The sequence below is a fragment of the Amycolatopsis vastitatis genome, from assembly GCF_002234595.1.
In the GTDB taxonomy this organism is placed as follows: domain Bacteria; phylum Actinomycetota; class Actinomycetes; order Mycobacteriales; family Pseudonocardiaceae; genus Amycolatopsis; species Amycolatopsis vastitatis.
Window position 1 is genome coordinate 507,176 of record NZ_NMUL01000007.1, and the last position, 57,325, is coordinate 564,500.

Annotated in this window: 48 protein-coding genes; 13 read left to right on the top strand and 35 right to left on the bottom strand. The window is 72.0% G+C overall.

The window, feature by feature from the left end:
- Window positions 1-96 precede the first annotated feature (96 nt).
- Complete coding sequence (locus CF165_RS09600) at window positions 97-462, bottom strand: VOC family protein (RefSeq protein WP_093947073.1); 366 nt, start codon at window positions 460-462, stop codon at window positions 97-99.
- On the bottom strand, window positions 462-869 hold the full coding sequence (locus CF165_RS09605) for a nuclear transport factor 2 family protein (protein ID WP_093947074.1): 408 nt from the start codon (window positions 867-869) through the stop codon (window positions 462-464). The genes CF165_RS09600 and CF165_RS09605 overlap by 1 nt, the downstream gene beginning before the upstream one ends.
- Before the next feature lie 95 nt (window positions 870-964).
- Between CF165_RS09605 and CF165_RS09610 the strand changes: the two genes are divergently transcribed.
- The 3 genes from CF165_RS09610 to CF165_RS09620 all read left to right on the top strand — a co-directional run bounded on the left by CF165_RS09610 (window position 965) and on the right by CF165_RS09620 (window position 3,225).
- Window positions 965-1,444, top strand: coding sequence for a MarR family winged helix-turn-helix transcriptional regulator (locus tag CF165_RS09610; RefSeq protein WP_167441397.1), 480 nt, complete (start codon window positions 965-967; stop codon window positions 1,442-1,444).
- A 44-nt stretch (window positions 1,445-1,488) separates the two neighbouring features.
- Window positions 1,489-2,469 (top strand): malate dehydrogenase, encoded by a 981-nt coding sequence (locus CF165_RS09615; RefSeq protein ID WP_093947075.1) that lies wholly within the window; start codon window positions 1,489-1,491, stop codon window positions 2,467-2,469.
- 153 nt (window positions 2,470-2,622) lie between these two features.
- Window positions 2,623-3,225, top strand: coding sequence for a ClpP family protease (locus CF165_RS09620; RefSeq protein ID WP_093947076.1), 603 nt, complete (start codon window positions 2,623-2,625; stop codon window positions 3,223-3,225).
- A 97-nt stretch (window positions 3,226-3,322) separates the two neighbouring features.
- Here CF165_RS09620 and CF165_RS09625 read toward each other — a convergent pair whose 3' ends face one another.
- The 4 genes from CF165_RS09625 to CF165_RS09640 all read right to left on the bottom strand — a co-directional run bounded on the left by CF165_RS09625 (window position 3,323) and on the right by CF165_RS09640 (window position 8,107).
- Window positions 3,323-5,377 carry a M3 family metallopeptidase gene (locus CF165_RS09625; protein ID WP_093947077.1) on the bottom strand — a complete coding sequence of 685 codons (2,055 nt, stop codon included), beginning with the start codon at window positions 5,375-5,377 and terminating at the stop codon, window positions 3,323-3,325.
- 91 nt (window positions 5,378-5,468) lie between these two features.
- Complete coding sequence (locus tag CF165_RS09630; RefSeq protein WP_093947078.1) at window positions 5,469-6,176, bottom strand: histidine phosphatase family protein; 708 nt, start codon at window positions 6,174-6,176, stop codon at window positions 5,469-5,471.
- A 49-nt stretch (window positions 6,177-6,225) separates the two neighbouring features.
- Window positions 6,226-7,068 carry an undecaprenyl-diphosphate phosphatase gene (locus CF165_RS09635; protein ID WP_093947079.1) on the bottom strand — a complete coding sequence of 281 codons (843 nt, stop codon included), beginning with the start codon at window positions 7,066-7,068 and terminating at the stop codon, window positions 6,226-6,228.
- A gap of 1 nt (window position 7,069) precedes the next feature.
- On the bottom strand, window positions 7,070-8,107 hold the full coding sequence (locus CF165_RS09640; RefSeq protein ID WP_093947080.1) for an LLM class F420-dependent oxidoreductase: 1,038 nt from the start codon (window positions 8,105-8,107) through the stop codon (window positions 7,070-7,072).
- An 86-nt stretch (window positions 8,108-8,193) separates the two neighbouring features.
- On the opposite strand from CF165_RS09640, the gene CF165_RS09645 reads away from it, so the two are divergent.
- From CF165_RS09645 to CF165_RS09655, 3 genes are all read left to right on the top strand, one after another.
- A complete protein-coding gene (locus tag CF165_RS09645) occupies window positions 8,194-9,162 on the top strand; it encodes an aldo/keto reductase (RefSeq protein WP_167441398.1) in 969 nt (322 codons plus the stop codon).
- Window positions 9,163-9,260: 98 nt separating this feature from the next.
- Complete coding sequence (locus CF165_RS09650) at window positions 9,261-10,274, top strand: YncE family protein (protein WP_093947081.1); 1,014 nt, start codon at window positions 9,261-9,263, stop codon at window positions 10,272-10,274.
- Window positions 10,271-10,495: a DUF5703 family protein gene (locus tag CF165_RS09655; protein WP_072478962.1), complete on the top strand. Its 225-nt coding sequence runs from the start codon at window positions 10,271-10,273 to the stop codon at window positions 10,493-10,495. The genes CF165_RS09650 and CF165_RS09655 overlap by 4 nt, the downstream gene beginning before the upstream one ends.
- Before the next feature lie 7 nt (window positions 10,496-10,502).
- On the opposite strand, the gene CF165_RS09660 is transcribed toward CF165_RS09655, so the two are convergent.
- The 11 genes from CF165_RS09660 to CF165_RS09710 all read right to left on the bottom strand — a co-directional run bounded on the left by CF165_RS09660 (window position 10,503) and on the right by CF165_RS09710 (window position 33,069).
- Window positions 10,503-11,000 (bottom strand): DUF2975 domain-containing protein, encoded by a 498-nt coding sequence (locus CF165_RS09660; RefSeq protein ID WP_093947082.1) that lies wholly within the window; start codon window positions 10,998-11,000, stop codon window positions 10,503-10,505.
- Between the two features lie 31 nt (window positions 11,001-11,031).
- Window positions 11,032-11,769: an SRPBCC family protein gene (locus tag CF165_RS09665; protein ID WP_093947083.1), complete on the bottom strand. Its 738-nt coding sequence runs from the start codon at window positions 11,767-11,769 to the stop codon at window positions 11,032-11,034.
- On the bottom strand, window positions 11,759-12,358 hold the full coding sequence (locus CF165_RS09670; RefSeq protein WP_093947084.1) for a winged helix-turn-helix domain-containing protein: 600 nt from the start codon (window positions 12,356-12,358) through the stop codon (window positions 11,759-11,761). The genes CF165_RS09665 and CF165_RS09670 overlap by 11 nt, the downstream gene beginning before the upstream one ends.
- A gap of 31 nt (window positions 12,359-12,389) precedes the next feature.
- A complete protein-coding gene (locus tag CF165_RS09675; protein ID WP_093947085.1) occupies window positions 12,390-13,283 on the bottom strand; it encodes an alpha/beta fold hydrolase in 894 nt (297 codons plus the stop codon).
- The gene (locus CF165_RS09680) at window positions 13,283-14,605 is read right to left on the bottom strand and encodes a M20/M25/M40 family metallo-hydrolase (protein ID WP_093947086.1); all 1,323 of its coding nucleotides are present in this window, start codon (window positions 14,603-14,605) and stop codon (window positions 13,283-13,285) included. Before CF165_RS09680 ends, CF165_RS09675 begins: the two co-directional genes overlap by 1 nt.
- A gap of 140 nt (window positions 14,606-14,745) precedes the next feature.
- Window positions 14,746-16,578: a hypothetical protein gene (locus CF165_RS09685; RefSeq protein ID WP_093947087.1), complete on the bottom strand. Its 1,833-nt coding sequence runs from the start codon at window positions 16,576-16,578 to the stop codon at window positions 14,746-14,748.
- A complete protein-coding gene (locus CF165_RS09690; RefSeq protein WP_093947088.1) occupies window positions 16,571-21,850 on the bottom strand; it encodes a hypothetical protein in 5,280 nt (1,759 codons plus the stop codon). Before CF165_RS09690 ends, CF165_RS09685 begins: the two co-directional genes overlap by 8 nt.
- Window positions 21,834-25,067 (bottom strand): hypothetical protein, encoded by a 3,234-nt coding sequence (locus CF165_RS09695; protein WP_093947089.1) that lies wholly within the window; start codon window positions 25,065-25,067, stop codon window positions 21,834-21,836. The genes CF165_RS09690 and CF165_RS09695 overlap by 17 nt, the downstream gene beginning before the upstream one ends.
- On the bottom strand, window positions 25,064-26,269 hold the full coding sequence (locus tag CF165_RS09700; RefSeq protein ID WP_093947090.1) for a Kelch repeat-containing protein: 1,206 nt from the start codon (window positions 26,267-26,269) through the stop codon (window positions 25,064-25,066). Before CF165_RS09700 ends, CF165_RS09695 begins: the two co-directional genes overlap by 4 nt.
- Window positions 26,270-26,289: 20 nt before the next feature.
- On the bottom strand, window positions 26,290-30,936 hold the full coding sequence (locus CF165_RS09705; RefSeq protein ID WP_093947091.1) for a DUF6603 domain-containing protein: 4,647 nt from the start codon (window positions 30,934-30,936) through the stop codon (window positions 26,290-26,292).
- Between the two features lie 39 nt (window positions 30,937-30,975).
- Entirely contained in the window at window positions 30,976-33,069 is a 2,094-nt protein-coding gene (locus CF165_RS09710) for a phospholipase D-like domain-containing protein (protein WP_143268516.1), read from the bottom strand.
- A gap of 437 nt (window positions 33,070-33,506) precedes the next feature.
- Here CF165_RS09710 and CF165_RS09715 point away from each other — a divergent pair, with 437 nt between their 5' ends.
- The gene (locus CF165_RS09715) at window positions 33,507-34,124 is read left to right on the top strand and encodes a hypothetical protein (protein WP_093947093.1); all 618 of its coding nucleotides are present in this window, start codon (window positions 33,507-33,509) and stop codon (window positions 34,122-34,124) included.
- A 113-nt stretch (window positions 34,125-34,237) separates the two neighbouring features.
- On the opposite strand, the gene CF165_RS09720 is transcribed toward CF165_RS09715, so the two are convergent.
- From CF165_RS09720 to asnB, 12 genes are all read right to left on the bottom strand, one after another.
- Entirely contained in the window at window positions 34,238-34,975 is a 738-nt protein-coding gene (locus CF165_RS09720; protein ID WP_093947094.1) for an SDR family NAD(P)-dependent oxidoreductase, read from the bottom strand.
- A gap of 17 nt (window positions 34,976-34,992) precedes the next feature.
- Complete coding sequence (locus CF165_RS09725) at window positions 34,993-35,448, bottom strand: SRPBCC family protein (protein ID WP_093947095.1); 456 nt, start codon at window positions 35,446-35,448, stop codon at window positions 34,993-34,995.
- Window positions 35,449-35,464: 16 nt separating this feature from the next.
- Window positions 35,465-35,884 (bottom strand): cupin domain-containing protein, encoded by a 420-nt coding sequence (locus CF165_RS09730; RefSeq protein WP_093947096.1) that lies wholly within the window; start codon window positions 35,882-35,884, stop codon window positions 35,465-35,467.
- Window positions 35,885-35,887: 3 nt separating this feature from the next.
- Window positions 35,888-36,205 carry a TcmI family type II polyketide cyclase gene (locus tag CF165_RS09735; protein WP_093947097.1) on the bottom strand — a complete coding sequence of 106 codons (318 nt, stop codon included), beginning with the start codon at window positions 36,203-36,205 and terminating at the stop codon, window positions 35,888-35,890.
- A 17-nt stretch (window positions 36,206-36,222) separates the two neighbouring features.
- Window positions 36,223-37,248, bottom strand: a complete 1,026-nt coding sequence (locus CF165_RS09740) for a class I SAM-dependent methyltransferase (RefSeq protein ID WP_093947098.1) — start codon at window positions 37,246-37,248, stop codon at window positions 36,223-36,225.
- Window positions 37,249-37,263: 15 nt separating this feature from the next.
- Window positions 37,264-37,560 carry an antibiotic biosynthesis monooxygenase family protein gene (locus CF165_RS09745; RefSeq protein ID WP_093947099.1) on the bottom strand — a complete coding sequence of 99 codons (297 nt, stop codon included), beginning with the start codon at window positions 37,558-37,560 and terminating at the stop codon, window positions 37,264-37,266.
- 67 nt (window positions 37,561-37,627) lie between these two features.
- Entirely contained in the window at window positions 37,628-39,166 is a 1,539-nt protein-coding gene (locus CF165_RS09750) for an MFS transporter (protein WP_093947100.1), read from the bottom strand.
- A complete protein-coding gene (locus CF165_RS09755; RefSeq protein ID WP_093947101.1) occupies window positions 39,163-39,633 on the bottom strand; it encodes a MarR family winged helix-turn-helix transcriptional regulator in 471 nt (156 codons plus the stop codon). The genes CF165_RS09750 and CF165_RS09755 overlap by 4 nt, the downstream gene beginning before the upstream one ends.
- Before the next feature lie 36 nt (window positions 39,634-39,669).
- Window positions 39,670-40,653: a Gfo/Idh/MocA family protein gene (locus CF165_RS09760; protein WP_093947102.1), complete on the bottom strand. Its 984-nt coding sequence runs from the start codon at window positions 40,651-40,653 to the stop codon at window positions 39,670-39,672.
- Window positions 40,646-40,999: an aspartate 1-decarboxylase gene (gene panD, locus CF165_RS09765; protein WP_205660802.1), complete on the bottom strand. Its 354-nt coding sequence runs from the start codon at window positions 40,997-40,999 to the stop codon at window positions 40,646-40,648. Before panD ends, CF165_RS09760 begins: the two co-directional genes overlap by 8 nt.
- A 10-nt stretch (window positions 41,000-41,009) precedes the next feature.
- Window positions 41,010-42,143, bottom strand: a complete 1,134-nt coding sequence (locus CF165_RS09770) for a nucleotide disphospho-sugar-binding domain-containing protein (protein WP_093947103.1) — start codon at window positions 42,141-42,143, stop codon at window positions 41,010-41,012.
- 5 nt (window positions 42,144-42,148) lie between these two features.
- Window positions 42,149-44,023: an asparagine synthase (glutamine-hydrolyzing) gene (gene asnB / locus CF165_RS09775; protein WP_205660803.1), complete on the bottom strand. Its 1,875-nt coding sequence runs from the start codon at window positions 44,021-44,023 to the stop codon at window positions 42,149-42,151.
- 465 nt (window positions 44,024-44,488) lie between these two features.
- Here asnB and CF165_RS09780 point away from each other — a divergent pair, with 465 nt between their 5' ends.
- Together CF165_RS09780 and CF165_RS09785 are read left to right on the top strand one after the other, a co-directional pair.
- Window positions 44,489-46,411, top strand: a complete 1,923-nt coding sequence (locus CF165_RS09780) for an AfsR/SARP family transcriptional regulator (RefSeq protein WP_093947104.1) — start codon at window positions 44,489-44,491, stop codon at window positions 46,409-46,411.
- 20 nt (window positions 46,412-46,431) lie between these two features.
- Window positions 46,432-47,649 carry an FAD-dependent oxidoreductase gene (locus CF165_RS09785; protein ID WP_276209723.1) on the top strand — a complete coding sequence of 406 codons (1,218 nt, stop codon included), beginning with the start codon at window positions 46,432-46,434 and terminating at the stop codon, window positions 47,647-47,649.
- 42 nt (window positions 47,650-47,691) lie between these two features.
- Here the strand turns inward: CF165_RS09785 and CF165_RS09790 are convergent, their stop codons facing one another.
- Window positions 47,692-49,125 (bottom strand): NDP-hexose 2,3-dehydratase family protein, encoded by a 1,434-nt coding sequence (locus CF165_RS09790; protein WP_093947105.1) that lies wholly within the window; start codon window positions 49,123-49,125, stop codon window positions 47,692-47,694.
- A gap of 125 nt (window positions 49,126-49,250) precedes the next feature.
- On the opposite strand from CF165_RS09790, the gene CF165_RS09795 reads away from it, so the two are divergent.
- From CF165_RS09795 to CF165_RS09805, 3 genes are read left to right on the top strand one after another with little or no spacing between them, the layout of a single operon-like run.
- Window positions 49,251-49,967 (top strand): SDR family NAD(P)-dependent oxidoreductase, encoded by a 717-nt coding sequence (locus CF165_RS09795; RefSeq protein ID WP_093947106.1) that lies wholly within the window; start codon window positions 49,251-49,253, stop codon window positions 49,965-49,967.
- Between the two features lies 1 nt (window position 49,968).
- The gene (locus CF165_RS09800) at window positions 49,969-50,295 is read left to right on the top strand and encodes an antibiotic biosynthesis monooxygenase family protein (RefSeq protein WP_093947107.1); all 327 of its coding nucleotides are present in this window, start codon (window positions 49,969-49,971) and stop codon (window positions 50,293-50,295) included.
- Window positions 50,292-50,588, top strand: coding sequence for an antibiotic biosynthesis monooxygenase family protein (locus tag CF165_RS09805; protein ID WP_158226757.1), 297 nt, complete (start codon window positions 50,292-50,294; stop codon window positions 50,586-50,588). The genes CF165_RS09800 and CF165_RS09805 overlap by 4 nt, the downstream gene beginning before the upstream one ends.
- A 171-nt stretch (window positions 50,589-50,759) precedes the next feature.
- Here the strand turns inward: CF165_RS09805 and CF165_RS09810 are convergent, their stop codons facing one another.
- From CF165_RS09810 to CF165_RS09830, 5 genes are read right to left on the bottom strand one after another with little or no spacing between them, the layout of a single operon-like run.
- On the bottom strand, window positions 50,760-52,406 hold the full coding sequence (locus CF165_RS09810) for a carbamoyltransferase C-terminal domain-containing protein (protein WP_093947109.1): 1,647 nt from the start codon (window positions 52,404-52,406) through the stop codon (window positions 50,760-50,762).
- A gap of 13 nt (window positions 52,407-52,419) precedes the next feature.
- Complete coding sequence (locus CF165_RS09815; protein ID WP_093947110.1) at window positions 52,420-53,376, bottom strand: arylamine N-acetyltransferase family protein; 957 nt, start codon at window positions 53,374-53,376, stop codon at window positions 52,420-52,422.
- Window positions 53,373-53,627, bottom strand: coding sequence for an acyl carrier protein (locus tag CF165_RS09820; protein WP_093947111.1), 255 nt, complete (start codon window positions 53,625-53,627; stop codon window positions 53,373-53,375). Before CF165_RS09820 ends, CF165_RS09815 begins: the two co-directional genes overlap by 4 nt.
- Window positions 53,628-53,645: 18 nt before the next feature.
- Window positions 53,646-54,851: a beta-ketoacyl synthase N-terminal-like domain-containing protein gene (locus tag CF165_RS09825; RefSeq protein ID WP_093947112.1), complete on the bottom strand. Its 1,206-nt coding sequence runs from the start codon at window positions 54,849-54,851 to the stop codon at window positions 53,646-53,648.
- 16 nt (window positions 54,852-54,867) lie between these two features.
- The gene (locus CF165_RS09830) at window positions 54,868-56,124 is read right to left on the bottom strand and encodes a beta-ketoacyl-[acyl-carrier-protein] synthase family protein (protein WP_093947113.1); all 1,257 of its coding nucleotides are present in this window, start codon (window positions 56,122-56,124) and stop codon (window positions 54,868-54,870) included.
- Between the two features lie 150 nt (window positions 56,125-56,274).
- On the opposite strand from CF165_RS09830, the gene CF165_RS09835 reads away from it, so the two are divergent.
- Window positions 56,275-57,309, top strand: a complete 1,035-nt coding sequence (locus CF165_RS09835) for a methyltransferase (RefSeq protein WP_205660805.1) — start codon at window positions 56,275-56,277, stop codon at window positions 57,307-57,309.
- Window positions 57,310-57,325: the final 16 nt, after the last annotated feature.

A 57,325-nucleotide genomic window follows, 5' to 3' on the forward strand; every position in this document is an offset into this window, starting at 1 on the left:
GCACGATCACCCGCGCGACGTCCGGCTCGGCCGATCACCGGCCGGAGAGCCGGAACCCGGCACGGGGTTGCGGTCCCGGCGTCCGAGCCCGTCCCCTCAGGCCCGGGTGAGCAGTTCCATGTTGTGACCGTCGGGGTCCTCGAAGTACACCCCGCGGCCGCCGTTCACGGTGTTGACGTCGCCCGGCCGCTCGTGAAACGGGTCCGCCCAGTACGTGATCCCGGCCGCCTGGATCCGCGCCAGCGCGGCGTCGAAGTCGTCGTCGCCCACCAGGAACGCGTAGTGCTGGCTCGTCACGCGGTCCACCCGCAGGTAGTCCAGCGTCACGCCGTTCGCCAGCGCGACCGGCACGAACGGCCCGGTGACCGGCCCGGCCCGCAGGCCGAGGATCCCGGCCAGGAACTCCGCCGACTTCTCCCGATCGGTGACACACACGATCGTGTGGTTCAGTTCGACACTCATCACTCCTCCCCGTGCGCTGCGCGGGCGAACGACGGCGGGCCGCCGATCGGGCTGAGGTGCATGCTCGCCAGCCGCCAGCGACCGTCGTCGCGGACCAGCACGTGCGTGGCGCGGAACCGGCCGTTCACCGGGTTCCCCTGGTGCGTCGCGACCTGCTCGTGCACGCCGATCGCGATCGCCGTGCCGCCGAAGTCGCGGACTTCGACCCCGGCCCAGTCCAGCTTCTCGGTGACCAGCCCGCCGTCGCCGTAGCGCGCCAGCCACTGGTCACGGTCCAGGACGAAGCCGAGCGGCCCGACCAGGCGGAAGCCGTCGGCAGCCAGGCCGGCCAAGACCTCGGTGTCACCACGCTCCTCGGCGGCGGCCCAGACCCGGCCGAACTCGCGGACCTGCTCTTCGGTGCTCATCGCATTCCCCTTCCTTCGATGCTATGAACGTTAGAAGTCTAACCGTTAGATGTCAAACGCTTAGACTCCTCGGCATCTACGGTACGGTCAACGGCGTGCCAGCACCCGTCACCGCCCCCATCGGCGTCGTCCTCGCCCGCACCGCCAAAACCGCCGGCCGCGCCTTCGACCAGGCACTCGCCGCCGCGGGCGGCTCCCAGCCGATCTGGCAGATCCTCATCTCCCTCAAGACCAGACCCGCCGCCAACCAGCGCGAACTCGCCGACGCCGTCGGCATCCAAGGCGCCACCCTCACCCACCACCTCAACGGCATGGAAACCGCCGGCCTCGTCACCCGCCGCCGCGACCCCGGAAACCGGCGCGTCCACCTCGTCGAACTCACCGACCACGGCGAAAAGCTGTTCCACCGCCTCGCCGAAGCCGCCATCGCCCACGACCAGCGCATGCGGAAAGGCCTCACCGAAACCGAGATCGCCCAGCTCGCCGGCCTCCTCCACCGGCTCGCCGCCAACGTCACCGACACCACTCACGAGCGTGACCGGACGCACCCGAACAGCGACGCCCAGGAGGGATAGGCTCCAAGGCACTAGCCAAAGTCGTCTCAAGCTGGAGTACCGCAATGACCCAAGCCCCTGTCAACGTGACCGTCACCGGCGCCGCCGGCCAGATCGGCTACGCGCTGCTCTTCCGCATCGCGTCCGGTCAGCTCCTCGGCCAGGACGTCCCGGTGAAGCTGCGGCTCCTCGAGATCCCGCAAGCGGTCAAGGCGGCCGAGGGCACCGCCATGGAGCTCGAGGACGGCGCATTCCCGCTCCTGGCAGGCACCGACATCTTCGACGACCCCAAGCAGGCCTTCGAAGGCACCAACATCGCCCTCCTCGTCGGCGCCCGCCCCCGCAGCAAGGGCATGGAGCGCGGCGACCTCCTCGAAGCCAACGGCGGCATCTTCAAGCCCCAGGGCGAAGCCATCAACGCCGGCGCCGCCGACGACATCAAGGTCCTCGTGGTCGGCAACCCGGCCAACACCAACGCCCTCATCGCCCGCTCGCACGCCCCCGACGTGCCCGCCGACCGCTTCACCGCGATGACCCGCCTCGACCACAACCGCGCCCTCGCCCAGCTCTCCAAGAAGCTCGGCGTCCCGGTGACCGAGCTCAAGAAGCTCGCCATCTGGGGCAACCACTCCGCCACGCAGTACCCCTCGGTCCAGCACGCCGAGGTCGGCGGCAAGAGCGTCGACCTCGACCAGGCGTGGCTCGAGAACGACTTCATCCCCACCGTCGCCAAGCGCGGCGCGGCCATCATCGAAGCCCGCGGACTCTCCTCCGCCGCCTCGGCCGCCTCCGCCGCCATCGACCACGTCCACACCTGGGTCAACGGCACCCCGGCCGGCGACTGGACCTCCGCGGCGGTCGTCTCCGACGGCTCCTACGGCGTCCCCGAGGGCCTCATCTCGTCCTTCCCGGTCACCGCCGAGAACGGCCAGTACAAGATCGTCCAGGGCCTCGAGATCGACGACTTCTCCCGCGCCCGCATCGACGCCTCCGTCGCCGAGCTCGTCGAAGAGCGCGACACCGTGCAGAAGCTCGGCCTCATCTGAGCCACACCCACGAAAACGGGGCCGCCATCACGTGCTGATGGCGGCCCCGTTTCGCGCCTGAAAGAGGCCGACGGGTGATCGCCCGGAGCGAACCCCGCACGCTCACAGCGAAACCCGCGCCCCGCACCGCGGCCGCGGCCCTACCGTCGGGCCATGACCCTTCTCGCCGTACCCGAAATGCACGCACCCGGCCAGTCGCCAGAAGACTCGGTCTACCAACAGCTTCTCCGCGACCGCATCGTCTTCCTCGGCTCCGAGGTCAACGACGAGGTGGCCAACCGGATCATCGCCCAGCTGCTCCTGCTCGCCGCCGACGACCCGGCGAAGGACATCACCTTCTACATCAACTCCCCCGGCGGCTCGGTGACCGCCGGGCTGGCCATCTACGACACCATGCAGCTGGTCAAGCCGGACGTCTCCACGTGGGGCCTCGGGTTCGTCGCGTCCATGGGCCAGTTCCTGCTCTCCTCGGGCACCCCCGGAAAGCGCTACCTGCTGCCGAACACGCGGATCGTCATGCACCAGCCGTCGGCCGGGATCAGCGGCGCCGCCACCGACATCGCCATCCAGGCCGAGGTCTTCGGGAAGATGAAGCGCCGGATCGCCGAGATCACCGCGCGGCAGACCGGCCAGAGCGTCGACCGCATCACCGCCGACGCCGACCGGGACCGCTGGTTCGACGCCGACGAAGCACTTTCCTACGGTTTCATCGACCACATCGTCACCGGCGAGCGAGCCGCGGCCGCGACGGCCTGACTCCCCGCGTCTGTGCGGGTTTTGTGCATGGCCTGACTACCCCGGGGCGATTTTCTTGAAAATCGCCCCGGGGTATAGGTCGTTATACAGTAGAGGGTCAGACTCCGGTGAGGCCGCGGCGGTCGAGGAGGGGTTCGATCTCGGGGTCGCGGCCGCGGAATGCTCGGAAGGCGTCCATGGGGTCGATGCTGCCGCCCCGGCCGAGGAGGGTGCGGCGGAAGTGGTCGCCGTTCTCGCGGGTCAGGCCGCCGCTCTCCCGGAACCATTGGACGGTGTCGGCGTCGAGGACTTCGCTCCAGATGTAGGAGTAGTACCCGGCGCTGTAGCCGCCGCTGAAGATGTGGGCGAAGTAGGTCGTGCGGTAGCGCGGCGGGATCGCCTCGACGGCTACGCCGGCTTTGACGAGTGCTTCCGCCTCGAACCGCTGCACCTCCCCCACCTGGTCGTCGACGCCGAGGCCGTGCCAGGCCTGGTCGAGCAGGGAGGCCGCGAGGTATTCGGTGGTGGCGAAGCCTTGCCCGTACTGCTGGGCGGCGAGGAGCTTCTCGACCTGCTCCGCGGGCAGTGCTTCACCGGTCTCGTGGTGTTTGGCGTAGTGGGCCAGCACTTCCGGCCACAGCATCCACATCTCGTTGACCTGCGAGGGGTATTCGACGAAGTCGCGGGGCACGTTGGTGCCGGAGAAGGTCGGGTAGCGGACCGCCGAGACCAGCGCGTGGAGGGCGTGGCCGAACTCGTGGAACGCGGTGACGACCTCGTCGAAGGTGAGCAGGGTCGGCTCCCCCGCCGGCGGCTTGTTCACGTTGAGCACGTTGACCACGACCGTCTTGCGACCGAGCAGATCGGACTGGTCGACGAACGTGTTCATCCAGGCGCCGCCGCGCTTGGAGTCGCGGGTGTAGAGGTCGAGCAGGAACAGGCCGAGCGGGGTGCCGTCGGCGTCGAAGACCTCGAAGGTCCGGACCTCCGGGTGGTACTTCGGCAGGTCGTGCCGCTCGGTGAACGTCAGGCCGTACAGCTTCGTCGCGGCGAAGAAGACGCCGTCGGCGTACACGCGATCGGCTTCGAAGTACGGGCGCAGTGCCTCGGTGTCGACGTCGAAGCGTTCGCGGCGGACCTGCGCGGCGTAGTACGCCCAGTCGGACGGCCGCAGCTTCGCGCCCGGCACGTCGGCTTCCAGCAGCTGCTGGAGTTCGGCGGCTTCGGCACGGGCGTTGGCGACGGCGGCGGGCGCCAGGCGCTCCAGCAGCCCGGCGGCGGCTTCGGCGGTTTTCGCCGTCTCGTCCGCGATGACGTACGCCGCGTGGTTCGGGTAGCCGAGCAGCGCGGCCCGTTCCGCGCGCAGGCGCACGATCTCGGCCGCGACGACGTTGTTGTCGCACGAGTTGCCGCGGTTGCCCCGCGCCATCGACGCGGTGTGGATCCGCTCGCGGACCTCGCGGTTCCGCAGCGTTTCCAGCGGCGACGCCTGGCTGGTCGGCAGGGTCAGGGTGAGCACGTACTTGCCGTCCTCGCCCCGGGCGGAGGCGGCTTCGGCCGCGGTGGCGATCGCACCGTCGCCGAAGCCGTCGAGCTCGGCGCGGTCGGCGATGACGACGGCCAGCTCGTTGGTGTCCTTGAGCAGGTTCTGCTGGAATTTCGTCTGCAGCGTGGAGAGCTGTTCGTTCAGCTCGCGCAGGCGGGCTTGCTCGGCCTCGCCGAGCGCGGCGCCGGCCCGGCTGAAGTCGGTGTGCCGCCGTTCCAGCAGCCGCAGCGACTCCTCGTCGAGCCCGAGCTCGCCGCGGCGCACGTGGAGGGCGTCGATCCGGGCGAACAGCCGGGGGTCGAGGTGGATGGCGTCGTGGTGGGCGGCCAGCTTCGGCGCGAACTCCGCCTGGATGGCCTGGATCTCGTCGGTGCTGTTCGAACCGGACAGGTTGTAGAACACGCTCGCCACCCGGCCCAGCAGCTCGCCGGCGCGCTCGAGGGCCACGATGGTGTTGTCGAACGTCGGCTCGGCGTCCTGCGTCGCGATCCGCTCGATCTCCGCGACGTGCTCGGCCAGTCCCGCTTCGAACGCGGGCCGGTAGTGCTCGTCGGAAATCCGGTCGAAGGGTGGCAGGGCGTAGGGCAGCTCGCTGGGTGCGGCGAACGGGTTGTCCGGCGAAATCATCGGGCAAACTCCTGGTCGGGGGAACACTCGGTCCCGCCACCCTACGGGTTCGCCCGGTGCCGATGTCAGCGCTTTACGGAGGTGGCCGGCGTCACCGTCCGGTGGTACCGCCGACGACGGCGTCGCTGGTCCCGGCGGTCTTCTTGCCGCGCTTCGGCTTCGGTTCTGGCGGGACGATGCCGCCGAGGTCGCCGCCGTGGTCGTTGACCCGCATGACGAACGGCCGCGTCTCGGTGTAGCGCACGACCGAGATCGACGCCGGGTCGACGACGATCCGCTGGAAGGCGTCGAGGTGCTGGCCGAGCGCGTCGGCCAGGATGGACTTGATCACGTCGCCGTGGCTGCACAGCAGCCAGACGGCGTGGTCGCCGTGCTCGGCCGTGATCCGCCGGTCGTGGGCGCGGACAGCGGCCACCGACCGCGCCTGCATCGCCGCGAGCCCTTCACCGCCGGGGAACACCGCCGCCGAGGCGTGTGCCTGCACGACCCGCCAGAGCGGTTCCTTCGCCAGGTGCCTGAGTTCCTTGCCCGTCCAGTCCCCGTAGTCCACTTCGGACAGCCCGGGCTCGACGACCTTCTCGAGGCCGCGCGCGGCGGCCAGCGGGCCGACCGTCTGCTTGCACCGCAGCATGGGGGACACGACGAGCCCGGCCAGCGGCACGCCGTCGAGCCGCTCGACGAGCTTGTCCGCCTGGGCGCGGCCGGTGTCGTCGAGGTTGACCTTCGGGGACCGCCCGGCCAGGACGCCGGAGCCGTTGGCCGTCGACTTGCCGTGCCTCAGCAGAATGACCGTACTCACGGGGCCCACCCTACGTGGGGACCGATCGAGCGGTCCCCACGCGGGCGGATCAGTGCCCGACCGGCCCGGCGTTCGGGTCCAGGGCACCGGTGAAGATCAGCACGAACAGCAGCACGCCGAGGACGAGCCGGTACACCACGAACGGCACGAAGCTGTGCTTCTTGATGTAGGCCATCAGCCAGGCGATCACGGCGTACCCGACGCCGAAGGCGACCAGCGTGGCCAGGATCGTCGGGCCCCACTGGGCCGGCGCGCCACCCGCGCCGATGTCCTTGAGCTTGTACACCCCCGAGCCGAACACCGCCGGCAGCGCCAGCAGGAACGAGTACTCCGCCGCCTCCGCCCGCGTGTACCCCAGCAGCAGGCCCGCGCTGGTCGTCCCGCCCGAGCGGGACACGCCGGGGATCAGGGCCAGTGCCTGCGCGAAGCCGAAGCCGAGCCCGTGCGGCACGGTCAGGTCGTCCAGCGTGCGCTCCTGCTTCCCGATCCGGTCGGCGAGCAGCAGGATCAGGCCGAACACGATGAGCACGCTCGCGGTGATCCGCAGGTCGCGGAACGCGCTGTCGATCTGGTCCTGCAGCAGCAGCCCGAGCACCACGATCGGCAGCGACCCGATGATGATCAGCCAGCCCAGCCGGGCGTCCGGGTGACGGCGCCACTCCGGCTTGTACAGCGAGAAGAACCAGCCCTGCAGGATCTTCCCGATCTTCGGGCCGAAGTAGATGATCACCGCCAGCTCGGTGCCGATCTGGGTGACCGCGGTGAACGCCGCACCCGGGTCGTCCCAGCCCGCCAGCGCCGCGACGATCCGCAGGTGCGCGCTCGACGAGATCGGCAGGAACTCCGTCAGGCCCTGGACCAGGCCCAGGACCAGTGCTTCGAACCAGCCCACGTCACGCCACCCCCGCCAGCTCGAGCGCCTCGACGGCGGTACGCAGGGCCTGGGCCGGCTCCGGCGTGTACGGCGACACTGACAGGGTCGTCACGCCGGCTTCGGCGAATTCGGTCATCTTCTCCGCGATCCGTTCCTTCGGGCCCAGCAGCGACGTCGCGTCCAGGAACTCCGGCGGCACCGCCGCCATCGCCCCCGCCCGGTCGCCGGCCAGGTATTTCTCTTGCACTTCGGCGGCCTCGGCCGCGAAACCCATCCGGCACGCCAGCCGGTTGTAGAAGTTCTCCTCTTTGCTCCCCATCCCGCCCAGGTAGAGGGCCGCGTAGCCGCGGACGGCGTCCGCGCAGGCCCGCCAGTCGTCACCGGGCACGAGCGGCACCGACGGGGCGACGTCGAAGCCGTCCGTCGAGCGGCCGGCCCGTTCGGCGCCGGCCCGGATCCGCGCCAGCTGCTCCCCCGCGTGCGACGGCGAGAAGAACACCGGCAGCCAGCCGTCGGCGAGCTCCCCGGTCAGCTCCAGGTTCTTCGGGCCGATGGCGGCCAGGTAGAGCGGGATGTGCTTGCGGGCCGGGCGGACGGCCAGCCGCAGCGCCTTGCCGGGGCCGTCCGGCAGCGGCAGCGTGAAGTGTTCACCCTCGAACCGCACACGCTCCCGGCGCAGCGCCGCCCGCACGATCTGCGCGTACTCCCGGGTCCGGCCCAGTGGCGAGGCGAAGCGCACGCCGTGCCAGCCCTCCGACACCTGCGGGCCGGACACGCCGAGGCCGAGCCGGAACCGGCCGCCCGACAGCGTGTCGAGGGTCGCGGCCGTCATCGCGGTCATCGCCGGGGTCCGGGCCGGGATCTGCAGCACGGCGGCGCCGACGTCGATCCGCGACGTCCGCGCGGCGATCCACGACAGCACGGTGACCGCGTCCGAGCCGTAGGCCTCCGCGGCCCACACGACCGCGTACCCCAGGTCCTCCGCCTGTTTCGCCAGGGCCAGGTTCGCGGGGTCGTTCCCCGCTCCCCAGTAGCCGAGATTGAGTCCGAGTCGCACGGGGCCGAACCCTAACGGGGGCCTTGATCGCGACACGACTCACCTTGGTCTCCTCCGGCGGGGGACGCCCACTAGGCTCGGCGGTCGTGGAAAAGCGACTGCTCGGCCGCTCGGGACTCCGCGTTTCGCGGATGGCGCTCGGCACCATGACCTGGGGTGGCGACACCGACGCGGAGGAAGCGGCCAGCCAGCTGGTCGCCTTCGTCGACGCCGGCGGCACCCTGGTGGACACGGCCGACATCTACGGCGAGGGCGAGAGCGAGCGGGTGCTCGGCTCGCTGCTCGGCGACCTGGTGCCCCGCGACGACGTCGTCCTCGCGACGAAGGCGGTCGCCCGCCGCACCGACGGCCCCTTCGGCGGTGGCGCCTCGCGCGGCGCGCTGCTCACCGCGCTCGACGGCTCGCTCAAGCGGCTGGGCACCGACCACATCGACCTGTGGCAGCTGCACGCGTGGGACGACTGCGTGCCGCTCGCCGAGACGCTGTCCGCCCTCGAGTACGCCGTGACCAGCGGCAAGGTCCGCTACGTCGGCGTCTCCAACTACGCGGGCTGGCAGCTGGCGACGGCCGCCGCCGGTGCCGCCGCGCTCGCGCCGATCGTCTCCACCCAGGTCGAGTACTCACTGCTCGAGCGCGGCGTGGACCGCGAGGTGGTACCCGCCGCCGGGCACCACGGCATCGGGCTGCTGCCCTGGGCGCCGCTCGGCCGCGGCGTGCTGACCGGCAAGTACCGCACCGGCACCCCCGCCGACTCGCGCGGGGCGAACAGCGCCTACGCCGGCTACGTCGAGCACCACCGCACCGACCGGGCCGCCCGGATCGTGCAGGCGGTGGCGACCGCGGCCGACGGGCTGGGGACGTCACCGCTCGCGGTCGCCCTGGCCTGGGTCCGCGACCGGCCCGGTGTCGTCGCCCCGGTCGTCGGCGCGCGGGACACCGGCCAGCTCACCGGGTCGCTGACCGCCGAGGAGATCACCCTGCCGCCCGCCATCCGGTCGGCGCTCGACGACGTCAGCGCGATCGAGGTCGGCTACCCCGAACGCTGGCCGCGATGAGCGGCAGGTGTCTGTTCGGTGACACGCACGTGACGGCACGGGGATCAAGGAGCATGCTGGTGAAGACCGCCCGCCGAGGGACACCTGGAGGCCAGAACGTGCGTCGGTTCGCCGCCGTGTCGTGGATCGCGATCCCGCTCGCCGGCGTCCTGGTGCTCTCGGGCTGTTCGTCGGTCAAGACGGGCGGCGACGAGCTGCAGATCGTCGCGAACCCGGTCGCCGCACGCCCGGCCGTCTCCCCCGCGGTGACCGTGAAACCCGCTGGTCAGGTGCTCGCGAACGGCTCGGTGTCGGCCGTCGCCGTCGACGAAAAGACCTCGACCCTCGTCGTCGCGGTTTCCGAGCCGCCGTCGTTGCGGCTCTTCGACCTGAACGCGCTCGCGTCAGCCCCGGTGAATATGTCGTTATACGGCAAGGTTTCGCGGTTGACCGTGACGCCGGGGCGGGTGGAGATCGCGGAGCCGGACCGGGGTGTGGTGCAGCAGCTGACGTTGCCGGACCGGAAGCTCACCGAGACGAAGACGGGCGGGCAGCCGGCGGCGAGCCTGGCCTACGGCGCCGATCGGCTGGTCGCGATGGGGGCGGGGAAGGACATCCAGGTGCTGCCGCCCGCGGGGCAGGCGCGGACGATCGCCGGGCAGCTCTACAGCGCCGACGACGTGCTGGACACCGGGGACGGTGTGGTGGTGCTGGACCGGCTGCGGACGGCGGTGTTCTCGGTCGACGTCGTGGCCGGAAAGGTCGACGAGGGCCTGCGGGCGGGCGACGGCGCGGCGAACGCCGTGGCGGACTCGTACGGGCGCGTGCTGGTGACGGACGCGCGAGCGGGCGCGCTGATCGCGTTCTCGGCTTCGCCGCTCATCATGCGGCAGCGTTATCCGGTGCCCGGTGGGGCATACGGGATCGCTTACGACGCGCGGCGGAGCCTGGCCTGGGTGACGCTCACGGAACGCAACGAAGTGGTCGGGTTCGACGTCCGCGGCGGCGAACCCGTCGAGAAGTACCGGTTCCCCACCGTGCGCCAGCCGGACTCGGTCGGGGTGGACGAGAAGAGCGGCCGGGTGATCGTCGGCTCGGCCACCGGAGAAGGGACCCAGGTGATCCAGCCATGACGACGGTCAGCGAGGCGGTGGTCGAAGGGGATTGGGAGTATCGCCGCCTGCACCTCCCCCCGGGCGTGTCCCGGCGTGCGGCGGCGATCCAGCTCTCCATCCACGCGGAGTTCGCGGGCTGGGAACTGCGCACCGTGCGGCTTTACGCCGACGGCACGCGCCGGGTCTGGCTGCGCCGCAAGAAGACGGCGGAAAGCCTGCCTGGCGCACTGCCGACCTAGCCCGCGTTCACACGACGCCGTCCAGTTCGGTACGCAGGCCGATCGCCTTGATCAGCAGGTGCCGTCCGGCGAAGAGGAGCAGCACGGCGACCGTCCCCGCCACGACCGCGGCGGCGGTGCCGAGCCAGAGGCCGATCACGTCCATGCCGTCGGTCGGCGACGGGATGTCGGAGAGCGTGACGTAGCCGAACACCGCGGCGGTGACGACGGTCGCCGCCGCGGTGGCGCCCACCACGACGTTCGCCCAGGTCAGCGCGGACGGCTCGAAGACCGTCCCCCGGCCAGCCCGGCGCAGCAGCAGGCCCAGGCCGACGAGCGCGACCTGCCCGCAGGCGACGAACAGGATCGCGGCGGTCACCAATGGCACCCGGATCGGCGCGTAGGGCGGGAACATCTCCACCTGGTCGGCCGCGGTCGTCGGGATGACGACGATCTGCGCATACAGGCCGGCGAGGAACGCGAAGACCACGGCGGCCTGGAGGGCGAACACGAGGAAGCGAGGCATGTATCGATAGTCGATGCATACCGCTCGACTGTCAACCGAACACGCGGTTCAGCCACTCGCTCCAGGTCTTCTCTTCGGTCTCGGCGTCCGCGCCGGGGGCGAAGACGTTGTGGCACACGACCATCGCGCCGTGGAAGCCGCGCAGGAACCGGAACATCGCGTCCGCGGTCCGCACGCCGACGGTCTGGCCGTTCACCGCGAAGACGACACCTTCCAGCCCGCCGGGCTCGATCCGGACCCGGTCGCCCTCGGCGGGACGCGCGGACAGGCCGAGGGCCGCGCCGAGCCGCGTCCACGCCTCGTCCCAGTCCCCCACCGGCGGCCCGAACACCGTGACCGGCACCGCCGTGCGCCCCGCGAAGTGCGTCAGGTACTCGACCAGCGTGCGGAAGAACAGCTCGCCGCCCGCGACCATCGCCTCGAACTCGTCCTCCCAGTCGTCACCGGGAAGGAAGCCGCTGGTGACGCACCGGACCACCGAGCTGCCACCGCTCCGGCCCTCGACGAGGAACTCGTAGGCGATCTTCCGCCCGTCCGGTGCCGGCTCCTCGCCGTAGCTGATTTTCTCGAGCGGCGCCCAGTCCCGGATCCGGTGCTCCGGCCGGTACTCGCCGAAGGCGCCGCGAACCACGCCGCCGGTGCCGCCGTCGACCTCGTTGCGGCCCATGAACCACGAGTCGATGCCGGGCCCGGTGGCGATGGCCGCCCACACCTGTTCCGGTGTCGCGTCGACCTCGGCGGTGTCGGTCAGCTCGAACTCATACCCCACGGTCGGACTCCTCCGGGACACTCGGGTGGACGGCGACGACCACCCGGTGCGGGCGGCCGTTTTCGGCGCTTTCGTCGTGGTACTTGGCGACCAGCGTGGTGACGGCGGTCGCGAGCTCCTCGGCGAAGGCGGCCCGGTCGGCCGCGGAGGCGAACCGGACCTCGCCGTCGAGCGCGAAGGTCGCGACGCGCTGCTTGGCCTTCGCGGCACCGGTGATGAGCACGCCGACGTCCCGCACGAGCCGCCCGGCCACCGCGAGCAACCACCGGGCCGAGAGCCGGTCGGGCGCCGCGGCCGGATCCGGCTGCACCGCGGCCAGCGCCGCCGGCGAGATGACGTACGACGCCGCCGTCGCCCGCATCATCCGCTCGGTGACGTTGCCCTTGCGCCGCTCTTCGACCAGCTCGACCAGGCCGTGGCTCTCCAGCGTCCGCAGGTGGTAGTTGACCTTCTGCCGGGGCAGCCCCACCCGCGCGGCGAGCATGGTCGCCGACGCCGGTTCGACCAGCTCGGCCAGCAGCCGGGCACGCACGGGGTCCAGCGACACCTCGGCCGCTGCCGCGTCTTCGATCACCGCGACGGAGAACATGCGCCCAGGATGCAGCCGAAAAGAGAAGTTGTCAAGAAGTCTCGTCTTGTCGGTAACTCGCGTTGACCAGGGCGACGACCCGCGGCAGCACCTGCGCCGCGGCTTCCAGCGGCACGACGTGCCCGACGCCGGGCAGCACCACGGCGGTCCCGTTGTCCAGGCCGCCTGCCCACTGTTCGACGTCGGACGCGCGCACGATCCGGTCCCGCTCCCCCACGATCGCCGTCACCGGCAGGCCGCTGACCCGGGCCAACGCCGCGTCGCGCGCGTACGCGTCCAGGGCCGGGCGGAACAGCGAGACGGTGTGCGGCCAGTTGCCGCGGATCATCTTCACCGTCAGCTCGACCAGGTCCGGGTCCGGGTCGTCGCCGAAGAGCCACCAGCGCAGGCCCGCGCTGACCGCCCGGCTGGTGTGCTCGCGCACGACCCCGAAGAGCTTCGAGCCGAGGACCGCTTCGAGGTCGCCGGCCAGTTTCCCCAGTGCGTTCGGCCAGGCCGCCGACACCTCGGTGGCCAGCGTCCCCGACGACGTCGCCAGCAGCACCAGGCCCGACACCCGCGCCGCGAACAGCTCCGGGTGCCGCTGGGACAGCGACATGATCGCCAGGCCGCCCATGTCGTGCCCGACCAGCACCACGCGGCCCTCGGGCACCTCGCGTTCGAGCAGCTCGGCCAGGTCGTCGCCGAGCCGGGCCATCGTCGCCGTCCCGCGCCGCGCCCGCCCGGATCCGCCGTGGCCGCGCTGGTCGTAGGTCAGCACGGCCACCGGCCCGTCGGCCGCGTCCGGCACCAGCGGCGCGATCCGGCCCCAGCTGCGCTGGTCGAGCGCGTAGCCGTGGACGAACACGACCGTCACCGGCGCGGCCGGGTCGCCCCTGCGCACCACCTGCAGGGACGTGCCGTCGGCGAGCGCGAACGCGGTCATCAGGACGTGCGCAGGAACCGGTCCAGCACGCGGGTGCCGAACTTCAGCGCTTCGACCGGGACCCGCTCGTCGACGCCGTGGAACAGCGCCGAGAAGTCGAGGTCCGCGGGCAGCTTGAGCGGCGCGAAGCCGAAGTTGCGGATGCCGAGCTCCTGGAACGACTTCGCGTCGGTGCCGCCGGACAGCATGTACGGCAGCGTCTTCGCGCCCGGGTCCTCGGCCAGCACCGCGGCGGTCATCGCGTCCACGAGCGCGCCGTCGAACGTCGTCTCGACCGGCGGCAGCTCCATCCACTCCTTCTCGATGTCCGGGCCGAGCAGCTCGTCGAGCTCGCGGTCGAAGGCCTCGAGCCGGCCCGGCAGGATGCGGCAGTCGACGGCGGCCTCGGCGACCGACGGGATGACGTTCGACTTGTACCCGGCGGTGAGCATGGTCGGGTTGGCCGTGTCGCGCAGGGTCGCGCCGATCATCCGGGAGATGTTGCCCAGCTTGGCGACCGAGCCCTCCAGGTCGTCCTCCGGGAAGTCCCACCCGGTGATCTCGGTGACGCCGGCGAGGAACTCCTTCACGGAGTCGGTGAGCACCAGCGGGAACCGGTGGTTGCCGAGCTTCGCGACGGCCTCGGAAAGCTTGGTGACGGCGTTGTCGCGGTGGATCATCGAACCGTGCCCGGCGGTGCCGCGCACGCGCAGCTTCATCCAGCGGATGCCCTTTTCGGCCGTCTCGATGAGGTACGCGCGGACGTCGTCCTTGAGCGTGATGGAGAAGCCGCCGACCTCGCTGATCGCTTCGGTGACGCCCTCGAACAGCTCCGGCCGGTTCTCGACCAGCCACTGGGCACCGTACTTGCCGCCGGCCTCCTCGTCGGCGAGGAAGGCGAAGACCAGGTCACGCGGCGGGACGACGTTGTTCAGCTTGTAGTGCCGGGCCAGCGCGAGCGCCATCCCGCACATGTCCTTCATGTCGACCGCGCCGCGCCCCCAGACGTAGTCGTCCTGCACCGCCCCCGAGAGGGGGTGCACCGACCACTCCGACGGGTCGGCGGGCACGGCGTCGAGGTGGCCGTGGATGAGCAGCCCGCCCCGGGACCGGTCGGCGCCCTCGAGCCGGACGATCACGTTGTGCCGGTTCTTCCCACCCGACTCGACGTAGGTGATCTCGTAGCCGGCGTCGGTCAGCTTCTCCGCGACGTACTCGGCCGCCGCCCGCTCGCCGACCAGCGTGTCGGGATCGCCGGTGTTGGTCGTGTCGATGCGGATGAGCTCGCTGGTCAGCGTGACGGCCTCGGCCGCGGCGGCTTCGATCAGGTTCGGTTCGGTCACCGGCCATTCCTATCACCCGGATGGCCGGACGCGCTGGCTGCGCGCCTGCTGGGACCCGTCGCGGCAAGCCGAGCTGCACCAGCCGGGCCGGCCGAGTACTCGAACCACCGGGGAAACCGTCTGATCGGCGGTTTCGGCGGTCAGGGTTTCCCGGTGTCGACGAGGATGTCGAAGGCCAGGCCGCTCGAACCCTCGCCACGTCCGGCGCCGCGCTGGGCGGAGAGCCAGACGACGACGCGGCCGTCGGTCCAGCGGGTGCGGTTGTAGGCGGCGGAAAGGCGGGTGCCCGCCTGGGGTACCTCCTCCTCGTTGACGAAGTACTGCTGCTTGTCGTCGAACCCTTCGCGCAGCAACGCGGTGCGCGCGGGCACCGGCAGGCCGTCGACGACGCCGGGCATGGCGGCCCGCTGCAGCCGGATGCCGCGGTGGCCGCCCTCGGTGTGTGCCGGGATGAACGGGATCCAGTTCTCGGGCACGGACGTCATCGCCTCGTACGCGACCGCGGCCCGCGGGCCTTCGGGTGGCACCGGCGGGTTCAGGCGCAGCCGGTGGGCCAGGATCTCGGCGGCGACCTCGCTGCCGCGGCGGGGCTCGCCGGTGGGCAGGCGGACGGTCTGCTCGATCCCCCACACCATGTTCGCCATCTCGTCCCGGATGAACAGCACTTCCTCGAGCGCGGGGCCTCCGGCGACCTTCGGCACGCTCGGCGGCAGGAGCAGGCTGGTGTCCGCCGCGACCGGGGTGTCCCCGGCGAGTGTGCTGTCGATGGTGTCGAGGGTGAACATCGACCAGCGCTGCCAGTCCTGGTCGTCGCCGGTGCCGGCGGGGGTGATCCACAGCTTCTCCCCGAAGACGTCGGTCACCGCCAGGCCGCGGATGGTGGCGAGAGTGCCGGCGGGCAGGTCGCAGGGCAGCTGGAACCAGTCGTTGCTGTAGACGAGCGCGAACTCGAGGAAGACCAGCCGGGCGAGGTCGGTGCTGTCCGGGGAGACCGCGGCGAAGTTGGTGCGCCCGTCCTCCAGGGCCCACCACCTCGGCAACGGCATCCCGGAATAGCGGACCGGTGCCGGGAAAACCGTCCGGTGCACCGGTCCGGGGCTCGCCGCGGTTCCGCCGAGCGGGGCTTCGGGGTCGATCGAGAACGCGTGCCAATCCAGCACACCGCCCGGGTACTCGCGCGCGGCCAGGACCTTCTCGCCGCCGCCGGGCGTCCGCGCGGCGACCGAAAACCGGTGTTCGAGCCGCTGGGGATCCCAGGTCGCGTCGCCGGCGGGCTGGTCGATCAGCGCTTCGAACCACGCGACCAGCTTGCCGCCCAGCCGGTCGAGCTCGGGGTAGTGCAGGTGCAGCAGGTCGTCGATGCCGTCGGAAGCGTGCCCGCCGTCCTTGATGTGCCGGTAGAGCAGGTAGCCGTCCATCCGCCGGCCGGAAATGGCCTGCATCGTCGCCCACACCCCGGGGTGCGCGACGCGCGGCGTGTCGGCGTCGGCCGCCGGATCGGGCAGGGCGATCGGGTACAGCTTGACGTACTGCCGGCGGAACCCCTGGAGAGCGCCGAGGATCGACGATCCGGTGATCAGCTTCAGCCAGCGGTGGCCGATGGCCAGCCGGAGGTCGAACGAGATCGGGTCCGTGCCGAAGGCGAAGGGCAGTCGCCGCCGCTCGGCGACCGCCTCCAGCGGCCGGCCCGGCGGCACGTCCTCGACCGGGCCGCCTTCGGACCGGAAGCGGCTGGGCGGTGCCGCGTCGACGCTGTAGGTCATGGTGACCGGGGAACCCGCGTCGGCGCCGCGGAACTCGCCGAGCTGCCACTGCCGGGTCAGCAGCCACAGTGGGTCGCGGACCTCCGACCGCAGTGCCCGGCCGAAGTCGGTGGTGCGCGGACGGCCTTCCAGCCGGTTCCACAGGCCGACCGCGGGGTGCTCGCGGTGGTCGAGCGCACTCGGGAAGCCGAGGCGGATCGGGTCACTCATGGGCGGCCTTCCAGCGCAGGTTCGCGACGGCGAGATCGGTGCTGACGGTGACCGGCTGCTGGGTCGCCGACAGCACGGTCGCCGGCAGCAGCTGCGCGTACGCGGTGTCGTCGAGGTGTTCCGGTTCGACGGCCCGTGCCTTGGCCGCCTCGAAGGTCTCCGTGATCGCGGCGACCAGGTCGCCGGTGTCCCAGTGGCCGGTCCTCGCCGGCGGCGTGACCAGCAGCATCGCCTGGGGCGGTTCGGAGTCGGGGCGGTCGAAGTGCACCGCGATCCCGGTGGTCTCCGTGGCCGCCGGAATCACCTCGGTCCATTCGTCCAGCAGCAGCCCGCAGTGCGTGGTGCCGCCCAGGACCGGTTCCTTCGCGTAGTGCGCGGTGAACAGCACCTTGTCCTCGGTGATCTCGGTGCCGGGCGCGAACTCCATGCCCAGCCAGTGGTCACCGCGGTGGTACGGCAGCTGGATGGGCACCAGGGCAGGCTCGGCCCAGCCGAGCAACCCGGTTCCGAGCAGGCCACCGGTCCCGAGCAGCGCGTCGCTGAGCAGGACGGTCTTCTCCCACAGGCGCGGCTTCTCCCGCACCCGCGCGATGCCGTGCAGCCAGTCGTCGACCGGGAAGTCGCGGTTGGACGGTGCCTTCGTGAGGTGGCCGACCAGCTGGTCGCTGTCGCCGCGGGCGTCGTGCCAGTCCTGGGCCAGCTGCGGCGGCGGGGTGAACTCCGGCACGGCGAGCACGTCCTCGCCCAGCAACGCCTCGAGCGTGTCGAGGGCCGCCTGCACCCGGTCGGGGCCGGTCACCGCCTTGCCGAGGCCGACGAGCGCCTCGTCCGCCGCGGTGAGCCGGCTCGCGACCTCCGCCCGCAGCGCCTGCGCCCGGGTCAGCAGGTCCCGGCCGAACGTCACCACGCGGTCGCCGAACGGCGTCAGGTCCAGGCCGGTCGCGTCGAAGCCGGTCAGCGGGAGCAGCGCCGACACCTCGGCCAGCAGCCCGCTCAACGTCGTCTTCGTCGTCTTGGCCTCCCGCTGCAGGCCCTGCAGCCGCTGGTCGAAGTCCCGGCGCCGGTTCCCGACGATCGTGCGCAGCTGAGCGGGCTTCGCCGGGCGGGGGCTCGTCGGTTTCGTGGTGAGCAGCCGTTCCGCCTGCTGCAGCAGGCGGAACCGGGCATCGTCCGAAGTGGACGGTGGCAGCTTGTCGTACTGCGCGATCAGCGCGTCCGCGTCGGCCAGGGACTTGCCCATCCGCGCGGCCGTCTCGGCGACCGCGGCCAGCACGTCGGTGAACACGCTGCGGCGCCAGAGCATCAGCTCGCCCCACCCGCTGCGGACGATGCCGAAGCGCGCGGCTGTCCCGGCCAGCTCGGCGTACCGGACGAGGAAGGTGTCGATCCCGCCGAGCAGTTCGGCGCGGTGCGGCAGCCCGGGGTCGGCGGGGTACAGCGGGCTCAGGTCGCCGAGGTAGCCGCTGACGGCCTGGCCGAGCCGGTCCAGCGACGCGCGGACCGCGTCCGGGCGTTCCCGCGGCAGCGACACGGCCTGGTCGGCGGTCCGGTCGGCCGGCGCGGCGCCGGCCGCGGGCACGAGGTCGCTCGGCCGCAGCGGCCGGGACGTCGTCAGCAGCGAGCGCAAGGTGGCGACGAGCGGGGACAGCTCGAAGAAGGTGGTCTTGCCCGGCACCCGCTGGGTGTAGCGGATCTTCAGCAGGACGTCCGGGCGCGGCTGTTCGGCCCCGAAGACGACGCCGGCGATCCGGTCGTCCAGCTCGGCGAGCTCCCCCTCCCCCGGTGTGCGCAGGGCCTGCAGCAGGTCGATCGGCTGGAGGCCGGTGTCCTGCTGGGTGACGACCCGGCTGCGGGCCTTCCCGGTGACCGGGTCGGTCCAGTCGACCCGGGCCGCGACGTCCGACGCCGGCGGCAGGACGGCGGGCAGCCAGTCGTTGACCGCGGGTTCCGCCTGCGCCCGCGGGCCGTTGTGCCCGAGCAGCGCGCCGTGGTCCGGGTCCAGCCCGGGTGTGAACTGCAGGCCGAGCCGGTGGGTCAGGGTGATCCCGCTGCGCGGGGTGTCGATCACCGCGGGCGGCGGTGGGAAACCTTCCTTGGCGTAGGCGTCCAGCGTCGCCGCGGCACGCTCGGCGTTGCCCAGCAGCGCCTGGTGCGCGCCCTCGGCGACGGCGAGGTCGGCGAGCGCGTCGTGGAGGTTCAGCAGGCGCCGCACCTCGTCGTTCATCGCCTGCTTCTCGTCGTCGGTCACCCCCTTGGTGGGCAGCAGGTCCGACCCGAAGGGGTAGGTCGGGTGGTTCTCGCGGGTCGCGCGCCGCACGAGGGCCAGCCCGTCCACGACGTTGCGCGCCTCGACCAGCTTGACGTCGTCGGCGGAGGTGATCTCGCCGGAGAGCTTTCCCGCGCGCAGCGGGAACGCGGCACGCAACGGCTGGAGGTACTTGTCGAGTTCGACGCCGGGGTGGCCCTCGTGGAGGCCGCGTTCGAACCGGTAGCCCAGCAGCGCGCTGAGCGACTGGCCCTGGCGCAGCCCGTCCAGCAGGGCGAGCGCCATCCGGACCCGCTCGGAGCTCAGGTTCACCGCGAACGAGCCGGGGTCGGTGCGGCCGGCGTTGGCGACGTAGCCGGCCCGCAGCACCGCCGCCGTCCTGGCCTGGGCCGGCGAGGGCGTGTGGACGTACCCGCCGTTGCCCGGATCGTGCGGCAGGGTGGCGGCCCCGAACACCGGCACCAGGTCGGCGGGGACGTCCTTGTGCCCGAGCGGTTTGCGCGGCTCGAGGTGTTCCAGCCAGCCGTACGCTCCGAGGTGGACTCCGCGCTTCGGCGCGGCGGTGAGGTCCGGGCCGTAGCGCAGTTCGGCGAGCCGCTCGTTGGCCAGGCCGAGCCGCCACGCGTCCAGCCGGTAGCCGGCGCAGTCGAGGTGTTCGGCGAACACCCGTTCCAGCCGGGCGGTGGGCAGGTTCGCGAGCAGCCCGATCGCCTCGACCTGTTCGGCCAGTTCGGCGGTCGCGGCGTGCTCGCCGAGGACGTCCGGCAGGAAGTCGGCCAGCAGCCGGGCCGGGTCCCCGGTGATGAGCGGGGCCGGCGCGTACAGCTGGCGGTACCGGCTTTCGCTCGGCGGGTCCGCGGTTTCCTGCTCGCGCCGCGTTCTGATGTGGACGAACAACGGGTCCGCGGCCGACGGCACGGCCGCGCCCGGCGTCGCCATGGCGAGCCGCCGTCCCGCCTCCACCCAGCCGAGCAGGACGGCGTGGCGCAGGTACAGGTACAGCAGGGCGGCGGGCGGGCGGTCCTCGGTGAAACCGAGCTCCAGCCGGATCGTGTCGAGGTCCCGGCCCGCGTGGTCGGCCAGCCAGCGCAGGTAGTTGCGCGCCTGCGGCGGTGGGGTGTAGTCGCGCACCGGGTCGGTCTCCGACAGCGGGCGGTCGTCGACCAGCGGCGCGAGCAGCGGGTACTGGGTGCCGGCGAAGAGGCGGCGGATCAGGTCCGGGTCGGGCCCCGGCGGGTCCGCGTGGCCGAGCCGGGTCAGCAGGGCGCGGATCGGTTCCGCCATCCGCAGCCGGTCCAGCGCGCTCATCACGGTTTCGCCGGCGGCGCCCAGGTTTTCCCGGTTGAAGATGTCCTCGACGCTCTGGGCGTACCGCTGGTGGTACTCGGCCGTCGTCGGGTGCAGCGCGAGGATGTCGAGCAGGGCCTGGTGGGCGTCGTCGTGGTCGCCGCCGAGGTGGGTGACCTTGCCGGCGGCCGTCTGCCAGTCGGCCGCGGCCGCGCCGAGCAGCCGGTGCAGGCCGCGCCGGTGGGCGGCGGTGGCGGAGTCCGGCCAGGTCATCCGCGAGAACGCCGTGGTGGGCAGGATCCCGTAGGGCTGACGGCCGATCTTGACCGCCGGGACGGGCCCACGCCCGGACACGTGCCGCAGGAAGAACTCGCGGGTTCTGGCTATCGTCGCCTCGCTCAGGATCGGCGGCGGTGGCGGCGACCCCGGCGACGCGATCGGCGACAACGTCGTCCGCAGGTAGTTGCCCCAGGTCGCGGGCCAGAGCGCGGTGTTGGCGGCCCGCGCGTCCCGCTGGTCGGTGTGGTCGGCGTTCGGTACCCCGGTGAGGCTCGCGGGGTCGAGGCCGAGCAGTTCGGCGAACCACTGGCCGTCGGTCTTGGCCGTCCAGTCCGCCGGTGCGGCGGCCGCGGGCCGCGCGGCGGTGGCGCGCCGGGCCGCCTCGGCCTCCTCCCCGGCGTCCTGCCCGGCTGGGGCCGCTCCGGTGTTGTTGGTCGGCGTTCCCTGCGGCAGCAGGGCGAACCCGGCCGGGCTCCGCAACTGGCGGCCCAGCAGGTCGGCGAGGTCGGCGGCGGTCTGCTCCGGCGCCGCCTGCGCACGCAGCCCGAGCACCACCAGGCGGTCGAGCTTGGCCCCGAAGCCGGCCCGGGGGATGCGCAGGCCCATGCCGACGTCGACCGCGCGCCCGAAGTCGGTCAGCCACCGCAGGCCGTCCGGGACCCGCAGCTCGCCGGTCTGTTCGTTCACCTTGAGCTGCTCTTCCGGCGGCAGGCCGGGATCGGGGCTCACGGTCAGCTCCGCCGGGATCGCCGCGCCGGACACGGAGAACACCTGGGCGCCGCCGACGAACCCGTACGCGACGAACCGGTCGGGCAGCAGCCGGGCCTTCGCCGCCTGGGTCCACGACCGCGCCGCGACCCGCGGCGGCCGGGGCAGCACCTGGAACGCCAGCACGACGTCGTTGCCGGGGTCGGCCGGTGCACCGTCCACACCGGACGGTGGCCGGGCGCGGATGGCCGGCGCCCGGCTCGCGCCGACCGCGGCGAGCAGCGCGATGTCGGCGTCGCGGAGCTTGCCGCGGTCGCCGTGCGCCCGCCAGACCGCGGTCCAGTAGGTGATCGTCGGCTGCCGGTCGTTCGCGGACAGCACCTGCTCGCTGACGATCACCAGCACCGCGGTCTTCGCGTCGGCGGCCGACGGCTTGTCGGCGGGGTTCGCGGGCTTGTACTGCTGCAGCAGCCAGCCCGCCCGGCCCGCCGGCACCCGCGCGACCAGCTCCTGCCAGGCGGCCTGCTCGCCGGCGGGCCGGCCACCGGCCCGCCAGAACGCCGTCCAGTACGCCTTCAGCGCACCGGCTTCGGCCTCGGTCGGGTCCGGTTCGAACTTGTCGATCGCCCACTCGTCGGGGAACACCCGGACCAGCAGGTCGGTCTCGGTGAACCGGGTCTCCAGCCGGACCGGGCCGAGCAGCACCGGGTAGTCGTCAGTGAGCGGGGTCATCGAGCAGCATCTCCTGTGCGTGGACGGCCATCAGGACCGGGGCCTGGAACAGCAGGTAGGCGAGGTCCGCCGAGCTCAGCCCCGCGTACCAGCGCGGCAGGGCCACGTCCTCGGCGTGCTGGGCCTCCTTCTCCTCGTCGCCGGCGGGGTCGTCGAAGTCCAGCAGCGGGACCTCGGCGGTGTCCTGGTCGAGCACGACGAAACCGTGCCTGCCGCCCGGGTCGACGTCACCCCAGGACAGGTCGTTCCAGACCTCGACGCGGGTGGGCGCGCCGTCGTCGACGCCGAAGCGGGGGTCGCCGGGCCTTTCCTTGAGCACGAAGAACCAGCCCGCATCACCGGTCTTGAAGTTCCCCTTCGCCTTCTCCGCGGTGAGGTCGAAGCCGAGCAGGTAGATGTCCGGCTCCACCTTCGCCTCGTACAGCGGCAGCTTGATTTCTTCGGACGTCGGGTGGTTCTCGTCGGCGAGCTCGACCGGGACGCGTTCCCGGTGCGGGTCCGGGTGCCGGTTGTCGGGTTCCCAGCGCGCCCGGTGCGCGTAGACGGCGGCGGTCGGGTACTTCTTGAGCAGCTCGCCGCGGATCACCAGGACCAGCTCGTTCTCCTGCTTGTCCCCGGCCAGTTCGCGGTTGTCGTGCGCGCCGAGCGGGGTGGCGGAGCCCCACGTGTCGATCGGCGTGACGTCGTAGAGCCGCTCGCGCCGGGCGGCGGGCGGTTCCCCGGGCGGTGAGAACGCGGCGCGCGGGTCCCAGAACTGCCGGAACGGCGTGCCGCGCTGGTCGGTCGGGTACTCCCGCCACAGCATTTCACGGCCGAGCTCGTGGTTGAGCCCCACCAGGAACGCCTCGACGAACTCCTGGTCGGTCTCCAGCAGCGTGATGCTGTTCGGCGGGATGAGGGTCAGGTTGGGCACGAAGGTGTCCACCGACTTGTCCAAGAGGGACTGGAACATCGGCAGGTCGATCGCCGGGTACGCCATCGCTTCGAGGAACCTCTCGGCGAAGGGCTGCAGCCGCTCGCTTTCCAGCTTCACCGTGGTGAGCAGGTTCCGCGGCACGGTGACGTCGGCGCTCAGGTTCCGCAGCACCGAACCGGTGGTCCGGGCGACGTCGAGTTTCGGCGGCGGCGTGACCTGCCCGCCGACGGCGGCGGCGGACCAGCCGCCGTAGATCTCGCCCACCGCCTTCTTGAACAACGCCGCTTCCGGGCTGTCGGGGTGTCCGGGGGTTCCGGCCGGGGCGATGCCCTCGCCGGGCAGGCTCAGCACGAACTTGTCGTTGACCGGGAGCTGCCCCACCCGGTCGCCGCCGCTGCTTCGCCGCACCACCTGCGGCAGGGCGTTCTCGACGTCGTCGGGCGTGACCAGCGCACCGGGCGTGGTCTTGGGCGCCGCGGCGGTGACCGCGCCGGTGTCGAGGTCCATCCGCGGCACCAGGGCGTCCGCGGTCACCTCCAGCGTGCGCATCAGCCGCGAACCCGGCCGGGTGAGCCGGCGCATCTCCGGGGACAGCGGCGCCGCGGCGACCCGGCTCGTGGCCACCTGGAAACCGACCGCCACCGGGCCGCCCACGTCGGCTCCGGCCGCCGCCGGAGCCGTGAACGGCGCGTGGGTCACCCGCGAATGCGCCGGCGCGGTGAGCGTCAGCGCCTTGCCCGAAGCCGAAGGCGCCGCCGCCAGGTGCTCCGGGTCCGCGGCCGGGTCGCCGATGTGCTTGCGCTGCAGCCGGTGCCCCACCTCGCGGTGCAGCTGGGCGGCCCGGATCCGGGCGTTGGCCTTGAGCACGTCGCCGATCTGGGCCCAGGCGGCGGCCATGAACTCCTCCTGGCGCGCCTGGACGACCTGGGTGCCGAAGTTCGCCGCGACGCGGAACCGCGGGTCGAGATTGAGCCGGTGCACCCAGTTCTTGTTCTCCGGAGCCGGGGTCGGCGACCCGTCGTCGTCGACGAGCAGCCGCGACCGGAGCGCGGGCCAGCGTCCGTACAGCGGCGGGGTGACGACCGGGTCGACCCGCGTCGCGGCGGCCGGGCCGGCCAGCCGCTCGTGCGCCGCGGCGGGCGGCTGCCGCGTGTAGTCCTCCGCGAGGTTGATCAGCCCGGCGAGGGCCTTCTGGAACGGGTGCGGGTAGGTCCCGAGCGGCGGCGGGTAGGGGTTGTGCTGGTTCTCGGGTTTCCGGTTGTCCTCGGCCGTGAACCGGCTGTCCCAGTTATCCCAGTTGTCCTTCTTTCGCAACGGGATCTCGAGCGCGCCGCCGAGCCGCAGGATCCCGCCGATCTCGGGGGGTTCGGTGATCCCGGGCAGCTTGAAGCCCGCGGAGTTGAAGACGTCGATGTCCCGGCGGGCGACGTGCTCGTCGGGCACCCGGGGTTCGAGCAACCGGACCAGGTCTTCGAAGTCGCCCGCGGCGCCGGTCGAAAACCCCCACCGGTGGTAGTACGGCAGCTGGCCGGCCGCCTGCCGGCCGGCGTACGGCACGCCCCAGCTGGGGTGCAGGGCGCCCGGTGCCGCGGCCGGGTCGAGGCCGAGGCCGGCCAGCCGCCCGGTCTCGAACGCCGGCACGAGGAACGCCTGGTACGCCGTGGCGGGCCGCAGGTGCCGGGGGCAGACGATCCGGGAGCACGCGTTGTCGGCGTTGGTGTCCAGCACGGACCGCAGCTCGGGCAGGACCGCGGCCATGTCGTCGGAGGCGACCGGCCCGTCGAGGCCGCCGTTGACGTGCACGTGCGCCCAGGCGCCGAGCTGGTCCGGCGGCTGGAGCGCGCCGGTGCCGGTGACCGTGATGAACGGCAGGGGCCGTCCGGCCACGGTGCCTTCGGCGAACTCCGCGTCGGCGCCGTCGCCCGCCGCCAGCACGATCAGGGCGAGCCACGGCCGCAGCCGTTCGGTGACGGCGTCCGGTGCGGCCGGGCTGTAGGACCAGGGCAGCGCTTCGTCGTAGAACTCGAGGTGCGCGAAGTAGTTCGGCTCGACGTTGGTGACGAACGGGCGCGGCTCCATGCGCGAGATCGCGCGCGGGTCCACGCCGATGACGTCGCCCGGGCCGTAGATCTGCACCGGCTGCGCGACCGGCTGGTTGATTGCCTTGCCGTCGAGGCCGTCGCCGGTCAGCCGCAGCCGCACGGTGATGCTCGCGCGGGCCGCGGTTCCGGGGTCCTCGGTGATCCGGGTCGCGAGCCCGGTGCGCAGCCAGGGCAGGAAGGAGTAGGCGTTCGCGGTCACGAACCACTCCCGGCGTCGAAGATCTCCGTGGTCTTGGCGAGCTCGTCGGCGTCCGGGTCCGTCGCGGCGAGCCCGGAGCGGGCCACCCCGCCGGTGACGAGCACCTTGGTCCCGGGCAGCGCGACGGCGGCGAACGCCCAGCGGCCGGTGGCCATCCCGGCGGCGGTCGTCCACGTCTTCTCGGCCCCGCTCGCGTCGAGGATCAGGGCGCTCGGGTAGCCGACGTCGTCGCGCGGCCCGGCGGTGCCCCCGGCCACCAGCACCTTGCCCGTGCCCAGCGGCACCGCGCGATGGAGGCCCCGGCCCCGCGGCACGGGCTCGGCCGGGGTGACGTCCTGCCAGGTGCCTGCGCCGGCGGTCAGGTCGAACTGCTCGACGGTCAAGCGGGCGTACGGGTCGAAGGTGCCGTCCCCGGGCGCGCCCGGGACGCCGCCGCCCACGACCAGCACGCTGGTCTCGGACAGCTTGACCGCCTGGTGCCCGGTCCGCGGGCGCAGCAGGCTCCCGGTGGCGGACCAGCTGTCGTTGCCCGGCGTCGTGCCGGGGGTGTAGAGCTCGCAGAAGCCGAGCGCGACGTCGCCGGTTCCGGAGACCGGCACGGTGCCGCCGCAGACCAGCACCTTGCCGTCCTTCAGCACGATCGCCGTGTGGCCGGTGCGCGGGTCGGTCATCGGCTTGGCGTCGGTCCAGGTGTTCTTGTCCGGGTCGTACAGCTCCGCCGAGGCCAGCGCGCGGATCGAGTCGCCGGACCGGTTCGTGGCCCCGCCCGCCACCAGCACCTGCTTGTTCGGCAGCAGGACGGCGCTGTGCCCCCAGCGGCCCTGTTTCATCCCGGCGACGACCTTCCAGGTCTTGTCCGCGGGGTTGAAGATTTCGGCCGCGGTCAGGCCCGGGGAGAACGGGGAGCCGCTGACCCCGCCGGTGACGAGCACCTTGCCGTCGGCCAGCACCGTCGTGGCGTGCAGCCGGCGCGGCACGTGCGGGTCGGCCGTCGTCCAGGCGTCGCCGGCCACGTCGTAGACCGCGCCCGTGGCCTGGGCGACCCCCTTCCCGTCGACGCCGCCGACGACCAGCACCTGGCTCTTGCCGTCCGGGGTCGTCAGCACGACGGCGCCGTCGTGCTGCCCGTACCAGCCGCCCGGCGCGGGGAGGTCCTTGCCCGGCTTCCAGGTCCCGGTGGCCGCCAGTGTGGAACTGGTCATCACGTTCTGCCTTCCGTCCGTCACGGGGTGAAGATCTCGGCGGTGGCGGTGGGCACGCCCGCGTCCGGTCCCGGCGCGGAGACCCCGGCGCCGGTGAGGCCGCCCGCGGTCAGGACCCGGCCGTCGGCCAGGACCACCGCGGCGGCGTCCCAGCGCCCTTCGGCCGCTCCCCCGGTGGCCGTCCACGTGCCGGCCGCCGGGTCGTAGCGGAGCGCGACGCGCATCCCGGCGGCGAAGGCGGGGCCGGTGGTGCCGCCGAGCACGAGCACCTCGCCGGTGCGCATGAGCGCGGCGCCGTGCCGGCTGCGCCCGCCGGGCATCCGCCCGGCGGGCCGCCAGGTGCCGTTCGCCGGGTCGTCGTCCCAGGCGAACAGCTCCGCGGACGCCAGGCTGCCGCCGTCGAGCAGGTCGCCGGCCGGGCCGGGCACCGGGTCGCCGCCGGTGACCAGCACCTGCTTGCCGCCCGCGAGCAGCGTCGCCTGGTGGCCCGCGCGGGGGGTGCGCAGGCTCGCCACCGGCGTCCAGGTGCCGTCCGGTTCGTACAGCTCGCAGTAGGCCAGTGCGGCGTCGCGGTCGCCGGTCGCCAGCAGGCCGCCGACGACGAGCACCCGGCCGCCGGTCACGGCCACCGCCTGGTGCCCGGCTCGCGCGTCCGTCATCGGCTTGCCCTCGGCCCACTTGCCCGATGCGGGGTCGAAAAGCTCCACCGTGGACAGTGAGCGGATGCCCGAAGTCCCGCCCGCGACCAGGACCTGGCCGGTGGGGAGCACGGTCGCGGAATGCCCGGCGCGTGCCGACGGCACTCCGTCCACAGTGGACCAGGTGGCGGCGACCGGGTCGTAGACCTCGGCCGAGGCCAGGACGCCGCCGTCCGCGCCGACGCCGCCGGTGAGCAGCACGCGGCCGTCCGGGAGGCGGGTGGTCGTGTGCCGGCTGCGGGCCACCGTCATCGGCTTGGCCGCGCTCCAGGTGTGGGTCACCGGGTCGAACAGGGCGGCGGCTGCGACGGCCTTCCCGGTGCCGTCCGCGCCGCCGGCGAGGAGGACGCGGCCGCCGGCCAGCAGGGCAGGCCCGGCGCCGGACGCGGCCGCCGGCACCGGGTTGTCGGTCGCGGCCCAGGTGCCGGGCACCGCGAGCGCGGCCGTCACCTCGGCCTGCTTGATCACGTGCAGCTGGCCGGCGAGGCTCGCGTCGGCACGGATCCAGTCGGCCAGCGCGTCCGACGCGGTGGCGTGGCTGCGGAAGTCCGCGGCGGTGCGGCTGATGTCCCCGCCGGGCGGGAACGCCTGCCGGTTGTTGCGGAGGTGGGCGACGACCCAGCGCTGGTCGTCGATGCGGACGGCGTCCTCGGGCGGGAAGGGCCGGCGCCGGTCGGCGTCCTGGCGCGACAACGGCGAACGGCTGGTGCTGCTGCCCTTGAGCAGGTGACCGAACACTGCCGGGCTGACGCTCACCAGCTTCTTCCGCGGCGGCACCGTGGACGCGGCGACGGCGGCCCGCGCGACTGTCTTGCCTGCGGCGAGGCGGCCCTTCTTGTCGATGACGATCTGCTCGTACCGGGCACTGCGGCGAACCGCGCGGGCCGACGCGAGCGTCCCCTTCGCCGCGGTGAGCTCCAGTCCGGCGTCCTGCTTCTCGTACGCCGGCCGTGACAGTTTCGCCGCGTCGTCCATGTCCTGGAACTGCGCCATCGCGAAGGACTCGCCGGTCACCGACACCTGGACCAGCCCGCTGTCCGGCGCCGGCGTGACGCCGAACCGCGTGCCGTCGCTGGGCCGCTGCTGGCCGAGGCGGTCGAGGCGGACCTCCAGCGGGATCGCCCGCTGCCGGACGAACAGCGTGCCGAGCGGGTGCAGGACCAGCTGGTCGTTCTCGGGCAGCGTGCGCAGGGTGACCAGCGGCTGCGTGCCGCCGGCGGGCAGCCGGGTCTGCCAGCCCTCCGGCTTCTTGATCTCGTTCGCCAGCAGGGGAAGGACCGCGACCGGCGGGAGGGTGGTGTTGTGCTCCTCGCCCCAGGTGATGTCGAAGTCCGCGGAGATCTCGAAGAACAGCAGGGAGATCGAGCCGCGGCCGTGCGCGCGCCACGGTGCCGGGCCTTCCAGCCGGAACTGCAGGTCGATCCCGAAGAGGCCGACCCCGAACGCCTTCAGCGACACCCCGGCGGAGATGTCGATGACGAACGCGAACGGCGAGAACCGGAACAGCGCGTCGAACGAAAGGTGCCCTTCGACGCCGAAGTCGGAGAAGCCCAGCCGCAGTTCCGCCTTGGCGCCGAACTGCACGGTGTTGCTGGTGACCGCGAAGTAGCCGGACACCCGGATCAGCCGGCCCGGCTGGTTGATGATGTCGACCGAGAGCCGGTCGGGCACCGGGAACGGCAGCGGCGGCGGCGTGAACGACGGGTGGAACCCGCCGACCGTGAGCACCAGGTCGGGGCTGTCGCCCCAGGCGACGAGCAGGCCCATCCCGCCGTCGATGGTCATGGTGAGGATGCGGGAGTCGAAGAGCTGCGCGAAGAACCACAGGCGCTGCTTGTCGGGCTCGAACGCCCCGATGAAGTCGACCTGCAGGACCAGCAGCGGCAGCTCCTCGGCCGGCAGGACGCACTTGAGGATCCCGAGGATCGCGACGTTGCCGGGCGGGATCTCGATGATCACGCCGAGGGAGACGCTCACCAGCGTCGGGGTGCCCCAGCCGATCTTCGCCATCGGGCCGATCAGGAACTTCCCCTGTTCCGGCGGGAAGAACGCGCGCAGGTCGGACAGGATTCGCGGGGCGTTGGCGACGACGTCCTGCGGGAACATCACCGACTCGATCGAGCCGGTGCGCACGCCCTCGACCAGTGCCTGCAGGTTCATGCCGCGGTTCAGCCCGATCAGCCCGCCGACGGCGAGCAGCGTGAACCCGTACCCCAGCTGGATCCCGCCGCCGCCGAACTCGGTGGTGATCACGATCAGCAGCGAGAACCCGGGCGAGCCGTCCGGCATCCGCGTGCTGATCAGCCCGATGGCCTTCAGCTCGACGAACCCGGCGAACTCCAGCTCGAGCGCGCCCGCGTACTCGCCGCGGTCCGGGTCGGCGTAGAGGAACCCGCCCCCGGCGACGAGACCCGCGTCCACCTCGAGGCCGATCCCGCTGGGCGGCTTGAACCCGCAGTCCAGCTGGGCCGGGCCGAGGTTGCCGCCACCGTCCGGAAAGGACAGATCGAGCAGGACGCCCATCCGGTCGATGCTCGCCTTGATCGGCCCGAGGCTCGCCGAGAAGCCCGCGGACACCTCCAGTGGCAGCTTCCCGTCCCGCACGCCGAGGGCGAGGTAGAGCTTCTTGATTTCCACCGGGCCGAGCTCGAGGTGCACCGGGATCTCGAGCTCCAGCCCGCCGCTGCCGCCGAGCTGCAGCCCGGCGCCCGGCGAGAACGTCGCGGAGAGGTCGAACTTCGACTCGATCCGGGCGCCGCCGAGCACGGTGGTGAGGAACCCGTCGCCGCCCGAGGCGTCGATGACCAGGTGGCCGCCCTCCAGCGCCAGCCCGACCACCGGCTTCCCGTGCCGGATGCCCCCGCCCGCGGAGAGGGCCTTGACGTCGACGCGCAGGGCGTCGGCCACGTCGATCAGCACGAGCGGCTTGTCCGGCGGCGTCTCGTAGCGGAGCGCGACGAAGACGTCGGCGTCGCCGGTGACCGGAGCGTCGTTCAGGCCGGCCCGGACGACGGCACCCTGGTCCGGGCGTACGACCAGGGCGACACCGCCGGCGAGGTCGGCCGAGGCCTCGATGGTGAGCGCGACGTGTTCGGCCAGCGGGAAACGCAGGTCGGCCGTCCCGTGGGCGTACGGCGAGAAGCCGAACCCGCCGTCGGCGCCGCCCGGCGCGGTCGGGTGCAGCCCGTAGAGGGAGATGCCGACGTCCAGCGCGTCGAGGCCGAGCCCCTTGACGAGGCTCACGAAGAGCTGGAACGACGGGTCGGCGTGCTCGGGCAGCTTCGTGCCGCGGATCGTCTCCTCGGCCCGGGCGGGCAGCTGCCGCATCGCGGTGCCCACCCCGGCGAACTGCAGGATGCCGCCCACGTTGACGATCAGCGCGGTCGGGTCGAACTGCGGCGTGCCCCAGCCGTAGACCTCGCGGAACAGCCGGACCGGGTCGGTGAACAGGGTGCCGAGCCGGTCCCAGCGGACGATGTGCCGGACGTGCTCGCTCCGGTACACCGCGGGGTCGGCGTCGTGCGGCTCGCCGAGGAAGATCCCGCACAGGTGGCCGACGGCGAACGCGGGGGGCGCGAAGTGCGCGACCGCCTGCATGACCACGAAGTCGAGCAGCCGCGGGAAGAACTCGTTGACGATGTTGGTCTTCGCCAGGTAGTCCGGGGTCGCGCTCAGGTTGGTCGCGACCCGTCGCAGCTGCGCCAGCGTGTCCGCCACACTCACCGTGAGGTCGGCGAAGGCGGCCGAAACCTGCACGTCGGTCCCGGACACCTTGATCGTCTGGAGCACCTGGAACTTGTCCCTCAGCGCCGACAGGTCGATCGCGGCGAGACCGATGTCGGAGACACCCGGCGGCAGCTCCCAGCCGAGCAGCGGCAGCAGGCGGCCAGGTCCGGCGGCCAGGTGGTCGTCGAGCAGGGCGAACGCGCGGGCGAGCTGCTCGACGGCCCGGTCAAGCGTCGAGGACATGGGCCCGGCCCGGTCCGAAGCGGTGTTGCGCGGAAGCGGTCATATTCCACTCTCCTCGGGAACTTCGTCCACTTCGGGCGCCTTGTCGCGGAACAGCCCGGTCTTGAAGGAAAACCGGCGGGTTCCGCTGATCGGGTCGAACCCGAGGTCGTCGAACACCGTCTTGCCCAGCAGTTCGGCGAGGTGCTCGCGGGGTGAGTTCAGCGTCTCGTCGGCCGACGGCCAGGGCAGCACGCGGATGCGGACGGGGGTGCCCGGGTGCTCGCCGAGGGCCTTCAGCTTCTCGCCGGCGCGGGTGTGCCAGCGTTCGACCCAGCCGCCGTCGGGCGGGGTGTCCAGCAGCGGGTCCTGCGGGTTGGGCCTCCCGTCCGCGGTTTCCAGGCCCAGGTGCTCGGCCCACAGCCGGCGTCGCATGGCGTCGACGACCGGCGTCGCCGCCGCGCCTTCGATGCCGTTGAGGATGAGGAAGTTCGCCTCGCTGTTGCGCACGTCGCCGAAGTGCAGGGCGTGCAGGAACTGGAAGTAGTCCAGCGACGCGCCGTCCAGGTTCGCCGAGCCCAGCGTCGCCCACTTGCCGTCGACGATGCCGACCTTCGAGTGCAGGTAGTTCGGCACGACCCGGGCGCGGTGGTCGGCTGTCGCGGCCTCGTGCGTCCAGCGGGTGAACGCGCCGAAGCGGCGGCGCCGGGCCTCCGGCTGGCCGGCGTCGATCAAGCCCTGCCGGATGCGCGTGACCAGCTTCCGCTGCCACCGCGGGTAGCACGGGATGTCCGGGTCGATGTTGATCATCAGGATGACGTTGAGCTTCGGCCGGGCCGGATCGACAAGTGCCTGCAGCAGCGCGTTGCCGATGGCGTCGTTGGTGAGGTACTGGTTTTCCAGGTAGATGTAGTCCTGGGCGTTCGCGATCGCCCGGAGGTAGGCCTCCAGCACGCCCTTCTCGCCGTCGGCGGGATCGGTGAACCGGCCGGAGCCGAGGGTCCGGACGACCTGCAGCGAAGCGACGGCGTCAAGCCCGTCGAGGTCCGTCTGCGGCGGCGGGGGGCTGATTTCCCCGAGGTGGTCGGCCTCGTCGGTGACGGCGTTCCAGTGCAGCCGGTAGGTGTTGTGCAGGTCGAGCACCGCCGGGCCGTTCACCGCGAAACTCACGTCGTGGATCGGGACGTTGTCCTTGTTGCCGCGGCGCGGGTCGTCGACGGCGTGCTCGGCGTCCCCGTAGTACCCCTGGTCGAACGGCGAGGCGATGCTGACCGCCTTGAGCCCGTCGACGATCGCGAGTTTCGCGTGGGTGGGCCCGAAAACCGAGGTGGTCGCCCCCTCGATCTTCTTCTTGGGCAGGAGCGTGCCGTCGAAGTAGGTCCTGACTTCGTTGAGCGAGGTGCCCTTGCCGAGCGCCAGCGCCAGCCCGCCGATGAGGACGATGACCAGCCCGAGGCCGGGAATGACCAGGGAAGCGCCGACGAGGTGGCCGTCGAGCTGCGGGCGGTTGAGCAGCAGGCGCACGTCGACCGCCCGTGGCGCGTTGACGGCGTCCAGGAGCAGCCGTTCCGGACGGGCGTCCTGGGCCCGCACTCCGCGCGGCTGGGCGACGGTCGGCGGCGGGTCGTCGAACTGCAGGACCATCTCCGGGTCCTCGAGCGCGGTGTCGGCGTGCAGCTCCGGCGGGATGTCGAACAGGAGCTGCATGAACTCGATGGACTTCTCGGCCTCCCGGAAGACTTTCGCGACGCGTTGCCACGCCACGACGTTGTCGACCAGGACGCCGACGGCGTTCCCGTCCCGCACCGGCGGTTTCGGCTCGCCGGCCCCCAGGGTGACCAGCCAGCCGCTGTGGTCGCGCCGCCCGAGCGTGAACGTTTCGACGGCGAGCACGCCGGCGACGTCCAGCACCTCTTTGCTCGCCAGCCGGCGGTGCACCTGATCGAGCACCCGGAAGCGGATCCGCCGCGGCCCGTACTCCTGCACCACGTCCGGATGGGAATCCGGATAGGTCAGGTCGAACGCCCCGGTTCCGTCGGTTTGCCCGTGCGCGAGGTCCTGGGAGAAAACCGAAGACGTGTCCTGCGCGACGACCGTCAGGCCCGCGACCCCACCCGTTTCGTCGACGACTTTCCCCGTGGCACGGCTGCTCATCCGCCGTTCCTCCCCGCCCCATGGCATTCCTTGCGGTACGGCCGTGAAACGAACGCTTCGGCAATGAGAATTTCGACCCGGCCACGGAGGAATCGCCATACGAGCGCCGGGATTCAGCATGGGCGCCGGGTGGAACGCCGTCAATCGGCCGGGGTCAGGACTGCCCCAAAGGGCGCCCGGGCGGCCGCGCCGCGATCCGGCGACCGCGACCTCCCGTGGACGCGGTGGCGTGCGCTTGCCGTGGCGACCGCGTGCGGAAAGCACAGAGCCGGGCGAGACGGGGCCAATACGATCGCGCCGCCCGGTCGGTAACGACTCCGCACCGGTGAGCTGGTTCGCCCTCCTCCTTGTGTAACAGCCGCTGCTCGCGGGGTGATCTAGGTGCGGACTGTTCCGGAAGAGCTCGGCGGGCGGCTGACCACCAGGGAGTGACAGGATTGGGCGACGCAAACGACTTCGACAAGACGGAGTACGACAACCTGAGGACAGAACTGATCTTCCACCAGACGAACGCCAGCACCATCTTCGCCCTCAACATCGCCGGAATGGGCATCGGCGTCACGGCTTCGGCGAAGCTTGACGCCGCACTGCTGGTACTGGCCATCCTTTCTTGCGTACTATGGTTCCGCTACAGCGACCACGTCATCGCGCTCTTCCGCATCGCCGCGTACTTCGAACTCGAGTTGCGGCCCCGGGTCGTCGCGCGTCTCAAGGAACCGGTCTTGGGCTGGGAGGGCTACCTGCGAAAGAAGTTCACTCCGCGGAAACACACGAAATCGTCGAGGTTCACCCTGGACTCGCGGATGGGCATCGTGGTCGCGTCGGGAGCTTTCCTCGCTCCACCACCGTTGTTGTGCGTAGCGTTTGTCCTGCGGCAATGGCCGGATACGGCTGGGTTCTCCCGGGTTCTCCTCGTCGTCGCCAGTGCGGTGACGGCGGTGGTCTGGTTATATTCGACCTTGCGCGGCATATACACCGTTCGCGAGCTTCGACAGCTGGACAACGAGATCAGTTCAGCGGCGGAACTGTTGCCCGGCCAACGCACGGATGCCTGATTCACGGGGGTGGTCGCGGCGCAGGATTTTCGGTGAACGAACCCGCTCCCCGTGTCGTCACCTCCGCCGACGAAGAGCGGCTCGTCGAGTTGCCCGGGTGCTCGTCCCCACCATCACACGCCGCCGTCGACGTTGATCGTTTCGCCGGTGATGAAGCCCGCCAGGTCGCTGAGCAGGAACAGGGCCGTGTGGGCCACTTCCTCGGCGCTGCCGAGCCGCCGCAGTGCGGCCATCTGCTCGTAGCGGTGGCGCTTCTCCGCCGCCATGCCGGCCGTCGCCTCGGTTTCGATCACGCCGGGGGCCAGCACGTTGACCCGGATGCCCCGCGGGCCGAGCTCCTTGCACAGGCTGCGGGTCAGCCCGGCCAGCCCCGCCTTGGACGCGGTGTACGCCGTCGCCCCTGCCAGTCCCGCCTGCGCGACGCGCGAACCGACGAGCACGATCGATGCCCCGCGCTCCATCAGCCGCAGGGAATGCTGCACCAGCAGGAACGGACCCGTCAGGTTGGTCGCGATGACCTCCGACCACTGTTCGAACGACAGGTCCTCCACCGGGGTGTGCGTGATCTGCCCGGCGTTGCTCACGATGCCGTCCAGCCGGCCGAACCGCTCGGCCACGTCGTCGACGAGCCGGGCGATGTCGTCCGGCTGCCCGACGTCGGCCTGGGTCACGTGGTGCGTGCCACCGATCGCTTTCAGCTCGCGCGACAGCGTCGCAGCCGCCTCGGCGTCGCGCCGGTAGCAGGTCACCACCCGCGCCCCGGCCCTGGCGAGTTCCAGCACCATCGTCCGGCCGATGCCCCGCGTGCCGCCGGTCACCAGATACGTCTTGTCGTTGCCCGTGAGCTGCATGCTGCCCGTCCTCGGAGTCAGTGGTTGCCTGCGGCGGCTTCGACGATCTTGCGGATGCGGTCCATCTCCACCGGTGTGTTGCGGTTGATCCGTTCGGCCATCCCGGCGTCGTCCACCGGCGCCTGCGGTTTCATGGCGAAGTCCTGCACCCAGCGCATCCGCACCCCCTCGGGGGTCTCCTCGTAGTCCCAGTGGATGCGCATGTACTCGAAGGGCCCCGTCTCGACCCGGTGCGCGTCCACGGTGCGGGTGACGGGATCGGCGGTGCGTTCGGAGACCCAGCTCCACACCTTGCCGTTCTCGTCCGGTTTCATCGTGAGCCGGAACCGGACGGTGTGCCCTTGCCGGTCCAGCACCTCGACCTCGGCGTACTCGCTGAACAGCTCCGGCCAGGACGCCACGTCGTTGGTCATGTCCCAGACCAGCTGCAGCGGAGCGTCCACGGTGATCGTGTTCTCGGTGTGCCCGGGCATCTTCCCTCCTCGCCGGTTACCGCGCGCCGTCGTCCGGCAGCGGTTCGGTGTCCACGTGGCCCAGTTCGGGGCGGGGCGCCAGCGGGCCGAGCTGGAACACCGCGGTCGCCGTCACCGGGCCGTCGTTCTCCACGCGGTGCCGGACCCCGATGGGCACCAGCACCCCGTCGGTGGCGTCCAGCCGCAGCGGTTCCCCGTCGAGCCGGACGACGAGGCCGCCGGAAACGACGTAGAGGAACTCCTCGGAGTACGGGTGGTAGTGCTCGGACACGTACTCCCCCGGTTCGAGGGTGAGCACCCCCAGGAACCCCGACCTCGCCTGGACGGTCGCCGGCCCGAGCACGACCCGCAGATCGCCGCCGCGGCGCCGGTTCGGGGTGATCTCGGCGAGCGAGACCTTCCGCACCTTCGCGTGGGACAAGGAAACCTCCGGCATTTTTCAGCCCTCCCAGGTGTAGAACGGGGTCGCGAGCGCGTCGGCCGGGCTCTTCCAGTTCGGCGCGTAGGGCCGGATGTACCCGCGGAGCCGCTTGTCGATGTCGGCGAACAACGGGTGCTCGCGCATCTCGTTGACGCCCTGGCCGATCTCGTGCTCGGCCTCGATCAGGTGCAGGTACAGGCCGTGGAAGCGGAACAACGTCCGCGACGACGCACCGAGCAGGTGGGGCAGCTCGGTGCGGTCCGACTCGGCGAAGATCTCGGCGACCGCTTCGGAGTCCCGCGGGTCGAAGCGCGCGACGATCAGGCTGCGGTGCATTGGCGTTCCCCTCCCCTTCAGGCGCGCTCGGCGATCAGCACCCGCATCGGCGTCCCCGGCACGGTGTGGATCTCCGGCCTGGTGAAACCGCTCTGCGCGAACATCTCCCGGTAGACGCGCTCACTGTGCACCTCACCGGCGCGCGTCCAGGTCAGCATCAGCAGGGAGAACAGGTGCGGCGCGGGATCCCGGTCCGGTGACTGGTCGCCGACGGTGAACCCGACGACCACCACGCGGCCGTCCGGCTTCGTCGCCTCCCCGACCCGTTTGAGCAACGTGGTCGCGTCCTCCTGGGAGAAGTGGTGCAGGACGTTGGTGATGAGCGCGACGTCGTAGGGGCCGCCCAGCTCGGTGGTGAACATGTCGCCGATCAGGAAGTCGACGCGCTCGCCCACCCCCATCTCCTCGGCGTTGCGCCTGGCGATGGGCACCACGTTGTCCCAGTCCAGCCCGTGGACCCTGGCGCGCGGCTCACGGCGGGCCAGGGTGAAGCCGTAGATCCCGTGCCCGCACGCCACGTCCAGTACGTCCACGGAGTCCCTTGTGGACAGCCACGGGGCGAGCCGGTCCGCGACCAGCTCGGCGGTGGGACCGGTCGCCAGTGTCGCGTGCTTCGCGAAGTCCTCCCAGTACCGGAAGTTCGGCGTTTCGGCGTGGGTGTCCACGACGGCACCCCCGTGGCGAACCGCCTCGTGCAGCAGCTTCAGCGCGTCCCACTCCCAGTCGCTGGCGAGGATCCGGGTCAGGTGCCCGACGTAGCCGGGGCGGTCGCTGACGAGGTACCGCGCGGCGGCCGGGGAGAGCCGGTACTCGCTGCTGTCGTGTTCCATCAGACCCGTCGCGACGAGCGCGTTGAGCAGGATCGTCAGCCCACGCGCGTCCACGTCCAGTCGCTTGGCGAGCACCTCCGGGTCCAGGCCCGCCTCCGCGAGCCCGTCGAACACCCCGAGCTCCACCCCGGCCCTGACCAGGCTGGTGTCCCGGTAGCCCTGCATCATGCCCAGGATCCGGGCCCGGCCGGCGTCCGGCTTGCTGTCGGTCATCCCTGTCCTTCCTCCTCAGCCCACCAGGCCCGGCACGGCCCGCATCATGCGGATGGACCCGTGCGACCGGTAGGGGTGGAGCTTCTGCCGGTGTTCGACGTGCTCCCGGCTGTTCTCGAACTCCCGGAAGCCGGGCTCGTCGACCCAGTCACTGCCGATGTAGTAGGTGGACTCGCTGTCGGCGCTCCTCGCGAGGAACTGGCCGAGGTTCGCCGGGTGGTCGGCGACCGCCGCGGTGTTGGCGGCCCACACCCGCTCGAATTCCTGTTCCCGGCCCGCGTGGATCCGCAGGCAAAGCACAACGCGAAACATGCTGTCCACACTGGAGGGCACCGCTGGAAGATGGCTGGAACCCCGGTGGGAGCGGAGGAAGGCCCGCTCAGCGCGACCGCGACGCCAGCGGTTTGTCCTTGACGAACCAGCTCAGGCAGAAGGCCGCCAGTGCGACGGCCGCGGCGACGAGGCACACTCCGCGCGTCGCGGCCGTACACGCGTTCAGGACGGTCTCCTGGAGCGCGGGTGGCAGCGTGTGCAACAGCGCTACGTTGGGCGCGGCACCGTTGACGACGTGGGCGCCGGACGCGCCGCCGAGCTGCGCGGACATGATCCCGGTGAGGATCGCGCCGAACACCGCGGTGCCGACGGTTCCGCTGAAGGACTGGAAGAACGTCACCGACGAGCTGGCGACCCCTATTTGCCCCGGTGGCGCGGAGTTCTGGATCGCCGTGGACAGCACGGTCATCGTGGAGCCGATGCCCAGACCCACGACGGCCAGCGGCGCCGCGAGGGACCAGGAGGTGCTGGCGCGGTCGAGGGTGCTCAACAGCAGCAGCCCGGTGGTGGCCAGTGCGGTGCCGGTCAGCAGGAAGACCCGGTACCGGCCCAGCCGCGGGATCAGCCTGCCGACGACGAGCGAGGACACCACCATGCCCGCCGACAGCGGGATCAGCGACAGCCCGGCCGCGGTCGGCCCGAGGCCACCGACCAGCTGCAGGAACAGCGTCACGTACAGGATCGTCCCGATCAGCAGGCCGTTGGTGCCGAGGAACACCACGACGTTGCCCACCGCGAAGGTCCGGTCGGTGAACAGCCGCAGCGGCACGATGGGCTCCGCGGCCCTGGTCTCCTGCCGGAGGAACGCGGCGAGCAGGACGACCGCGGCGGTCACCAGGCCCAGGATCAGCGGCGAGGTCCACGGGTACTTCTGGCCGCCCCACGAGATCGCGAGCAGGCCGGTGCTCAGGCCACCGACGAGCAACGCCGCGCCCAGGTAGTCCACCCGGTGCTCGCGGCGCCGGTGCGGGACCTTGAACGCCACGCCGACGAGGATCATCGCCAGCACGCCGAAGGGCATGTTGACGTAGAAGGCCCAGCGCCAGCTGGTGGTGAGACCGAAGAAGGAGTGGGACTGGGCCAGGAAACCGCCGACGAGCGGGCCGACCACGCTGGAGCTGCCGTAGATCAGCACGAACAGCGACATGTACCGGCTGCGCTCGCGCGGTGGCACCAGGTCTCCCACGATCGCGATGAACGACACGGTCAGCCCGCCCGCGCCCAGCCCCTGCACCGCCCGGGCGGCGATCAGTTCGACCATGCCGCCCGCCAGCCCGGCGAACGCCGAGCCCACCAGAAAGCAGGTGAGCGCGAAAAAGTAGGCGGGCTTGCGCCCGTAGAGGTCGGAAACCTTGCCGTACAAGGGGTTGGTGGAGGTGGACAGCAGCAAGTAGGCGGTGGTCATCCAGGGCAGGTACCGCACCCCGTCCTGACCACCGATGTCCTGCACGATCTTCAGCGACGCCGTGCCGACCACGGTCTGGTCCAGTGCGGCCAGCAGCGCGGAACAGCACACGCCGGCGAGGGTCAGCGCCAGCATGGCGCGGGGCACTGTCCGCTGGTCCGTTCCGGTGAGCTCGCTCATGACCGCTCCCTCCGCACCCGGGCGGGACGGCGGGGGCGGGGCCGCCGGGCCATGGACTCGCCGAGCCGGGTGAGCAGCGTCGTCAGCCGCGCCACGTCCTCGGGCGTCCAATCGTCGAGCAGCTCGCCGTAGATCCGGACGATGGCTTCGCGGAACTCCCGCAGCTGCGCGAACCCCGCCGGCAGGACCTCCACCCGCCAGGACCGGCCGTCGTCGGGGTCGGCGACCAGCCGGATCGCCCCGGCGGATTCGAGCGCCTGGAGGTGGCGGCTCACCATCGACCGGTGCAGCTGCAGTTCCTCGGCAACCTCCGACGGGCGGAGGTGTGCCCGCTGTGCCGCGAGGGAGAGGAGACCGATGGAGACCCCGTCGAGCTCGGTCTCGGTCCGGCTGAGCGCGCGGCTCTGCTGGCGGATGAACGACAGGGCCTGGAAGAGGTCCCAGAAGCGATCGGTAGTTGCATCCATGAATCAACTATATAAGTAGTTGATTGACGCCAGCAACTACATTCCGGCCCAGACCGCCGTCTCCCGGATCCGGTCGACCAGGGCCGCCTGCCGGAGGATCGCCCCACCGCCCAGGTCGCAGGCCCGCCCTTCGCGGACCGCGAGCACGAAGGCCCGCAGCACCTCCGCGAACTGGTCGCGCGGCGCCACCACCTTCTCCGTCGTGCTCCCCCGCCGTTCGACCAGGATCCGGGGTGCGTGGTCCGGCGGCGGGGTGAACGCGCGGTCGACGACCAGCCGGCCCTGGCTGCCCCACAGCTCGTACGCGCAGCGGTAGGACGACTCCAGCCCGAACGCCAGCTGCGCGCTGACCCCGGCGCTGGTGACCAGCAACGCGGTGCCGCTGAGGTCGACGGCCCGCCGGAGGTCGTACCGGGCGGTGGCCGCCACCACGTCCAGTTCCGGCCCCAGGAACAGCTGCGCCGCGCGCACGGGATAGCCGCCGAGGTCGGTGAGCGCACCCCCGGCCGGGGCCGGCCGGTACCGGATGTCGCCGTCCGGCCGCGGCGGCACGCCGAACACGCCGGTGAACCCGCGCAGCTCGCCGAGCACGCCGTCGCCGAGCAGCCGCCGGACCTCGGCGTGCAGCGGGTGCCGCACGAACATGTAGTTCTCCAGCAGCACCAAGCCACGGCGGCCGGCGAGCGCCACCAGCGACGCCGCGGCGGCCGCGGTGGTCGCCAGCGGTTTCTCGGCGAGCACGTGCTTCCCGGCCCGCAGCGCCGCGCCGACCCACTCGGCGTGCAGGCCGGGCGGGAGCGGCACGTAGACCGCCTCCACGTCCGGCCGGGCGAGCACCTGCTCATACCCCTCGACCGGTTCGCCGCCGAACTCCGCGGCGAACCGCGCCGCCCGCGCCCGGTCGCGGCCGGCGACCGCGACCAGCCGGATCCCCGGCGTGGCCACGACGGCGGGCAGCATGCGGCGCCAGGCGATATCGGCGCAGCCGAGCACGGCGATCCGCAACGGCCCATCAGCCAACGGGGGTGTTCTCCTCGTCCACGATGACGATGTTCGGCACCAGCTCGTCCACTTCGGACTCGGCGATGTCCACGAAGGTCAGGATGATGACCTTGTCCCCGCGGTGCACCAGCCGCGCCGCGGCGCCGTTGAGGCAGATCTCGCCCGGCTCGCCGACGATCGCGTAGGTGGTGAAGCGGGCGCCGTTGTCGATGTCGAGGACGACGACCTCCTCGAACTCGCGGATGTCGGCCTTGCGCAGCAGCGCGGGATCGATGGAGATCGACCCGACGTAGTTCAGGTCGGATCCCGTCACCACCGCGCGGTGGATCTTCGACTTCAGCATCCGCCGACGGAACTCGGGCATCTCCCACTCCTCATCTCGAACCGGATCCGGTCAGTTCCTCCAGGACGCCGACCACCTCGGCCGGCGACGGCTGCGCCGCCATCTCCGCGCCGTGGCGGGCGGCCGCGGACCGATAGGACTCGTGCGTCAGCAGCTCCCCCGCCGCCTCCCGGAGCGCGTCCGGGTGGCAGGACTCCGGTGCCAGGCAGCGTCCGGCACCGGAGCGGGTGAGCAGCTCCGCGTTGAATCCCTGATCCGCGATCTGCGGCACGACGAGGTGCGGGATGCCCGCGTGCAGCGCGGTCAGCACGGTGCCCGCCCCGCCCTGCGACACGAGCAGGTCGCAGCCGGGCAACACGAGCTGCAACGGCGGCGAGTCCGCCACCCGCACTCCGGCGCCGCCAGGGGCGACGTCCCCGGTGACGTCGCCGACCACCACCTCCGCGGCGATCCCGCGCAACGCGTCGACGACCTGCGGCACCCCTACCGCGGCCTCGCCGAGCCGCGGCACCGTGCCGCCCCAGGTCACGCAGATCCGGGGCCGCGGCGCCGGTTCCCGCACCCAGCTCGGTTCCAGCACGTTGCCGTTGAAGGGGACGTAGCGCACCGCCTGCCGCCGGTAGTCCGCGGGTACGCGCAGCGCGGCCGGGCACGGGTCGAGGGTGAGCGTCCCCAGCAGGTCCACTTCGCCGAGCCCGTACCGGTCGAGCACGCCGGACAGCGCTTCCCCCGCGCTCGCGCCGGAACCCCTTGCGCGGTAACCGAAATCCGGGCCGAGGAGGTGCCGGACGGCGGGCACGCCGAGCACGGCCGCCAGCAGCGGCCCGGCCTGCGCGGCCGGGCTGAACAGCACCAGGTCCGGCCGCCAGTGCCCGGCCAGCGCCACCAGGCCGTCCATCGCGGACGCGGTGACCTCCGCCCGTGCCGCGAGCGCCTCACGCCGCCCGTCGACCGCCAGGCCCGCGGCCATCCGCCGGAACAGGCCGGGGAAGTCCACCTCCCGGCCGACCTCGCAGCCGACGAGCCCGGTGCGCCGCAGCAGCCCGGCTCCCCCGGGCTGCACCGCCACCCGCACGTCGTGCCCGGCGGCGACCAGCGCCCAGGCCACCGGCACCAGCGGGAAGCAGTGCGAGGGCCACGCCCAGGTCGTGACGAGGACCCGCATCCCGGTCAGACCTCGACCGACACGCCGTAGGTGGTGATCCACTCGTCGAGCTGCAGGAGCATCTCCACGTGACTGCGTTTGGCCCACGCCTGTCCCGCGGACACCTTGTCGCCCGGCCACAGCGCGGCCGGGTTCGCCGCGGTCTCCCGCACGGCGTCCAGGTCGACGAACTCGGAGATCGCGGTGTCCGGCCGGGAGATCATCCGGCTGAGCTCGGCGCACAGCGCGGCCGGGTACCCGGCGTCCTGCGGCACCGGGTACGGCGACTTCTGCCGGTCGAGGATGGACTGCGGCAGCAGGTCGGCCACCGCGGCACGCAGCAGCCCCTTCTCCCGCTTGTCCCGGATCTTCATCGACCACGGGATGTTGTAGACGTACTCGGTCAGCCGGTGGTCGGTGAAGGGCAGCCGCATCTCCAGCCCGGCCGACATCGCGATCGTCTCGTCGTGCGGCAGCAGGGTGCCCAGCCAGTTCTTCAGGTGGATCATGAACAGGTCACGCATCACGCGCTCGGTGCCGGACTCGCCGGGCAGGTGCTCCACCTGGCTCACCGTCTCCCGGTACCGCTGCGCGCTGTAGCCGGGGATGTCGAGCTTGTCCAGCAGGCCGGGCTTGAGCATGCCGCCGCCCAGCCCCGCGGTCGGGGCGCCGGCGTCGAGCGCGGCGAGCGCGACCCACGGCAGGTTCTTCGACTTCACGACCCCCGGGTGGTGCACCCAGCCCATGCCGCCGAAGAACGAGTCCGCCCCGTCGCCCTGCAGCACACTGCTCGTCCGCCGCCCCACTTCGCGCAGGAACAGGTAGTAGGAGGTGTTCATGTTGCCCAGCGGGTTCGGGATCTCCTTGGCCCGCAGCACCGCCGTGCGCGCCAGCGGGTCGAGCAGGTCCGCGGTGCGCAGCACGATCTCGGTGTGGTCGGTGTGGCAGGCGTCCACCATCTCCCGCACGTAGGGCAGGTCGGGGCTGTGCCACACCTCGTTGGCCTGGAACTCCTCGCGGTCGTCGCCGAAGCGGACGGTGTAGGTGCGGACGGGGGCGTCTTCGGGCCGCCCCCGCGAGACGAAGGCGGTCAGCGTGCTGGAGTCGACCCCGCCGGAGAGCAGCACGTCGGGCACGGCGAAGGTGGGCAGGCTCATGGTCTGCTCGAGCAGAGCGCGCACGGTGGCCACGGTGGCGTCCATGTCGTCCTCGTGCTCCCGCGTTTCGGGTGCCCAGTACTGGTGCTCGGAGATCCCGGTGGCGCCGATGCGGACGAACGACGCCGGTTTGACCGCGCGCATCCCCTTGAACACGGCGTGCCCGGGGGTGCCGGCGTAGGCCATCAGCTCACGCAGCCCGTCCGCGTCGACGGCCGCGCGCAGCCACGGATGCACCAGCAGCGCCTTGCGCTCGGAGGCGAACACCGCGCCCGCCTCGGTCTCCGCGTAGAACAGGGGCTTGAGCCCGACGCGGTCACGCACCAGGATCGCCTGCTGCTCGCGCTCGTCCCACAGCGCGATCGCGTACATGCCCACCAGCCGGGTCACGAAACCGCTTCCCCACTCCAGGTAGGCGTGGAACAGCAGCTCCGCCACGGCGCCGCCGGTGAGCCGGTGGCCGCGGCCGGCGAGGTCGGCCCGCAGCTCGTCGGCGTTGTAGACCTCGCCGTCGAACACCACGGCGCCCAGCAGCCGGCCGTCGGCGCGCACCTCGAACGGCTGCGCGCCGGTGTTCGAGGTGCCGGCCACGAGCCGCCGGAACCCCAGCAGGGCGTGCTCGCCACGCCAGATCCCCTCCTCGTCGGGTCCGCGCGCGGCCATCGCTCCGACCATGGACCGCAGCACCGCGTCCTCCCGGCTCAGGTCACGGTCCCGGTGCACCCACCCAGCGATCGCGGACATCGGCGGCACTCCTTCACGTGTTCGGCGTTGGCGCGGGCCAGCCTCGGGCCCGGCAGTCCAGGACCACTCGAAGCCCGGTCGATCACCGGCACTAACCGCGCGACACGCCCGGAAACGCTTGCCAGGAGTGTCCAACTGCATCCGTCGGCGTCGACGACCACCGGGTCACCCTTTTGGACCTTTACGACAACATGTGGGTAAGAAACCATCGATCTCACGATCGGAACGGGCGGGATTCACATTGCGTTCCTCGCCGACGCGCCCCTGGTGCCGTTCATTCCGCCTCCGCCCGGCGGAAGCGGCCCGGGACTCGACGCTGGAGGAGCACATGCGACGACTGGGGAACCGCCCGCTCCATGCACCCGATCCGAACGTTTCGGACGGATCGGACATTTCGTCCAAAATGACGGCGAAATGCCCGTTTCACGGGGGAAGTTCACACGCTATGATCACTGGGGATGATCCATGCATTTCCGCATTCTCGGTCCACTCGAGGTAAAAGGGAAAATATATTCCCTCACCCCTCAGGCGCCCAAATTGAGAAGTGTTCTCGCGGCATTATTACTCAATTACAACAAGTCCGTTTACACGGATTCACTCATCGATGAACTGTGGAATGCGGACCCGCCGGCGAGCTGCCACACGACCTTGCAAACCTACATCTACCAGCTGCGCAAGATCTTCGCCGTGGAAACCGCCAGGAGCGGGCCGCTGGCCAGCATCGTGACACGCCCGGCCGGATACGCCATCGAACTGGACCCCGTCGACTTCGACCTGCACGTGTTCACGCAGCTGGCGGAGCGGGGCAACCTCGCGCTGGAGGCCGGCGACCCGCAACTGGCCGCCGAACGCCTGCGCCAGGCGCTCGAGCTGTGGCGTGACGTCGCGCTGGCCGACGTGCAGCGCGGGCTGCTGCTCCAGGCGCACAGCGCGCGCCTGGAGGAAGAACGCCTGCGCACGCTGGAAAGCCGCATCGAAGCCGATCTGCAGCTCGCCCGGCACCGCAGGCTCGCCAGCGAACTGCGGTCGCTGACCATCCAGCACCCGCTGCACGAGGGTTTCCACGCGAAACTGATGCTCTCGCTGTACCGGTCGCACCGGCGGCACGAAGCTCTGCAGACCTACCAGCGGCTGCGCGAAACACTGGACCGGGAGCTGGGCATCGACCCGAACACCGAACTCCAGCAGCTCCAGCACGCCATCCTCAACGCCGACCGGTCGCTGGACGCCGTGCCACCGCGGGAATCGGTCGAGGTGACCGCCGTGCCGGCGGTGCCGGCCCAGCTGCCAAGGGACACCGGCGACTTCACCGGCCGGGGCGAGGAGCTCGCGGCGCTGGGGGCCCTGCTCGGCGGTGATACCCCCGACGACGCGACGGCCGTGCCGATCGCACTGGTGACCGGCGCGATCGGCAGCGGCAAGACCGCCTTCCTCGTGCACGCCGGCCACCGGCTGCGGGCGCGTTACCCCGACGGCCAGTTCTTCGTCGACATGCGGGGCAGTCGTACGGAGCCGGCGGAACCCGCCCAGGTGCTCGAGGAGATGCTGCGCGCGCTGGGAGTCCGGCCACAGCACGTGCCGGGGACACTCGACGAGCGCAGCAGGCTGTTCCGCAGCCTGGTCAGCGACCGGCGCGTGCTCATCGTCCTCGACGACGTCGCCTCCGCCGCGCAGGTCGGCCCGCTGCTGCCCGGCAGCCCGCGTGGCGCCGTGCTGATCAGCAGCAGGCTGCCCATGCCCGAACTGCCCGGCGCGCTGTCGATCGAGCTGGGTGAGCTGCCGTACGACGCCGCGCTGTCGCTGCTCGCCGCGAGCGTCGGGGACGATCGCGTGACCGCGGACCCCGTCTCCGCCGCCGCGCTGGTGCGGCTGTTCGGGCGGCTGCCACTGGCCGTGCGGGCCGTCGGCACGCGGCTGCGCGCCGCACCCTCCGAGTCCCCGGCCGCGCTGGTCACCAAGCTCACCGACCACCCGTGGCCGCTGAGCGAGCTGCGCGTCCGCCACTACGACGTGCGCACCGAGCTGGACGAGACCTGCCGGCAGCTCGACGAGCAGCACCGGGCGGCGCTGCGGTGGCTCGCGCTGCGCCAGGAGCAGACCTTCGACGCCCATTCCGCGGTGCGGTTCCTGCGGATCCACGACGCGCGGGCGGACCTGCGGTTGCTCGGCGGGCTCCACGACGCCGGGCTGCTCCAGCTCGGCCACCGCCACGACGAAGCCGGGCCGCGGTACCGGCTGCCCGAGCTGGTCCGGCTGTACGCGCAGGACCAGCACAGCGGCCCCGGACCGGCCGAGGAGGTGCCGCAGCAGCGGGAAGCCTTGCGGGGCCATGGTTTTCGACCCGCGTCCGACGTCTCGTGGATCGCCGCCCGGCAGGATCCGCCGTAGCGACGAGGAAAGGGAAACACGTGAGTTCGGAAACGGTCACATGTTGTGTGGTGGGCGGCGGCCCGGCGGGGATGATGGCAGCGCTGCTGCTGGCCCGGCGCGGGGTCGAGGTCACGGTGCTGGAGAAGCACGCCGACTTCATCCGGGACTTCCGGGGGGACACGGTGCACCCGTCCACCCTCGAACTGCTCGACGAGCTGGGGCTGGCGGGGCGCTTCCACCAGCTGCCCGTGAAGAAGGCGCCGATGTTCCGGATGCTGACCGAGGCCGGCGAGACGCGCATCACCGACCTGCGTGAGGCGGGCCTGCCGTTCCCCTACATCGCTTACGTGCCGCAGTGGGACTTCCTGACCCTGCTCGCGGACGAGGCGCGCCAGTATCCCCACTTCCGCCTCGTCACGCGGGCGGAGTGCACCGGGCTGCTCCAGGAGGACGGCCACGTGACCGGCGTGCGCTATCGCACCCCGGACGGGGACCACGAGCTGCGGGCGCGGCTCACGGTCGCGGCGGACGGCAGGCACTCCACGGTCCGCCGGGCCGCCGGGCTGCGGGCCAGGGACCTCGGCGCCCCGATGGACGTGGTGTCCTTCCGCCTGCCCCGCGAGGAGGACGACGGCGACCAGCCGTTCCTGCGCCTCGGCACCGGGCACCTGATCATCGGCATCAACCGCGGCAGCTACTGGCAGCTGGGTTACCTGATTCCGAAGAAGGGCTACCGCGTGCTGGAGGCGGCCGGGATCGGCGAGCTGCACCGCCGGATCGACGGCCTGCTGCCCGCCTTCGCCGAGCGGATGCGCTCGATCGGCTCGTTCCGCGACACCAGCGTGCTGGAGGTCCAGCTCAACCGGCTCACCCGCTGGCACCGCCCCGGCCTGCTGGTGATCGGGGACGCCGCGCACGCCATGTCGCCGGTGGGCGGGGTCGGCATCAACCTCGCGGTGCAGGACGCCGTCGCCGCGGTGAACATCCTCGGGACCGCGCTGCGCCGGTCGCAGTACTCCGGGAGCTCGCTGGACGATTCGCTGCTCGGACAGGTCCAGCGGCGGCGCACCCCGCCGACGGTCGCCACCCAGCTGTTCCAGCGGGCGATCCAGGCGCGGCTGATCCGCCCCGCCCTCACCGGGAGCCAGGCGGCGGTGCCGCTGCCGCTGCGCCTGATGAGCCGCTTCAAACCCTCCCGGGTCGCGTTCAGCCGGTTCGTCGCGCAGGGGTTCCGGCCCGAGCACGTCCGGGCGTGAACCCGCGGTGCCCCGCCGTCCCCCTGCGGCGGGGCACCGCTTTCACCACAGCGAGTTCGCGCAGGCCAGCAACGTGCGGGCCTCGACGTTGAGGTAGTAGCTGTGCCCCACCAGCCGCATCAGCTGGTTCAGCGTGACCCAGGCGAACTGCGGCGGCACCGCCAGCGGGAAGTCCTCCTCCACCTCCACCAGCAGGTAGCGGTTGACCGCGCCCAGGAACCGGCCGCCCTCCTCGGAGTGGCGCACGTCGTAGCGGACGCGCTCCGGCGGGACGGACCGCAGGTAGTCGGCGAAGGGCGGCAGCGCGCTGGCCGGCTGCTGGCGGTAGGTGTCGATGACGTACTGCACCGTCGGCGCGAGCTCCACGACGTCGCGGGTGCCTGCCTCGGTCCTGGCCCCCACCAGCACGTGCGGGATTCCGGCGATGCGCCGGACGAGCCAGGCCGCCACCCCGAGCCCGCAGGGCTCCACCATCGGCTGCATCCAGTGCGTCACCTCGCGGCTGCCGATCCGCGCGTCCACCCCCACCACCCGGAAGTACCTGCCCTCGTCGTGGGAGATCGAGAACCGGGAGGTCCGCCAGCGGCGCACGGCGGGCAGCGGGATCCGCCGCACGGTCAGCTCGCGGGTGGCCTTCGCCGCGGTGAGCCAGCTCAGCAGTTCGCCGCCGGTGTGGTGAGCCCGCCGCGACAGTGCGGAAAGCCGCAGCGCCGCACCGAACTCGTCCTCGCCGCCGGCCGGTCCCGGCCCCGTGAACGGCACGCAGGACAGCACGGTGCGCGCGTCCATGTTCACCAGGTTGTCGTACCGCAGCAGCCGCCGCAGCTGCGCGAAGGTCAGCCAGCAGAAGTCGTCGTGCACCACCACGTCCTCGTCGGTCTCCACGACGACGTTCCGGTTGCGCTTGGCCAGGAACCGGGAGTTCTGCTCCGACTGCAGCACGTCGACCAGCGGCCGCGCACGGGCGGGGTCGGCGAAGTACTCCAGGTAGCGGGTGCGGGCGCCGCCGTGCACCCGCAGGTAGTTGCTGCGGGTGGCCTGCACGGTCGGCGACAGCTGCAGCCCGCCGGGATTTCCCGGCTCCACCTTGGCCTGCACCAGGCAGTGCACCACGCCCCCGATCTCCTTCACCAGGAAACCGAGGATGCCGATCTCGGGCTGGTCGATGATCGGCTGGTCCCACTCGCCGACGGGGTCGGCGTCGGTGCGCACCTGGATGCCCGCGATGCGGAAGAACCGGCCGCTGCGGTGGCCCAGCCCGGTCTCGTCGAACTGCCAGCCGTCGAGCTCGCCCAGCGGAACCCGCCGCACGAGCCGTTCGTGCGCCTGCCGGCGTTCCCGCCACCAGGACCAGAACCTCGCCATCGGCACCGCGGCCTGCTCGTCGGGGCAGATCGCCGACGCGGTGAGCCGGTCGGCGAGCCCGCGCCGCCCGTCCGGCCGCAAACCGGCGACAGTGGACAGTCGTGTGGTCATGGCGCCTCCTCGTGTCGGCCCGCATCGTCTCCCCCGGCGGCCCAGTGGTGCTCGAATCTCGCTGTCTTCCCGCTCCCCCAGTCAGTTTCGAGTGCTCGTCGAACCACGCGGCGCAGCCTGGTCACATGACGCCTGACCTCACCGGCCGGACCGCGTTCGTCTCCGGGGGCTTCCGCGGCATCGGGCGGGCGATCACCGCCGCCCTGGCCGACGCCGGCGCCCGCACGGTCTCCTGCGGCCTGACCGTGCCCGAGCACCCTGTCCGGAGCGGGGACCGGCACCTGGCCGTGCGCGCCGATGTCACGTCGGAGGCCGAGATCACCGAGCTCGCCGGGGTGATCCGTGAGCGGTTCGGCGGGCTGGACGTGGTGGTGTGCAACGCGGGCATCACCGAGTTCAGTCCCATCGAGCAGCTGACGCCACAGCGGTGGCGGGCGGTGCTGGACACCGACCTCTCCGGGGTGTTCCGGGTGGTGCGCGCGCTGCTGCCGCTGCTGCGGAACAGCGCCTCGGTCGTGCTGATCGGTTCGCGCAGCGCCACCAGCGGAATGCCCGCGGTGCCGCACTACCTCGCCGCGAAGGCGGCGCTCACCGGGTTCGCCCGCAGCCTCTGCCGGGAGGTGGGCGACCGCGGCGTGCGCGTCAACGTCGTCGCGCCCGGTGCGGTCGAGACCGACATCACCGCGATCATGCCGGACGCCATCCGCGAACGGCTGGTCCGGGAGATTCCCCTGGGCCGCCTCGCCGTTCCGGCGGACGTCGCGGGACTGGTCCTGTTCCTGGCCGGCCCCGGCGCCGGCTTCATCAACGGAGAGGTGATCACTGTGGACGGTGGGATCTGAGATGACGGAGCAGGCGAGCTTCGGTGTGCTGCTGACGATGCGGGTGAAACCCGGCTGCGCGCAGCGGTTCGAGGAAGCGATCAGGCGGGTCGCCGCCACCGTGGCGGACCACCCCGGCAACGTCGGGCAAGCGGTGTTCCTGGACATCGAGGACGAGCTGACCTACGTGATCAGCAGCGAATGGGTCAGCGAGCACGCCTTCCGCGAGCACGAACGCAGCCCGGAGCACCGGCGCGCCATCGCCGCGCTGCGGGACCTGCGCGCGGACAGCGCGATGGCGGTCATGCACCTGGTGCACCGCCTCACGCCGGAACCGGGGCCGCGGTGAAGGGGCACCTGCGCGTCCTCGTCTGGTACCGGGCCGCGGCGGAGGCGGACATCGCCGGAGGCCACGCCGAAATCGCCCGGTCGCTGGCGGGCGTGCCCGGGATGGTTTCCGCCGAGCTGCACCGCTCCCGCACCGACCCGGAAAGCTTCCTCGTCATCAGCGAGTGGTCGGACCGCGAGTCCTTCGACCGCTGGGAGCGCGGCACCGAGCACAAAGGACAGACGTCGCCGTTGCGGCCGTACCTGGACCGGACCAGGGCGCTGCCGTACGAGATCCACGAAGTGGTCGGGTGAGCCGGGTGCGCCGTGACCGCAGGCACGGGCGGATCCGGCGCGCGCTGCGCTGGGTGCTGCCGGCACTGGCCGCCGCGGGCGCCCCCTTCGCCCCCCTGCCCCCGGGCTTCGACTGGACCTGGCCCGCTCGCGACGGCCGGAAGCTGCCGCCGCGAGCGGGTGAGGTGTCGTTCAGCAGCGCGAAATCAGCTCATCGCCGAGCACGAGGAAATCCAGGTCCATCCCGCGAAAGGCCCTGAGCGCCTCCGCCGGCCCGTTCACGATCGGCTCACCCCGGCCGTTGAACGAGGTGTTGATGAGCACCCGGGGGGCGCCGACCTTCTCCAGTTCGTCCAGCACCGCCTCCACCACCGGTGCCTCCCCGCCGCGCAGCAGCTGGGGACGCGTGGTGCCGTCGACGTGGACCGCGGCGGGCACGGTCTCCCGGCCCGCCGCCGTCACCGCGGCGGCACCGAGCATGTACCGGTTGAGCTCGCACAGGTCGGTCCACAGCCGCCCCGCGCACTCGATTCCGGCGACGGGCCCGAACGGCCGCCACGGTTCGCGGTTCTTGATCCGGTTCACCCGCAGGTGCACCTCGGCGGGACGCGGCAGCGCGAGGATGGAGCGGTGGCCCAGCGCGCGCGGCCCGATCTCCGCGCGGCCCTCGGCGACCGCGCCCACCTGGCCGGCCAGCAGCAACTCCGCCACCCGGTCCGCCGAAAACGCCGTCCGGCGCAGGCCGGCCCAGTCCTCGGCCGACGCGGGCGCCGCCTCGGCGAGGTCCGCGCCGAGGTACGGACTGAGCAGGCGAGCCCGCTCCCGAGGCGGTCGCACCCACCACGCCGCACCCAGCGCCACCCCGGCGTCGTGGGGCACCGGCGGGACGTACACCGGCTGCGGCACCAGCGCGTTCGCCGAGCAGTTGAGCGCGACGCCACCGGCGAGGCACAACGCCTCCAGGCCGGTCGTCTCCCGCGCCTGCCGGGCCAGCCAGCCGACCCCCTCCTCGACCATGGTCTGGGCGGTGTAGGCGACGAGGACCGCTTCCTCGTCCTCGTGCAGCCGGAACACCTCCCGGCGCGGGCGGCCGGTGCCGGCGACCTGGTCGTAGATCGCCCGCCAGCCGTCGAGCACGTCGTGGTACTGCTCGACGATGTCGTGACTGCGGTAGTCCCGCACCCGCGGCGCCGCCTTCTCCAGCAGCAGCCGGTAGTCGTCCCCGCCGAACTCGATCAACGGGGTCGTCCGCATGCCCGCCGCGCGGCCGAACGCCGCCAGTCCCATCGTCTTCCCGGCGTCCAGGAAGGAAAGTCCCAGCCAGCGGGAGGCGGCGTCGTAGGCCCACCCGAGCGACTGGTGCCGGGGAAAGGACCGCACCAGCCGTGGCTGCGCCCCTTCGCGGAACTCCCAGATCGTCGCCGACTCGTCCTCGCCGTTGCCGTCCACCACGAGCACCGCGGCCTGGTCGTACAGCGAGGAGTGAAACGCCGACGCCGCGTGGGCCGCGTGGTGCGGCACGTGCACGATCTCCGGCAGCCGGCCGGGCAGCTGCCGGCCGAGCGCGAACTCCAGCAGGTCCCGCTCGGTCGCGAACATCGCGGGCACCAGCCGGGACATGTCCCAGCCGGTCGCGATCACGTCCACATCGGACAACGTGATCCCGGCCCGCCGCAGGCAGAAGTCCACGGCGAGCCGCGGCGGCTGCCGCACGGCGTGCCGGTCGCGGCTGAACCGCTCCTCCTCGGAGAAGGCCACGACCCGTCCCGCCGAATCCACCAGGCAGGCCGCCGCGTCGTGCGATCCGAAGGGCGGACCGTTGATTCCCAGTACCCACACGAGAATGTCTCCCTCATCGATCCTTCCCGGCGCCCCTCGGCTGCCGGGCTTCGGCCGGGTCACGCGCCTCCATCGGCCGCGCCCAGCCCTGGTCCACCACCGGCCCCGGGGCGGCGGCACCACCGGTCAGGCGCGTGGTCAGCGCGGCAAGCTTCGCCTCGCCCGGCCGCACTCGGAACCGGTCCGCGAGCAGCCCCCCGAGCTCGTCGGCGCCGACCTCGGTCTCCTCGCGGGTCCCGTCGGGGGTGATCTCGGTGAGCATCCGGTCCCGCAGCAGCACCTTGCTGCCGCGGTGGCGGTACTGCGCGACGAGGTGCCCGGTGAACGGCGACCGCGGGTGGTTGCCGATGAAGTAGTTGGTGATCTCGAAGTCGATCCGGTGCTGGCGGTGTTCGCTCGCGCTGTAGAGATCGAACCAGCCGACGCCGGGCAGGTGGGCGGCCAGCACCCAGTCGTCGGCGGCGGCCCGGTCGAACCGGAACCGCCAGCCGTCCTGCACGGCTTCGGCGCCGTCCCGCCACAGCAGGGGTTCGATGAGCCCGTCGGCGCCGAAACCGACGTCGGCGAGCCAGCGCTCGCCGTCGGCCTCGACGGCGAGCGCCATGTGCTTGCCGCGCGCGCGTGCGCTGCCCAGCCGCATGCGGCCGCCGAGCCGGTGCACGCGGAAGCCGAGGTTCTCCAGCACGGCCGCGAACAGCGTGTTCTGCTCGAAGCAGTACCCGCACCGGCCCTCGTCCGCGATCTTGGCGCCGATGGCGGCGGGGGCCAGGCTCGGCACGATGCCGAGGAAGGGGTCGATGCCCTCGAACGCGAAGGCCTCCAGGTGCAGCCGGTGCAGCCGGGTCAGCAGGGCCGCGCTCGGCGGCCCCGGGTCCGGCCCGGCCCCGATCGCCCGCAGGTATTCCCGCATCGGCACCGCGTCGTTCTCCCACTCGCCGCCGACGTCCGTGGCGGCCGGCCGCCAGGTCACAACGTCACGCCGTTCTGCCGGTTGACGCGCTCCACCAGCTCCCCCGGCGTCATGACCGGCAACGCCTCGTCGTCGAGGGTGACCCCGTACTCCTGCCGGATCCGGGCGGCCACCGCCATCAGTGCCAGCGACTCGTAGCCGAGGTCGCCGAAGGTGGCCGTCCCGGTGTCGTCGCCGAACTCCCCCTCCTCCGGCTCTCCGGCCGCGTCGACCACGAGCCGCCGCAGTTCGTCCAGTGTCAGGTTCCGCATCGCTACCTCCGTCTTCCGTCACGGGCGCGGTGCCGTCAGCACCACCGCTGAGTTGAACCCGCCCGCGCCCCTGGCCAGCACGAGCGCGGTCCGCACCGGCTGGTGCCGCGGCCGGTCGCGCACGAGGTCGAGGCGGTGGGCGGGGTCCGGCCGGTCCACGCCGACGGTCGGCGGGATCGCCGAGTGCCGGATGGCCAGCAGTGCCGTGGCCAGGTCGAGCGCGGAGCCGCCCGCGTACAGCCGGCCGACCATGGTCTTGGGTGCGGTCACCGGCACGCCGTGGGGACCGAAGGCGGCCACCAGCGCGGCGGCCTCCTCGGCGTCCAGCTCCGGCACCGCCGCGGCGTCGGCGAACACCACGTCCACCTCCGCCGATGTCACGCCCGCGTCGGCGATCGCGGCCTGGATGCAGCGCAGCAGGCCCGGCGGACGCCCCGAGCCCGGCTTGGGGTCGAAGGTGGCCGCATATCCCGCGAGCTGGCCGTAGCCCCGTCCCCGCGCGTTCTCCGCCTTCTCGGCGATCAGGATCGCGCCGCCCTCGCCGGGGACGTGCCCGGCCGCGCGGCGGTCGAAAGGCAGGTAGGCCAGCGCAGCCTCGCGGGTCGTGTTCACCCGTCCGCCGGGCAGCTGGCACACCAGCGCGTACGGGGACAGCGACGCCTCCGTGCCGCCCAATACCGCCAGCCGTGCACCGTCGTCGATCGCGCGGCGGGCGTGCGCCACCGTGTCCAGGCCCCCGGCCTGCTCCGTGACGACCACCGAACAGGGTCCGCGCATGCCGTGCCGGATCGACAGCTGGCCTGTGCACGCCGCGTAGAACCACGCGATCGACTGGTAACTGCCCACGAACATCGGCCCCTTGGCCCACAGGTTCTGGTCCTCGCGCTGACCGAACTCGTTGCCGCCGGAAGAAGCCGCGGTCGACACCGCCATCTCGTACTCGGGCAGTGCGGCGGGGTCGACGCCGGCGTCGGCCAGCGCCAGCTCGGCCGCGGCGAACGCGAGGTGGGTCCACCGGTCGGTCTGCACCCGCAGCCGCCCCGGCACCTTTCCGAGCAGATCGTCCGCGGCGACCTCACCGCCGAACCGCACCGGGTAGTCCCGCCCCGGGCGGGTCAGCGGCGCGATGCCCGTGCTGCCCGCGAGCGTGGCCGCCCAGTACTCCTCGTGCCCGATCCCGTTGGGGCTCAGCACACCAAGGCCGGTGATCACCGGTGCCGTCATCCTCGTCCGCTTCCCTTCACACCTTCTTGAGCAGGACCGCGGTCTGGAAACCACCGAACCCGCTGCCGACGCTGAGCACCACGTCCACTTGGCGCTCCCTGGCCCGCAAGGGCACGTAGTCCAGGTCGCACTCCGGGTCGGCCGCGTCGAGGTTGGCGGTCGGCGGCACGATCCCGGTCTCGATCGCCAGCGCGCAGGCGGCGATCTCCAGCGACCCGATCGCGCCGAGCGAGTGGCCCACCATCGACTTGATCGAGCTCACCGGAACCTCGTAGGCCCGCTGTCCGAGGCTCCGCTTGAACGCGGCGGTCTCGTGGCGGTCGTTCTGCCGGGTACCCGACCCGTGCGCGTTGACGTAGTCCACATCGGACGGATCGAGGCGGGCGCGGTCGAGCGCGACCCGGATCGCCTCGGCCATCTCCCGGCCGTCCGGCTTGAGGCCCGTCATGTGGAAGGCGTTGCCCCGGTGGGCGAAGGCCGCGACCTCGCAGTGGACGTGGGCCCCTCGCGCCCGTGCCCGCTCGTAATCCTCCAGCACGAACACCGCGGCCCCCTCCCCCAGTACGAACCCGTCGCGTCCGGGGTGGAACGGCCGCGAGGCGCGGGCGGGGTCGTCGTTGCGCGCGGAGGTCGCCTTGATGGCGTCGAAGCAGGCGACGGTGATCGGCGCGATCGGCGCGTCCGACGCGCCCGCGACCATGACGTCCGCGCTTCCCTCCTCGATCAGCCGCGCGGCGTGCCCGACCGCGTCGAGCCCGGAGGTGCAGCCGGTGGAAACCGTGGCCACCGGTCCCTCCGCGCCGCACTCCCACGCCACCTCCCGCGCGAGGGACGCGGGCACCAGGTAGTCGTACAGCTGCGGCACGGCGTAGGCGTGGTCGACCCGCCACTGCTGCCCGCCGTTGCTGACCACCACGTACTCCTGCTCCAGCCGGGTGGTCGAACCCACCGCGGTGCCGATGCGCACGCCGGTCCGCTCCGGCACGATCCGGTCCGGTTCGAGCCCGCTGTCGCGCAACGCCTCCCTGGTGCTGACGACGGCGAACTGCGCGACCCGGTCCATCCGCCGCATCTCCTGCGGGTCCAGCCCGTTGGCCGCCGGGTCGAAGTCGGCCTCCGCGGCGATCCGGGACCGGAACCCGCTCGCGTCGAACAGCGAGATCGGCCGGGTGGCGGTCCGGCCGCTGGTCAGCAGGTCCCAGAACGCTTTCACCCCGATTCCGCCCGGGGCGACGACACCGATCCCGGTGATCACTGCTCTGCGAGGCTTCATGGGACCGACGTTCGCCGGAGGCGCTCGAAATCCGCTCAACCCGTCCTGGAAGGTCGGTTCGAGCCAGCCTCCACACCACTCCCAGCGCGATCGGACAGCGTGCTTCCCCGGTAGCTCAGCAGGTTCACCCTCGGAAGGTGGTAGCCCAACGTGAACGGATCGAACACCGCCGCGGTCCGGCGGCTGGAGGAACTGGCGTTCGGCGCCGGGATCGCCGCGATGGTCCAGACCGCGGCCAAGCTCGGCCTCCCGGACGCGATCGACGCCGAACCACGGACCCTCGACGAGCTGGCGGCGGCCGTCAACGCCGACCCGTACCCGCTCGGCAGGCTGATGCGGGCGCTGACGACGCACGAGGTCTTCGCCGAGGTGTCACCCGGCCGGTACGCCCACACCGACGTCTCCCGCTTGCTGCGCAAGGACGCCGAGCTCGGGCTGGTCCACCTCGTGCTCTGGATCGGCGCGGCGTGGACGTGGCAGGCGTGGCAGCACCTCGACGACGCGATGCGCACCGGCAAGAGCGTCATCCCCGACATCTTCGGCAAGGACTTCTACACCTACCTGCGGGAGGACGCGCCGGACGCGCAGGAGGTGTTCAACCGGGCCATGACCCAGGTCAGCGGGCTGACCTCGGACAAGGTGGCCGCCGCGATCGACCTCGACGGCGTGGGCGTCGTCGCCGACGTCGCCGGCGGCCAGGGGCACCTGCTCAGCACACTGCTGCGGCGGTGGCCTGCGGCTGACGGAGTGCTGTTCGACCTGAAGGAAGTGCTGCCCAGTGCGGACCCGAGCCTGCGCGAGGGCGGGGAGTTGGCGGGCCGCGTGCGGCTCGCGGGCGGCGACTGCACCCGCGCGGTCGATGTCGAGGCGGACCTCTACATCCTCAAGAACATCCTGGACTGGCCGGACGCGAACTCGATCGCCACCCTGCGCAACATCGCGGCGGCGGCGAAGCCCGGCGCGCGGGTGCTCGTGATCGACAGCCTCGTCGACGTGGACCCGGCGGAGATGAAGGTGACCACGGCCAAGGACCTTTTCCTGCTGCTCAACGTGGGCGGGCAGATGCACACGCTGGGGCAGTTCCGTGAGCTGTTCGAGCGGGCGGGCTACACCTTCACCGGCGTGCGCTCCGTGCCGGGCACCTTCCCGTCGCTGCACCTGATCGAGGGCGTCGTACCCGGATAGTCCACAACGGACGGCG

Excerpts from the sequence above, each read along its gene's own strand:
- CF165_RS09745 (WP_093947099.1), bottom strand. The coding sequence starts at position 37,560 with ATGTTTCGCGTTGTGCTTTGCCTGCGGATCCACGCGGGCCGGGAACAG.
- CF165_RS09820 (WP_093947111.1), bottom strand. The coding sequence starts at position 53,627 with ATGCGGAACCTGACACTGGACGAACTGCGGCGGCTCGTGGTCGACGCG.
- CF165_RS09685 (WP_093947087.1), bottom strand. The coding sequence starts at position 16,578 with ATGAGTGACCCGATCCGCCTCGGCTTCCCGAGTGCGCTCGACCACCGC.
- CF165_RS09735 (WP_093947097.1), bottom strand. The coding sequence starts at position 36,205 with ATGCACCGCAGCCTGATCGTCGCGCGCTTCGACCCGCGGGACTCCGAA.
- CF165_RS09605 (WP_093947074.1), bottom strand. The coding sequence starts at position 869 with ATGAGCACCGAAGAGCAGGTCCGCGAGTTCGGCCGGGTCTGGGCCGCC.
- CF165_RS09750 (WP_093947100.1), bottom strand. The coding sequence starts at position 39,166 with ATGAGCGAGCTCACCGGAACGGACCAGCGGACAGTGCCCCGCGCCATG.
- CF165_RS09730 (WP_093947096.1), bottom strand. The coding sequence starts at position 35,884 with ATGCCGGAGGTTTCCTTGTCCCACGCGAAGGTGCGGAAGGTCTCGCTC.
- CF165_RS09780 (WP_093947104.1), top strand. The coding sequence starts at position 44,489 with ATGCATTTCCGCATTCTCGGTCCACTCGAGGTAAAAGGGAAAATATAT.
- CF165_RS09830 (WP_093947113.1), bottom strand. The coding sequence starts at position 56,124 with ATGAAGCCTCGCAGAGCAGTGATCACCGGGATCGGTGTCGTCGCCCCG.
- CF165_RS09795 (WP_093947106.1), top strand. The coding sequence starts at position 49,251 with ATGACGCCTGACCTCACCGGCCGGACCGCGTTCGTCTCCGGGGGCTTC.
- CF165_RS09620 (WP_093947076.1), top strand. The coding sequence starts at position 2,623 with ATGACCCTTCTCGCCGTACCCGAAATGCACGCACCCGGCCAGTCGCCA.
- CF165_RS09660 (WP_093947082.1), bottom strand. The coding sequence starts at position 11,000 with ATGCCTCGCTTCCTCGTGTTCGCCCTCCAGGCCGCCGTGGTCTTCGCG.
- CF165_RS09655 (WP_072478962.1), top strand. The coding sequence starts at position 10,271 with ATGACGACGGTCAGCGAGGCGGTGGTCGAAGGGGATTGGGAGTATCGC.
- CF165_RS09770 (WP_093947103.1), bottom strand. The coding sequence starts at position 42,143 with ATGCGGGTCCTCGTCACGACCTGGGCGTGGCCCTCGCACTGCTTCCCG.
- CF165_RS09800 (WP_093947107.1), top strand. The coding sequence starts at position 49,969 with ATGACGGAGCAGGCGAGCTTCGGTGTGCTGCTGACGATGCGGGTGAAA.
- CF165_RS09615 (WP_093947075.1), top strand. The coding sequence starts at position 1,489 with ATGACCCAAGCCCCTGTCAACGTGACCGTCACCGGCGCCGCCGGCCAG.
- CF165_RS09755 (WP_093947101.1), bottom strand. The coding sequence starts at position 39,633 with ATGGATGCAACTACCGATCGCTTCTGGGACCTCTTCCAGGCCCTGTCG.
- CF165_RS09675 (WP_093947085.1), bottom strand. The coding sequence starts at position 13,283 with ATGACCGCGTTCGCGCTCGCCGACGGCACGTCCCTGCAGGTGGTGCGC.
- CF165_RS09740 (WP_093947098.1), bottom strand. The coding sequence starts at position 37,248 with ATGACCGACAGCAAGCCGGACGCCGGCCGGGCCCGGATCCTGGGCATG.
- panD (WP_205660802.1), bottom strand. The coding sequence starts at position 40,999 with ATGCCCGAGTTCCGTCGGCGGATGCTGAAGTCGAAGATCCACCGCGCG.
- CF165_RS09625 (WP_093947077.1), bottom strand. The coding sequence starts at position 5,377 with ATGATTTCGCCGGACAACCCGTTCGCCGCACCCAGCGAGCTGCCCTAC.
- CF165_RS09600 (WP_093947073.1), bottom strand. The coding sequence starts at position 462 with ATGAGTGTCGAACTGAACCACACGATCGTGTGTGTCACCGATCGGGAG.
- CF165_RS09700 (WP_093947090.1), bottom strand. The coding sequence starts at position 26,269 with ATGACCAGTTCCACACTGGCGGCCACCGGGACCTGGAAGCCGGGCAAG.
- CF165_RS09670 (WP_093947084.1), bottom strand. The coding sequence starts at position 12,358 with ATGTTCTCCGTCGCGGTGATCGAAGACGCGGCAGCGGCCGAGGTGTCG.
- CF165_RS09725 (WP_093947095.1), bottom strand. The coding sequence starts at position 35,448 with ATGCCCGGGCACACCGAGAACACGATCACCGTGGACGCTCCGCTGCAG.
- CF165_RS09720 (WP_093947094.1), bottom strand. The coding sequence starts at position 34,975 with ATGCAGCTCACGGGCAACGACAAGACGTATCTGGTGACCGGCGGCACG.
- CF165_RS09825 (WP_093947112.1), bottom strand. The coding sequence starts at position 54,851 with ATGACGGCACCGGTGATCACCGGCCTTGGTGTGCTGAGCCCCAACGGG.
- asnB (WP_205660803.1), bottom strand. The coding sequence starts at position 44,023 with ATGTCCGCGATCGCTGGGTGGGTGCACCGGGACCGTGACCTGAGCCGG.
- CF165_RS09790 (WP_093947105.1), bottom strand. The coding sequence starts at position 49,125 with ATGACCACACGACTGTCCACTGTCGCCGGTTTGCGGCCGGACGGGCGG.
- CF165_RS09705 (WP_093947091.1), bottom strand. The coding sequence starts at position 30,936 with ATGTCCTCGACGCTTGACCGGGCCGTCGAGCAGCTCGCCCGCGCGTTC.
- CF165_RS09710 (WP_143268516.1), bottom strand. The coding sequence starts at position 33,069 with ATGAGCAGCCGTGCCACGGGGAAAGTCGTCGACGAAACGGGTGGGGTC.
- CF165_RS09690 (WP_093947088.1), bottom strand. The coding sequence starts at position 21,850 with ATGACCCCGCTCACTGACGACTACCCGGTGCTGCTCGGCCCGGTCCGG.